Annotated in this window: 50 protein-coding genes and 4 pseudogenes (2 of these 54 running past the window's edge); 24 read left to right on the top strand and 30 right to left on the bottom strand. The window is 59.1% G+C overall.

Annotation, left to right across the window (positions count from 1 at the left end; genetic code table 11):
• The 12 genes from algK to CUN63_RS07385 form a co-directional block, all read left to right on the top strand.
• On the top strand, positions 1 to 662 hold the final stretch of the coding sequence (algK, locus tag CUN63_RS07330; RefSeq protein ID WP_129445071.1) for an alginate biosynthesis TPR repeat lipoprotein AlgK. It extends 694 nt beyond the left edge of the window; the window shows 662 of its 1,356 coding nt (coding positions 695–1,356); the start codon falls outside the window, past its left edge; the stop codon is at positions 660 to 662.
• Positions 659 to 2,143 (top strand): alginate export family protein, encoded by a 1,485-nt coding sequence (locus tag CUN63_RS07335; RefSeq protein ID WP_129438293.1) that lies wholly within the window; start codon positions 659 to 661, stop codon positions 2,141 to 2,143. The genes algK and CUN63_RS07335 overlap by 4 nt, the downstream gene beginning before the upstream one ends.
• A 26-nt stretch (positions 2,144 to 2,169) precedes the next feature.
• The gene (algG, locus tag CUN63_RS07340; protein ID WP_129438296.1) at positions 2,170 to 3,759 is read left to right on the top strand and encodes a mannuronan 5-epimerase AlgG; all 1,590 of its coding nucleotides are present in this window, start codon (positions 2,170 to 2,172) and stop codon (positions 3,757 to 3,759) included.
• A gap of 10 nt (positions 3,760 to 3,769) precedes the next feature.
• Entirely contained in the window at positions 3,770 to 5,218 is a 1,449-nt protein-coding gene (locus tag CUN63_RS07345) for an alginate O-acetyltransferase (protein ID WP_129438298.1), read from the top strand.
• A 10-nt stretch (positions 5,219 to 5,228) separates the two neighbouring features.
• Positions 5,229 to 6,362 carry a mannuronate-specific alginate lyase gene (locus CUN63_RS07350; protein WP_129438300.1) on the top strand — a complete coding sequence of 378 codons (1,134 nt, stop codon included), beginning with the start codon at positions 5,229 to 5,231 and terminating at the stop codon, positions 6,360 to 6,362.
• A gap of 213 nt (positions 6,363 to 6,575) precedes the next feature.
• The gene (locus CUN63_RS07355) at positions 6,576 to 8,141 is read left to right on the top strand and encodes an MBOAT family protein (protein WP_129438302.1); all 1,566 of its coding nucleotides are present in this window, start codon (positions 6,576 to 6,578) and stop codon (positions 8,139 to 8,141) included.
• Positions 8,142 to 8,152: 11 nt separating this feature from the next.
• Entirely contained in the window at positions 8,153 to 9,328 is a 1,176-nt protein-coding gene (locus tag CUN63_RS07360) for an alginate O-acetyltransferase (RefSeq protein ID WP_129438305.1), read from the top strand.
• Positions 9,329 to 9,342: 14 nt separating this feature from the next.
• Positions 9,343 to 9,996: an alginate O-acetyltransferase AlgF gene (locus tag CUN63_RS07365; RefSeq protein ID WP_129438307.1), complete on the top strand. Its 654-nt coding sequence runs from the start codon at positions 9,343 to 9,345 to the stop codon at positions 9,994 to 9,996.
• Between the two features lie 106 nt (positions 9,997 to 10,102).
• Positions 10,103 to 11,554 (top strand): mannose-1-phosphate guanylyltransferase/mannose-6-phosphate isomerase, encoded by a 1,452-nt coding sequence (locus tag CUN63_RS07370; protein ID WP_129438309.1) that lies wholly within the window; start codon positions 10,103 to 10,105, stop codon positions 11,552 to 11,554.
• Positions 11,555 to 11,838: 284 nt separating this feature from the next.
• Entirely contained in the window at positions 11,839 to 12,303 is a 465-nt protein-coding gene (locus tag CUN63_RS07375) for a multidrug transporter (RefSeq protein ID WP_129438311.1), read from the top strand.
• A gap of 34 nt (positions 12,304 to 12,337) precedes the next feature.
• Entirely contained in the window at positions 12,338 to 13,165 is an 828-nt protein-coding gene (locus CUN63_RS07380) for an SDR family oxidoreductase (RefSeq protein WP_129438313.1), read from the top strand.
• Entirely contained in the window at positions 13,162 to 13,560 is a 399-nt protein-coding gene (locus tag CUN63_RS07385) for a DUF4440 domain-containing protein (RefSeq protein ID WP_129438315.1), read from the top strand. The genes CUN63_RS07380 and CUN63_RS07385 overlap by 4 nt, the downstream gene beginning before the upstream one ends.
• 165 nt (positions 13,561 to 13,725) lie before the next feature.
• Here CUN63_RS07385 and CUN63_RS07390 read toward each other — a convergent pair whose 3' ends face one another.
• The 4 genes from CUN63_RS07390 to CUN63_RS07405 form a co-directional block, all read right to left on the bottom strand.
• Complete coding sequence (locus CUN63_RS07390) at positions 13,726 to 14,574, bottom strand: HlyD family secretion protein (protein ID WP_129438317.1); 849 nt, start codon at positions 14,572 to 14,574, stop codon at positions 13,726 to 13,728.
• 39 nt (positions 14,575 to 14,613) lie between these two features.
• Positions 14,614 to 14,814, bottom strand: coding sequence for a DUF1656 domain-containing protein (locus CUN63_RS07395; protein ID WP_007896379.1), 201 nt, complete (start codon positions 14,812 to 14,814; stop codon positions 14,614 to 14,616).
• Positions 14,804 to 17,008, bottom strand: a complete 2,205-nt coding sequence (locus CUN63_RS07400; protein WP_129438319.1) for an FUSC family protein — start codon at positions 17,006 to 17,008, stop codon at positions 14,804 to 14,806. The genes CUN63_RS07395 and CUN63_RS07400 overlap by 11 nt, the downstream gene beginning before the upstream one ends.
• A 138-nt stretch (positions 17,009 to 17,146) precedes the next feature.
• A complete protein-coding gene (locus CUN63_RS07405; protein WP_129438321.1) occupies positions 17,147 to 18,658 on the bottom strand; it encodes an efflux transporter outer membrane subunit in 1,512 nt (503 codons plus the stop codon).
• A 294-nt stretch (positions 18,659 to 18,952) separates the two neighbouring features.
• Here CUN63_RS07405 and CUN63_RS07410 point away from each other — a divergent pair, with 294 nt between their 5' ends.
• From CUN63_RS07410 to CUN63_RS07435, 4 genes and pseudogenes are all read left to right on the top strand, one after another.
• Positions 18,953 to 19,921, top strand: coding sequence for a LysR family transcriptional regulator (locus CUN63_RS07410; protein WP_008150590.1), 969 nt, complete (start codon positions 18,953 to 18,955; stop codon positions 19,919 to 19,921).
• A gap of 26 nt (positions 19,922 to 19,947) precedes the next feature.
• Positions 19,948 to 20,218: pseudogene (locus tag CUN63_RS07415) on the top strand (DUF6124 family protein); the annotation flags it as partial.
• A 645-nt stretch (positions 20,219 to 20,863) separates the two neighbouring features.
• Complete coding sequence (locus CUN63_RS07430; RefSeq protein ID WP_129438325.1) at positions 20,864 to 21,838, top strand: D-glycerate dehydrogenase; 975 nt, start codon at positions 20,864 to 20,866, stop codon at positions 21,836 to 21,838.
• Between the two features lie 139 nt (positions 21,839 to 21,977).
• Entirely contained in the window at positions 21,978 to 22,487 is a 510-nt protein-coding gene (locus CUN63_RS07435) for a DUF2165 family protein (RefSeq protein WP_129438327.1), read from the top strand.
• Positions 22,488 to 22,514: 27 nt separating this feature from the next.
• Here CUN63_RS07435 and CUN63_RS07440 read toward each other — a convergent pair whose 3' ends face one another.
• A complete protein-coding gene (locus tag CUN63_RS07440) occupies positions 22,515 to 23,417 on the bottom strand; it encodes a DMT family transporter (protein ID WP_129438329.1) in 903 nt (300 codons plus the stop codon).
• 138 nt (positions 23,418 to 23,555) lie between these two features.
• Between CUN63_RS07440 and CUN63_RS07445 the strand changes: the two genes are divergently transcribed.
• Positions 23,556 to 24,431 (top strand): AraC family transcriptional regulator, encoded by an 876-nt coding sequence (locus CUN63_RS07445; RefSeq protein ID WP_129438331.1) that lies wholly within the window; start codon positions 23,556 to 23,558, stop codon positions 24,429 to 24,431.
• A gap of 149 nt (positions 24,432 to 24,580) precedes the next feature.
• On the opposite strand, the gene CUN63_RS07455 is transcribed toward CUN63_RS07445, so the two are convergent.
• From CUN63_RS07455 to CUN63_RS07490, 8 genes are all read right to left on the bottom strand, one after another.
• A complete protein-coding gene (locus CUN63_RS07455; protein WP_129438335.1) occupies positions 24,581 to 27,010 on the bottom strand; it encodes a TonB-dependent receptor in 2,430 nt (809 codons plus the stop codon).
• A gap of 234 nt (positions 27,011 to 27,244) precedes the next feature.
• The gene (locus tag CUN63_RS07460) at positions 27,245 to 28,234 is read right to left on the bottom strand and encodes a FecR family protein (protein ID WP_129438337.1); all 990 of its coding nucleotides are present in this window, start codon (positions 28,232 to 28,234) and stop codon (positions 27,245 to 27,247) included.
• Positions 28,231 to 28,794 (bottom strand): RNA polymerase sigma factor, encoded by a 564-nt coding sequence (locus CUN63_RS07465; protein ID WP_129438339.1) that lies wholly within the window; start codon positions 28,792 to 28,794, stop codon positions 28,231 to 28,233. The genes CUN63_RS07460 and CUN63_RS07465 overlap by 4 nt, the downstream gene beginning before the upstream one ends.
• Positions 28,795 to 28,798: 4 nt before the next feature.
• A complete protein-coding gene (locus tag CUN63_RS07470) occupies positions 28,799 to 29,125 on the bottom strand; it encodes a DUF3325 domain-containing protein (protein ID WP_129438341.1) in 327 nt (108 codons plus the stop codon).
• Positions 29,126 to 30,706 (bottom strand): PepSY domain-containing protein, encoded by a 1,581-nt coding sequence (locus tag CUN63_RS07475; protein ID WP_129438343.1) that lies wholly within the window; start codon positions 30,704 to 30,706, stop codon positions 29,126 to 29,128.
• On the bottom strand, positions 30,703 to 31,008 hold the full coding sequence (locus tag CUN63_RS07480; RefSeq protein WP_129438345.1) for a DUF3649 domain-containing protein: 306 nt from the start codon (positions 31,006 to 31,008) through the stop codon (positions 30,703 to 30,705). Before CUN63_RS07480 ends, CUN63_RS07475 begins: the two co-directional genes overlap by 4 nt.
• 212 nt (positions 31,009 to 31,220) lie before the next feature.
• Positions 31,221 to 31,628, bottom strand: coding sequence for an HPF/RaiA family ribosome-associated protein (locus CUN63_RS07485; protein WP_008150614.1), 408 nt, complete (start codon positions 31,626 to 31,628; stop codon positions 31,221 to 31,223).
• A gap of 213 nt (positions 31,629 to 31,841) precedes the next feature.
• Complete coding sequence (locus CUN63_RS07490) at positions 31,842 to 32,789, bottom strand: LysR substrate-binding domain-containing protein (RefSeq protein WP_129438347.1); 948 nt, start codon at positions 32,787 to 32,789, stop codon at positions 31,842 to 31,844.
• Between the two features lie 135 nt (positions 32,790 to 32,924).
• On the opposite strand from CUN63_RS07490, the gene CUN63_RS07495 reads away from it, so the two are divergent.
• Both CUN63_RS07495 and CUN63_RS07500 read left to right on the top strand, forming a co-directional pair.
• Positions 32,925 to 34,301, top strand: coding sequence for an L-serine ammonia-lyase (locus tag CUN63_RS07495; protein WP_129438349.1), 1,377 nt, complete (start codon positions 32,925 to 32,927; stop codon positions 34,299 to 34,301).
• A gap of 229 nt (positions 34,302 to 34,530) precedes the next feature.
• Positions 34,531 to 35,832 (top strand): serine/threonine transporter, encoded by a 1,302-nt coding sequence (locus tag CUN63_RS07500; protein ID WP_129438351.1) that lies wholly within the window; start codon positions 34,531 to 34,533, stop codon positions 35,830 to 35,832.
• Positions 35,833 to 36,056: 224 nt separating this feature from the next.
• Here CUN63_RS07500 and CUN63_RS07505 read toward each other — a convergent pair whose 3' ends face one another.
• Positions 36,057 to 36,278, bottom strand: a complete 222-nt coding sequence (locus CUN63_RS07505; RefSeq protein ID WP_129438353.1) for a hypothetical protein — start codon at positions 36,276 to 36,278, stop codon at positions 36,057 to 36,059.
• Positions 36,279 to 36,301: 23 nt separating this feature from the next.
• Here CUN63_RS07505 and CUN63_RS07510 point away from each other — a divergent pair, with 23 nt between their 5' ends.
• Positions 36,302 to 36,619, top strand: a complete 318-nt coding sequence (locus CUN63_RS07510; protein ID WP_129438355.1) for a DUF3509 domain-containing protein — start codon at positions 36,302 to 36,304, stop codon at positions 36,617 to 36,619.
• On the opposite strand, the gene CUN63_RS07515 is transcribed toward CUN63_RS07510, so the two are convergent.
• Positions 36,616 to 37,116: a phosphate-starvation-inducible protein PsiE gene (locus CUN63_RS07515; protein WP_129438356.1), complete on the bottom strand. Its 501-nt coding sequence runs from the start codon at positions 37,114 to 37,116 to the stop codon at positions 36,616 to 36,618. The two genes, CUN63_RS07510 and CUN63_RS07515, sit on opposite strands and share 4 nt — an antisense overlap.
• Before the next feature lie 306 nt (positions 37,117 to 37,422).
• Between CUN63_RS07515 and CUN63_RS07520 the strand changes: the two are divergent.
• Positions 37,423 to 37,677 (top strand): annotated as a pseudogene (locus tag CUN63_RS07520) (YebG family protein); the annotation flags it as partial.
• Between the two features lie 282 nt (positions 37,678 to 37,959).
• Here the strand turns inward: CUN63_RS07520 and CUN63_RS07525 are convergent.
• The gene (locus CUN63_RS07525) at positions 37,960 to 38,565 is read right to left on the bottom strand and encodes a hypothetical protein (RefSeq protein ID WP_129438360.1); all 606 of its coding nucleotides are present in this window, start codon (positions 38,563 to 38,565) and stop codon (positions 37,960 to 37,962) included.
• Positions 38,566 to 38,621: 56 nt separating this feature from the next.
• Positions 38,622 to 38,841 (bottom strand): annotated as a pseudogene (locus CUN63_RS07530) (transposase domain-containing protein); the annotation flags it as partial.
• Between the two features lie 44 nt (positions 38,842 to 38,885).
• On the opposite strand from CUN63_RS07530, the gene CUN63_RS32080 reads away from it, so the two are divergent.
• The gene (locus CUN63_RS32080) at positions 38,886 to 39,089 is read left to right on the top strand and encodes a hypothetical protein (protein ID WP_256657674.1); all 204 of its coding nucleotides are present in this window, start codon (positions 38,886 to 38,888) and stop codon (positions 39,087 to 39,089) included.
• A gap of 11 nt (positions 39,090 to 39,100) precedes the next feature.
• Here CUN63_RS32080 and CUN63_RS32675 read toward each other — a convergent pair.
• The 5 genes and pseudogenes from CUN63_RS32675 to CUN63_RS07555 form a co-directional block, all read right to left on the bottom strand.
• A pseudogene (locus tag CUN63_RS32675) lies at positions 39,101 to 39,235 on the bottom strand (transposase); the annotation flags it as partial.
• 94 nt (positions 39,236 to 39,329) lie between these two features.
• Entirely contained in the window at positions 39,330 to 40,430 is a 1,101-nt protein-coding gene (locus CUN63_RS07540) for a dihydrolipoamide acetyltransferase family protein (RefSeq protein ID WP_129438364.1), read from the bottom strand.
• 16 nt (positions 40,431 to 40,446) lie between these two features.
• Positions 40,447 to 41,433: an alpha-ketoacid dehydrogenase subunit beta gene (locus tag CUN63_RS07545; RefSeq protein WP_129438366.1), complete on the bottom strand. Its 987-nt coding sequence runs from the start codon at positions 41,431 to 41,433 to the stop codon at positions 40,447 to 40,449.
• Positions 41,426 to 42,520, bottom strand: a complete 1,095-nt coding sequence (gene pdhA, locus CUN63_RS07550; protein WP_129438368.1) for a pyruvate dehydrogenase (acetyl-transferring) E1 component subunit alpha — start codon at positions 42,518 to 42,520, stop codon at positions 41,426 to 41,428. Before pdhA ends, CUN63_RS07545 begins: the two co-directional genes overlap by 8 nt.
• Positions 42,521 to 42,635: 115 nt before the next feature.
• Positions 42,636 to 43,655, bottom strand: coding sequence for a Glu/Leu/Phe/Val dehydrogenase dimerization domain-containing protein (locus CUN63_RS07555; protein ID WP_129438370.1), 1,020 nt, complete (start codon positions 43,653 to 43,655; stop codon positions 42,636 to 42,638).
• Between the two features lie 183 nt (positions 43,656 to 43,838).
• On the opposite strand from CUN63_RS07555, the gene CUN63_RS07560 reads away from it, so the two are divergent.
• Positions 43,839 to 44,642: a SirB1 family protein gene (locus CUN63_RS07560; protein ID WP_129438372.1), complete on the top strand. Its 804-nt coding sequence runs from the start codon at positions 43,839 to 43,841 to the stop codon at positions 44,640 to 44,642.
• A 108-nt stretch (positions 44,643 to 44,750) separates the two neighbouring features.
• Here CUN63_RS07560 and maiA read toward each other — a convergent pair whose 3' ends face one another.
• The 3 genes from maiA to hmgA are packed head-to-tail and all read right to left on the bottom strand — an operon-like array spanning position 44,751 to position 48,011.
• Entirely contained in the window at positions 44,751 to 45,386 is a 636-nt protein-coding gene (gene maiA, locus CUN63_RS07565) for a maleylacetoacetate isomerase (protein ID WP_129438374.1), read from the bottom strand.
• 12 nt (positions 45,387 to 45,398) lie between these two features.
• Complete coding sequence (gene fahA, locus CUN63_RS07570; protein WP_129438375.1) at positions 45,399 to 46,703, bottom strand: fumarylacetoacetase; 1,305 nt, start codon at positions 46,701 to 46,703, stop codon at positions 45,399 to 45,401.
• A gap of 3 nt (positions 46,704 to 46,706) precedes the next feature.
• Positions 46,707 to 48,011 (bottom strand): homogentisate 1,2-dioxygenase, encoded by a 1,305-nt coding sequence (gene hmgA, locus CUN63_RS07575; RefSeq protein WP_129438377.1) that lies wholly within the window; start codon positions 48,009 to 48,011, stop codon positions 46,707 to 46,709.
• Positions 48,012 to 48,176: 165 nt separating this feature from the next.
• Between hmgA and CUN63_RS07580 the strand changes: the two genes are divergently transcribed.
• The gene (locus CUN63_RS07580; RefSeq protein ID WP_129438379.1) at positions 48,177 to 48,968 is read left to right on the top strand and encodes an IclR family transcriptional regulator; all 792 of its coding nucleotides are present in this window, start codon (positions 48,177 to 48,179) and stop codon (positions 48,966 to 48,968) included.
• Positions 48,969 to 49,020: 52 nt separating this feature from the next.
• Here CUN63_RS07580 and CUN63_RS07585 read toward each other — a convergent pair whose 3' ends face one another.
• The 5 genes from CUN63_RS07585 to CUN63_RS07605 form a co-directional block, all read right to left on the bottom strand.
• Positions 49,021 to 51,204, bottom strand: coding sequence for a dermonecrotic toxin domain-containing protein (locus CUN63_RS07585; protein WP_371928228.1), 2,184 nt, complete (start codon positions 51,202 to 51,204; stop codon positions 49,021 to 49,023).
• Positions 51,183 to 52,535, bottom strand: coding sequence for a hypothetical protein (locus CUN63_RS07590; RefSeq protein WP_129438383.1), 1,353 nt, complete (start codon positions 52,533 to 52,535; stop codon positions 51,183 to 51,185). Before CUN63_RS07590 ends, CUN63_RS07585 begins: the two co-directional genes overlap by 22 nt.
• 161 nt (positions 52,536 to 52,696) lie before the next feature.
• Positions 52,697 to 55,252 (bottom strand): LuxR C-terminal-related transcriptional regulator, encoded by a 2,556-nt coding sequence (locus CUN63_RS07595; protein ID WP_129438385.1) that lies wholly within the window; start codon positions 55,250 to 55,252, stop codon positions 52,697 to 52,699.
• A 140-nt stretch (positions 55,253 to 55,392) separates the two neighbouring features.
• Positions 55,393 to 56,760, bottom strand: coding sequence for a DUF1329 domain-containing protein (locus CUN63_RS07600; RefSeq protein ID WP_129438387.1), 1,368 nt, complete (start codon positions 56,758 to 56,760; stop codon positions 55,393 to 55,395).
• Between the two features lie 23 nt (positions 56,761 to 56,783).
• Positions 56,784 to 57,671, bottom strand: partial view of a DUF1302 domain-containing protein gene (locus CUN63_RS07605; RefSeq protein ID WP_129438389.1) — the 3' end only. It continues 906 nt past the right edge of the window; only the last 888 of its 1,794 coding nucleotides appear in the window; the start codon falls outside the window, past its right edge; its stop codon occupies positions 56,784 to 56,786.

The raw sequence follows: 57,671 nt of genomic DNA on the forward strand, positions 1-57,671 counted from the left end.
ATGCATCCCTGGGCACGACCGACGAGAAAACCGCCCAGTCGCTGCTCGAAGGCATCGCACCCGGCTACCCCGCTTCCTGGGTCAGCCTGGCGCAACTGCTCTACGACTTCCCGGAACTGGGTGACGTCGACAAGATGATGAAGTACCTGGACAACGGCCGCGCCGCCGACCAGCCGCGTGCCGAACTGTTGCTGGGCAAGCTCTACTACGAAGGCAAAATGGTGCCGGCCGACGCGAAGGTCGCCGAAGAACACTTCAAGAAAGCCGTCGACAGAGAAGTGGCCGCCGATTACTACCTCGGCCAGATCTACCGTCGCGGTTACCTGGGCAAGGTCTATTCGCAGAAAGCGCTGAATCACCTGCTCAAGGCTGCGCGTAACGGTCAGAACAGCGCCGACTTCGCCATTGCCCAACTGTTCTCCCAAGGCAAGGGCACCCGGCCCGACCCGCTTAACGCTTATGTCTTCAGCCAATTGGCCAAGGCTCAGAACACCCCGCAAGCCACCGAGCTTGCACAAACACTCGAAGCCCAACTGCCGCCTGCCCAGCTCGCCGAGGCCCAACGCCTGTTGAAACAAGAACAGGCCGTTCGTGGTGCCTTGAGCCAGAACCCGCTGGAACTGCATGCCCTGGAAGAAGAAGACGGCGAGGAATCCCTATGAAGTTGAATCCATTTGTTAAGGCCGGTATTGGCCTGTCATTCGCCCTCTTGTGGTCGTGCCCGACCCTGGCGGCCCTGACTGAAAGCAAGAACTACGGCCTTGACGTGAAAGTCACCGCCCAGTCCGAAGACGACGCCGACCTCGGCACTGCCAAGGGCGGTGACGTCAATGGCGTCGGCCTCGACTTGCGTCCGTGGATCTATGGCGAGAGCGGCGCGTGGAGCGCCTACGCCATGGGCCAGGCGGTGACGTCCACCGACATCATCGAAACCGACACCCTGCAACAGGCCGACGACGCCAACCAGACCACCAACAGCGGTGATCGCACGTCCAAGAAAAATTACCTGGCGATGCGTGAATTCTGGGTCGGCTACAGCGGCCTCACGCCCTACCCCGGCGAGATGCTCAAACTCGGTCGCCAGCGCCTGCGCAATGACGACGGCCAATGGCGCGACACCAACATCGAAGCCCTGAACTGGACCTTCGACACTACCCTGTTGCGCGCCAACGCCGGTGTTGCCGAACGCTTCAGCGAGTACCGCACCGACCTCACAGAACTCGCGCCCAAGGACAAGGATCGCCTGCACGCTTACGCCGATGCGGCGTACCAGTGGACCCCAGGCAACTGGGTCGGCATTCGTGGTCATCACACCCACGATGACGGCAAGCTCGACTACCCGCAACCGGGTGTGGCCGGCGACTCGCTGGACAAGAAACAGAACGGCGACATCAGCTGGATCGGCCTCACCGCCGACAGCGATGCCTACAACTGGCGCAACACAAACACCGTCAACTACTGGGGCAGCGTCACCGGCATGAGCGGCGACCGCGACAAGGTCAACCCGTTGAACGCCGATGGCACCGCTCCGGCACAAGCCAAAACCAATGGCAATGTTGATGGTTGGGCCACCGATTTGGGTGTGCGTCTGCGCCTCGATCCGCAATGGCAAGTGGGTGCAGCTTATGCCCGTGCCAGCGCTGATTACGAACAGAACGGCCTGCAAAGCAACCGTTCGAACTACACCGGTACTCGCTCGCGGGTTCACCGTTTCGGCGAAGCGTTCCGTGGTGAAACGAACAATATGCAGTCCGCTACCTTGTTCGGTTCGTGGATGCTCAACGACGAATACGACGCCAGTGTGATCTACCACAAATTCTGGCGCGTCGACGGCAGCAAGCCGGTCGGCAGCAACGGCATCAACGCCGTCGAGAACAACACCGACGACGCGACCGGCGCGATTCTTTCCAGCACGTCCCTGCCGCTGCAAGATGGCAACAACGACCTCGGTCAGGAAATGGACGTGGTCGTCACCAAGTACTTCAAGCAAGGCCTGCTGCCCGCAGCCTTGAGCCAATCGATCGATGAGCCTTCGGCCCTGGTGCGTTTGCGTGGCGGCGTGTTCAAGCCCGGTGATGCGTACGGCAAAGGCGTCGACTCGTACATGCACCGCGCGTTTGTCGACGTGATCTGGCGCTTCTGATGCGAACCGCTAAGGGAGTTCCTGACATGAACAGTCCGAAGAGAGGCTCGATAACCTTGCTGGCCAGCGCGATGTTGCTGGCCAGCACGGCAGTCTTCGCCACTGTGGAGCCGGCCTCGCCCGTTCACAAAGGCCAGCCGGCGACCATTGCCAAGGGGTTGCAACAGGCCAGGACCTACACCGTCAGCAGCGCACCGACTGCGCCGCTGGAGCTGGCCAAACCGAAACTGCCGGACACGTCCGGCTACACCGCCGAAGCCATCGCCGCGAAAATCGTGCGCACCACGGCCGGCAAAATCAGCGTGCGCCGGATGATGCAGGAAGACGCGCTGAAGGACTTCATCGGCGGCGACAACAAGATGTCTGAATGGGTGGTGCGTCAGCACGGCATCCCGCAGGCCATCTTCGTCGACGACGGCTACATGAACCTCAAGGATCTGGCCAAGAAGGTGCCCAAGCAGTACTTCAGTGAAACCTCGCCGGGTGTGTTCCTGGCGAAGTTGCCGATCGTGGTCGGTAGACACGGCATTCTGGAAATCGACAAGCAGACCCAGGAATTGCGCCTGTCCCAAGAGGCCGGTTCGTTCCTGGTCAACGACGGTCAGCTGTTTGTGCGTGATACCAAAATCACTGGCTGGAGCGAGAAGGCAAACGGCCCGGCGGCCTTCAAGTCGCCGAAGGAATTCCGTCCGTTCCTGCTGTCCTGGGGCGGCACCGAGACCTACATCGCCAACAGCAAAATCGCCAGTTTCGGCTACGCCAACAGTAAGTCCTATGGCGTGAGTATTTCCCAATACACGCCGAACATGGCCAAGGTACTCAAGCGCCCTGAACCGACCGGCTGGATCGTCGGCTCCGAGTTCTCGGACATGTGGTACGGCTTCTACTGCTACGAAACCCGCGACTTTGTGGTCAAGGGCAACACCTACAAAGACAACATCGTCTACGGCATTGACCCGCATGACCGTTCCCACGGTCTGATCATTGCCGACAACACGGTATTCGGTACCAAGAAGAAGCACGGGATCATTATTTCCCGAGAAGTGAACGACAGTTTCATCTTCAACAACCGCAGCTACGACAACAAGTTGTCGGGCCTGGTGATCGACCGTAACAGCGTGAACAACCTGATCGCCTACAACGAGATCTACAAGAACCACACCGACGGCATCACCCTCTACGAGAGTGGCGACAACCTGCTGTGGGGCAACAAAGTGATCAGCAACCGTCGTCACGGCATCCGGATTCGTAACAGCGTGAACATCCGCCTCTACGAAAACCTGTCCATGGCCAACGGCCTGACCGGTGTCTACGGACACATCAAGGACCTGAGCGACACGGACCGTGACATTAAGCTCGACCCGTTCGACGCCCAGGTGTCCCTGATCGTGGTCGGCGGCGAACTGGCCGGCAACGGCAGCGGACCACTGTCCATCGACTCGCCGCTGAGCGTCGAATTGTATCGCGTGTCCATGCTCGCACCGACCAAATCCAGCGGCATCAGCTTCTCGGGAATTCTCGGTGAGCGCCAGGATGAAATTCTCGACCTGCTGGTACGCCAGCAGAAAGCCGTGCTGATCGACCCTGTCGAACGCCAGACCGAAATGCGGGACTGAGGATAATTTTATGCACCCACACTTGATCAAATTACTCAGCCTGTCGGCTCTGACCGTCGGCATTTTCGCGGCCAGCGCCGGCGCTCGTGCCGATGAAGCCAAAGCACCTGCCTTCAGCGCCGAGCCGTGCTGCAGCCTGTGCCCGGCAGCCAACGACCCGAAGAACTACACCACGCGTTACCAGCAGAACTTCACCACACTGGTACAGGCTCAGGGCGATTGGCTGTTCCGTACGCAAGAAGACTTGCGCACCGAGTTCGACACCACACCCGGCGGCTACAAACGCATGAAAGAACTGCACGATGCGTTCAAGAGCAAAGGCATTGAACTGGTCATCGTTTACCAGCCGACCCGTGGCCTGGTGAACCGCAACAAGCTCAACCCGGAAGACAAGGCCAAGTACGATTTCGACAAGGCCCTGAAGAACTACAAGACCATGCTCGGGCGTTTCGCCGCCATGGGCTACACCGTGCCGGACCTGTCGCCGCTGACCAACGAGTCGCTGCCTGACACCCTGCCGGCCCACGATTTCTACTTCCAGGGCGACCAACACTGGACGCCGTATGGCGCCCAGCGCACGGCGAAAATCGTCGGTGAGCAAATCAAGAAAATGCCGGCCTTTGCCGACGTGCCCAAGCGCGAATTCGAGAGCCATAAGTCGGGTCGTATGGGCAAGACCGGAACGTTACACAACATGGCTGGTCAACTCTGTGGCACCAGCTACGCGATCCAGTACATGGATCAGTTCACCACCGAGCCGAAAGGCGAAGCAGCTGATGGCGATCTGTTCAGTGATTCCGGCAATCCGGAAGTCACCCTGGTCGGTACCAGCCACAGTGGCAAGAACTACAACTTCGCCGGTTTCCTCGAAGAGGCCATCGGCGCCGACATCCTCAACGTGGCGTTCCCCGGCGGTGGCCTGGAAGGTTCGATGCTGCAGTACCTGGGCAGCGAAGAGTTCCAGACCAAGCCGCCGAAGATTCTGATCTGGGAATTCTCGCCGCTCTATCGCCTCGACCAGGAAACCATCTACCGCCAGATGATGGCGCTGCTGGACAACGGTTGCGAAGGAAAGGATGCACAGATGACCGGCAGCACCACGTTGAAACCGGGCAAGAACGAATTGATGGTCAACAGCAAGAACCTGAACCTGCAAAACAGCAGCCACCAGGTTGATATCCGCTTCGCCGATCCGTCGGTGAAAACCCTGCAAGCCACCCTCTGGTACATGAACGGTCGCCACGAGGACATCAAGATCGAGAAACCGGAAACCTCCGATACCGACGGGCGTTTCGCCTTTGAGTTGCGCACGGACGATGACTGGGCCTCGCAGAATCTGCTGGCCGTCGAAGTCCAGGGCCCTGAAGCAGGTGCCGCGCCACAGAAAGTCGAAGCGAAAATCTGCAAACGCAACGTGTTCCCTGGCGTTGGGCAGCGTACCGCTCAAGCCGGGCAATGAGGCAACTCTTATGACATGCATGCAAACCCGAACTTTGAAAAAGTTACTCGCGCCCTCCCTGCTGACTCTGGCGATGTTCGCTGGCGCCACCCAGGCAGCCGCGCCCCTGCGTCCGCCACAGGGATACTTCGCGCCGATTGAAAAAGTCAAAACCGGCGACAAGAGCGAAGGCTGTGATGCGATGCCGACGCCGTACACCGGCTCGCTGCAATTTCGCAGCAAATACGAAGGTTCCGACAAGGCCCGTTCGACCCTGAACGAGGCATCGGAAAAAGCCTTCCGCGACAGCACCGCCGACATCACCAAACTGGAACGCGGCACCAGCAAGCGCGTGATGCAGTACATGCGTGACGGTCGTCCGGAACAGCTCGAATGCACCCTCAATTGGTTGACCGCCTGGGCCAAGGCTGATGCGTTGATGTCCAAAGACTTCAACCACACCGGCAAGTCCATGCGCAAATGGGCGTTGGGCAGCATGGCGTCGTCCTATATCCGCCTGAAGTTCTCCGACTCGCATCCGTTGGCGAACCATCAGCAAGAGTCGCAACTGATCGAAGCCTGGTTCAACAAAATGGCCGATCAGGTGGTCAGCGACTGGGACAACTTGCCGCTGGAACAAACCAACAACCATTCGTACTGGGCCGCCTGGTCGGTGATGGCAACGTCCATCGCCACCAACCGCCGCGACCTGTTCGACTGGTCGGTGAAGGAATTCAAGGTCGGCGCCAATCAAATCGACGCCCAGGGTTTCCTGCCCAACGAACTCAAGCGCCAGCAACGCGCCCTCGCCTATCACAACTACGCCCTGCCGCCGCTCGCGATGATCGCCAGTTTCGCTCAGGTCAACGGTGTGGACTTGCGTCAGGAAAACAACGGCGCATTGAAACGCCTGGGTGATCGAGTGCTCGCGGGTGTCGAAGACCCGGAAGAATTCGAGAACAAGAACGGTAAGGATCAGGACATGACCGACCTGAAAGTCGACTCGAAATTCGCCTGGCTCGAACCGTTCTGCACGCTCTACACCTGCTCGCCGGATGTGCTTGAGAAAAAGCACGAGATGCAGCCGTTCAAAACCTTCCGCCTCGGTGGTGACCTGACCAAGGTCTACGACCCGGCGAACGAGAAGGGCAAAAAAGGCTCCTGAAGGCACATATAAAACCTGTGGGAGCGAGCTTGCTCGCGATGACTGAGTGTCAGTCGACATCGATGTGAATGTCAGACCGCTATCGCGAGCAAGCTCGCTCCCACAGGGGTCAGTGTCGAGTTTGAGTTTTGTGTGTTACGCCCTCCGGTTTTCGGTGGGGGGTTAGGGGGGGCCATTGGCCCTTGACTGTTGGTTAAACATGGAGAGACCGGGATGGTATTTTCATCCAACGTGTTCCTGTTTTTGTTCTTGCCGCTCTTTCTCGGCATGTACTACTTAAGCGGAATACGCTATCGCAACCTGCTGCTGCTGATCGCCAGCTACGTGTTCTATGCCTGGTGGCGCGTGGACTTCCTTGCGCTGTTCGCAGCCGTCACGCTGTGGAACTACTGGATCGGCCTCAAAGTCGGTGCCGCAGGCGTTCGGACCAAACCGGCACAACGCTGGTTGCTCCTGGGCGTGGCCGTCGACCTGTGCATTCTCGGCTACTTCAAGTACGCCAACTTCGGCGTCGACAGCATCAACGCGATGATGACCTCCGTCGGTCTGTCGCCGTTCATCCTGACCCACGTGCTGTTGCCGATCGGGATCTCGTTCTACATCTTCGAGTCCATCAGCTACATCATCGACGTCTACCGTGGTGACACGCCGGCGACCCGCAACCTGATCGACTTTGCCGCTTTCGTGGCGATCTTCCCGCACTTGATCGCTGGTCCGGTGTTGCGCTTCCGCGATCTCGCCGACCAGTTCAACAACCGTACCCACACCCTCGACAAGTTCTCCGAAGGTGCGACGCGATTCATGCAGGGCTTCATCAAGAAGGTCTTCATCGCCGACACCCTGGCGGTGGTGGCCGACCATTGCTTCGCCTTGCAGAACCCGACCACGGGCGATGCCTGGCTCGGCGCCCTGGCCTACACCGCGCAGCTGTATTTCGACTTCTCCGGTTACAGCGACATGGCGATCGGTCTGGGCTTGATGATGGGTTTCCGCTTCATGGAAAACTTCAAACAGCCGTACATCAGCCAGTCGATTACCGAGTTCTGGCGTCGCTGGCACATCAGCCTGTCCACCTGGTTGCGTGACTACCTGTACATCACGCTGGGCGGTAACCGTAAAGGTACGCTGATGACCTATCGCAACCTGTTCCTGACCATGCTGCTCGGTGGTCTGTGGCACGGCGCGAACATCACGTACATCGTCTGGGGCGCCTGGCACGGCATGTGGCTGGCGATCGAAAAAGCCCTCGGCCTGAACACGTCGCCGCGCAGCATCAACCCGATCCGCTGGGCGCTGACCTTCCTGCTCGTGGTCATGGGCTGGGTAATCTTCCGCTCGGAAAACCTGCACGTCGCCGGTCGTATGTACGGCGCGATGTTCAGCTTCGGCGAATGGTCACTGTCGGAACTCAACGCGGCCAGCCTCACCGGCCTGCAAGTGGCGACTCTGGTAGTGGCTTACATGACCCTGGCGTTCTTCGGCATTCGTGACTTCTACACCAACCTGCCGCCTGAGAAGACCAAGCCTGTTGTGAACGTCGAGGCCGATGGCCCGGCTGCCGCGACCCCTGGAATGATCAAAGCCGTACCGGGCGACAACCCGGGCAGCATCCACGAACCTGGCTACACCGTTGGCGTTGAAGCGACTGTGCAACCGGCCTACTGGACCGCTGACTGGTCCCGTTACGTGATGCGCACGCTGGTACTGGTGTTGTTCATCGCCTCGATTTTCAAACTCTCGGCGCAAAGCTTCTCGCCGTTCCTTTACTTCCAGTTCTGAGGGATCTGACTATGACCCGCTCATTACGCATCCTCTACATCGCCTTGTTCCTGCTGACCCTGCTGGTGCTGGGCGTGTGGTCCACGCGCAGTTTCTTCGGCTTTAGCACCAGCGCCGAAACGACGGTGCTCAACGGCCGCTGGAGCAAAGCTGTGGAGACGCATTACGACGACGAGTTCCCAATCAAGCGTCTGGGCACCAACCTTTGGGCTGCGCTGGATTTCAAACTGTTCAACGAAGGTCGTCCGGGCGTCGTGCTCGGCCGCGATCAGTGGTTGTACAGCGATGAGGAATTCAACCCGATCGTCAACGAAGAACTGAACCTGCAAGGCAACTATGCGCTGGTTGAAGGCGTGCGCCAGGAACTGAAAGCGAAAGGCGTGAAATTGGTCATGGCGATCGTGCCGGCCAAGACTCGCCTGTACCCGGAACACCTGGGTGAAGTGAAGCCTTCGAGCATCCACGCCAACCTCTATGAGGACTTCCACGCTCATGTGGCGGCCAACAAGGTCCTCGCGCCCGACCTGTACGGCCCGATGCTGAAAGCCAAGCTGGACGGTCAGCAAGTGTTCCTGCGCACCGACACCCACTGGACCCCGGAAGGCGCACAAATCGCCGCCGAGACCCTGGCGAAATCCATTACCGACAAATACCCGCTGAGCGGCGAGCCGCATCACTTCATCACTGAACCTGCGGAGAAGGTGACTCACAAGGGCGACCTGCGGTTGTTCCTGCCGCTGGACCCGCTGTTCGAAAACCTGATGCCCAAGCCTGAGCCGTTGCAGAAACGCAACACCGTTGCGGCCCAGGACCAGCCTGCCGGTGATGACGCCCTGTTCGCCAACACTGAAGTGCCGGTGGCCCTGATCGGCACCAGCTACAGCGCCAACCCCAACTGGAACTTCGTCGGTGCGCTGAAACAAGCGCTGAACAGCGACGTGGTCAATTACGCCGAAGACGGCCACGGCCCGATTCTGCCGATGCTCAGCTATCTGAAAAGTGATGCTTTCAAGAACAGCCCGCCACAGGTGCTGATCTGGGAGTTTCCTGAACGTTATCTGCCTGTGAACAACGAAATCGGTGACGCCGACCCGCAGTGGGTCGCAGAGCTCAAAGAAGCCGGCGCTCGCCAACAAAACGTAGCCGCAAACACTAAATCCGAGACGCCCGACCGGGCGCAAAACTGAAAGAGAGGTACACCATGACTTTCACTACTACTCCTCGCCGTCTCGCCAAGACCTTCGCACTCGTTGCAGGCATGAGCGTTCTGTCGATGTCCGCCTTCGCAGGCGATGCCGCGCTCTACGGCCCGACCGCACCGAAAGGCTCAAGCTTCGTGCGTGTCTACAACGCCGGTAACGCTGAAGTCAGCGCCACCGTCGGCACCACCAACCTGGCCGAAGTCGCGCCGCTGTCCAGCACTGACTTCAGCTTCATGCCGGGCGGCGACTACAGCGCCAAGGTCGGTAGCCAGTCCCTGCCGGTGAAACTGGCCGGTGATCACTATTACACCCTGGTCAACAACGCCAGCGGCGCACCGCAACTGATCGAAGAGCCGCCGTTCAAGAACAAGCAGAAATCCCTGGTTCGCGTGCAGAACCTCAGCGACAAGGCCCTGACCCTGAAAACCGCTGACGGCAAGACCGAAGTGGTCCCGACCGTGGCCGCCAAGGGCCGTGGCGAGCGTGAAATCAACCCGGTTAAAGTCAGCCTGGCTCTATACGATGGCGACAAGAAAGTCGGCGACGTGAAACCGGTTGCCCTGGAACGCGGTGAAGCCGCCGTGCTGTACGTGACCGGCACCGGCAGCAGCCTGGCGCCAGTCTGGGTAAAACGCCCGGTTTCGACGCGCTAATCATATTTTCGGGTAGCCCACGGGCTACCCGGACACGGAATAAGAACAAGAGTGAAACGACAGAACGCAGTAGCTCTGACCCATACGATTTTCAAGGAGTAACAACATGATTCCGGTGATCTTGTCAGGTGGTAGTGGCTCACGTCTTTGGCCGCTTTCGCGCAAACAGTTCCCTAAGCAATTCCTCGCCCTGACCGGCGAACAAACATTGTTCCAGCAAACCCTGGAACGCCTGGTGTTCGAAGGCATGGACACCCCGATCGTAGTCTGCAACAAGGAACACCGTTTCATCGTCAACGAGCAGCTGGCCGCCCGTAAACTGGACGTGCAGCGCATCCTGATGGAACCGTTCGGCCGCAACACCGCGCCAGCCGTGGCCTTGACCGCACTGATGCTGGTCAACGAAGGTCGCGACGAATTGATGTTGGTGCTGCCAGCCGACCACGTGCTGGAAGATCAGAAAGCCCTGCAACGCGCGCTGGCCCTGGCCACCGTCGCTGCAGAAAACGGCGAAATGGTGCTGTTCGGCGTACCGGCCACCAAACCGGAAACCGGCTATGGCTACATCAAGTCGACCAATGATTCGCTGCTGCCGGAAGGCGTCAGCCGCGTCTCGCACTTCGTCGAAAAACCGGACGTGAAACGCGCCACCGAGTTCGTCGAGTCCGGCGGTTATTTCTGGAACAGCGGCATGTTCCTGTTCCGCGCCAGCCGTTTCCTCGAAGAGCTGAAAAAACACGATCCGGACATCTACGACACCTGCGTGCTGACCCTGGAACGCAGCGAGCAGGATGCCGACACGGTCGACATCGACGCCGCCACCTTCGCTTGCTGCCCGGACAATTCCATCGACTACTCGGTGATGGAAAAAACCCAGCGCGCCTGCGTCGTACCGCTGACCGCCGGCTGGAGCGATGTCGGTTGCTGGGCGTCGCTGTGGGAAGTGAACGAAAAAGACGCCAACGGTAACGTCACCAAAGGCGATGTGGTCATTCAGGACAGCAAAAACTGCATGATCCACGGCAACGGCAAACTGGTGTCGGTGATCGGCCTGGAAAACATCGTGGTCGTCGAAACCAAGGACGCCATGATGATCGCCCACAAGGACAAGGTCCAAGGCGTGAAACAGATGGTCAACACCCTCAACGAACTAGGCCGCAGCGAAACCCAGAACCACTGCGAAGTCTATCGTCCGTGGGGCTCCTACGACTCGGTGGACATGGGCGGCCGCTTCCAGGTCAAGCGCATCTCGGTCAAACCGGGCGCGTGCCTGTCGCTGCAGATGCACCACCACCGCGCCGAACACTGGATCGTGGTCAGCGGCACTGCTGAAGTGACCTGCGACGAAAACGTGTTCCTGCTCACTGAAAACCAGTCGACCTACATCCCGATCGCCTCGGTCCACCGCTTGCGCAATCCGGGCAAGATCTCGTTGGAAATCATCGAAGTGCAATCGGGCAGCTACCTGGGCGAAGACGATATCGAGCGGTTTGAAGATATCTACGGTCGCTCTACCCCGATCGAACGCGGCGTGTCGGTGAAAACCATCGCGCGGTGATTGATCTGTAACACAAGAAGCCCCCGCCCGACCCGCTGCGTTTCCCTATCCGCAGCGGGTTGGGTGGGGGCTTTTTTTGTCTGGCGTTTTTGTTGCCTCCGCGGGCCTCATCGCGAGCAAGCTCGCTCCCACATTCGACCGAGTTGTCTTATGGGAATGCGATTAAATGTGGGAGCGAGCTTGCTCGCGATGAGGCCATCACTTCCACCAACAACAATCAAGCCCATCGCCAACCGCACCCACGCTTAGGTAGGATGACCTTCTCCCTTCCCGAGGTTTGCGTCATGTTCATCGGCGTCTTGCTGGTCATCACCTGGCTGATTTTGTTGCTGCGCTACCCGGCCAAAGCACTGCCCGTCTCCGTGGCGGCGGCCATCGGCCTGGGGCTGGTGGCGACGTGGGTGATCTGGATGGACAACCGCGAGGTCAAGCAACTGGCGCGCCTGGAGTTGCGCATCACTTACGCGCCAGAACAGTGCCCGGCCGACCGCCCACTGCAACTGAAGATGAAAAACGGCAACGACGTGCCGCTGACCGAACTGCGCTGGCGCATCGCAGCCTATGCGCCGGGCGACACGGTCAATCTGGCCGACAATCAATACGCCGCACCGCGCTATCGCGGCCCCGGCGAACTGCAGGCCGGCGCGAACTGGGAAGACTGTTTGCCCCTGCCGCCGCTGCGCCCTGGCTATCGCCCGCAAACGCTGGAGTTTCGCGCAGAGCGTTTGCAAGGTAGTTTCTCCGATTGATCTTCCCTTCCTCTTTTTGCACAAGGACCGCGCCATGCCTGTTGCGTTGATTACCGGTTGCTCCAGCGGCATTGGCCGCGCCCTCGCCGAGGTGTTCAAAAGTGCCGGATACGAAGTCTGGGCCAGCGCCCGCAAGACAGAAGACGTGGCGGCGCTGGCCGCTGCCGGTTTCACCGCCGTGCAACTGGACGTCAACGATGGCGCCGCGCTCGAACACTTGAGCGAGCGCATCAACCAGCAACATGGCGGCCTCGATGTGCTGATCAACAATGCCGGTTATGGCGCCATGGGGCCGTTGCTCGACGGCGGTGTACCGGCCATGCAGCGGCAATTCGAAACCAATGTGTTCGCCATCGTCGGCGTCACCCGCGCCCTGTTCCCGGTGCTGCGTCGCGCCAAGGGGCTGGTGGTGAACATCGGCAGCGTGTCCGGGGTTTTGGTCACGCCATTCGCCGGCGCCTACTGCGCCTCGAAAGCGGCGGTGCATGCCTTGACCGATGCGTTGCGCATGGAACTGGCGCCGTTTGGCGTGCGGGTCATGGAAGTCCAGCCGGGCGCCATCGCTTCCAGTTTTGCCAAGAATGCCGGCCATGAGGCGGAGCAGTTGATTACCGAACAATCGCCGTGGTGGCCCCTGCGTGACGGCATTCGCGCACGGGCCAAGGCCTCCCAGGACAACCCGACCCCGGCCAGTGAATTTGCCGCCGGTTTGCTCAAGGCCGTGCAGCAGAGCAAACCACCGCGCCTGATTCGTTTGGGCAATGGCAGTCGGGCGTTACCGTTGCTGGCGGGGTTGTTGCCTAAAGGGCTGCTGGAGGCGGGGTTGATGAAGCGGTTCGGGCTGAAGGGGCAACTTCCATGACCGACTACACCGAATACTTTGATGAAGTGATCCAGGCCCACATCGCCATCGAGCAATGGTTGGCCGAGGATCAAGACGAGCCGGCGCTTGAACGGTTGCTGACGCGTTTTTCACCGCAGTTTTCCATGGTCTCGCCGTTGGGCCGGGCGCTGGATTTCGATGCGTTGAGTGAGTTGTTTTTGATGGCGGGCGGGAAGAAGCTCGGGTTCAGAATTGAGCTCAGCGAGTTGCGCGGCATCGCTTTGTACGACGGTGGTGCAGTGGTGAGTTATCGCGAGCAGCAGACCGATGCGACGGGGCTGCACTCTGATCGGCGGTCGACGGTGGTGTTTGAGAAACGGGCCGATGGCCAGCTCATTTGGCGGCATTTGCATGAGACGTTTTGCAAGGAGTGAACTGCCGCTATTTGTCAGTGGGACCGAGTCGCCTTCATCGCGAGCAAGCTCGCTCCCACACTTGATCTGAGTCGTACACATACTTTGTGTTCATTGCAGATCTAATGTGGGAGCGAGCTTGCTCCGGGCGGCGTTCCGACGATGAAGGCGACTCGGTCTAACGGTTTACTTAACAACCACAGTGCACGTAATCCCCGCCGCCAACAGCACACCCTCCGGCACTTCATCAATGTGAATCCGCACCGGCACCCGCTGCGCCAAACGCACCCAGTTAAAGGTCGGGTTCACATCCGCAATCAGCTCGCGGCTCTGCGGGTTATCACGGTCGTAGATGCCGCGAGAAATGCTTTCCACATGCCCCTTCAACACTTCCCCGCTCATCAACTGCATGTCGGCTTTATCGCCGACCCGCACGTGGGGCAATTTGGTTTCTTCGAAGAAGCCGTAGACCCAGAACGAGTTCATGTCGACCACGGCCATTTTCGCTTCGCCGATGCGCGCGTAGTCGCCGCGGTGCACATTGAGGTTGGTCACATAACCGTCCACCGCTGCGCGGACCTCGGTGCGTTTGAGGTTCAGTTCGGCGGCTTCGAGCTGTGCCTGAGCATGCTGGTAATCGGCCAGGGCCGAGTCGGCGATGTTGCTGGCGTCGTCGCGGTTTTCCCTGGAGATCACCAGGTTGTCCATGTCAGCGCGGCGGTGGGCGTTGACCTTGCGCATCTCCCACGTCGACTTGCGTGAGGCCACCAGCGCCTGCGCCTGTTTGACCGCGATGCGGTAGTGCTCGGGGTCAATCTGCATCAACAGATCACCCTTCTTTACCCGTTGGTTGTCGCGCACCGGCACGTCCACCACTTCCCCGGTGACGTCGGCGGCGACGTTGATGATGTCGGCGCGCACCCGGCCGTCGCGGGTCCACGGGGTGTCCATGTAATGCACCCACAGGGTCCGGCCGATCCACATCGCAAGAGCCAGCACCAGCAGAGTGGCGAGCAGGCTGAAAAGCTTTTTCATCAGGGCCTTCTTCAGTGATAGAGAGTCAGTGGTAGAGAGTCAACGGTAAACAGTCAGCGCCAGGGCGCCGAACAGACAGGTAAACAGACTCAGGCGCAGCAGCGCCGGGTGCCAGAAGAAGCGGTACAGATCGAATCCGGACAGGAACCGGTCGAGTGCCCAGGCCAGCGCCGCAGCGATGAAAAACATCAGGGTCATGGTCGGCATGTACACGCCGTGGAAGGCGATTTCACGAGGCATGTTCAAGTCCTTGGGGCTTGGCGGTGGCGTTGGCCTTTATGTAGCCGGCGAGCGGCGATTGCGGGTCCAGTAACGAAGTGCGGATAAAGTGCAGGTAGCTCTTCACCCGGCGCAGGGCCGAGGTGTCGAAGTGCGGCGCGAAAGGTTCGTCGGTGGCTTGCACGCGGCTGATCGCGTGATCGACGGCGATCAGGCCGCGTTCGAGATTGCTCTGGCTCGGTTGCAGGAACAACCGCACCAGCGAACGGCCCATCACGCGGATCGCCTGGCGCCACGGCTGCGATTCGGCATACGCCGGATGCACCGGCAGGATCGCCTGCTCCTTGCGCAACTCGATGATCGCGTGGCCGACTTCCAGCACCACGAACATCCAGCGCAACAAGTCCCGCTGCACCTGCGGTTGCCCTGCCGCGAGACCGTAGGCCTGGTGCAGCAAGTCCCGCGTGCTGCTTTCGAAACTCGACGCCAAACCCTTGAGTTTGCCGCTGATGGCGTACACCACTTGCCCGCGCAAATCCTGTTCCAGCCGACGCCACAACCAGCGGCTGTTGGGCGGCAGAATGATCGCCCCGGCCGCCGCGCATACCAGCATGCCGAGCACCATGGCGATGTAGTCGTTGATAAAGGCGTAAGGGTTGTAAACGGTGAGGTTGTCCGGCACCGAACCGGTGCTGAAGAAGATCAGCAAGCCGAGGCCTATGCCCGCATATTGCGGTCGTGAAGTCAGGAACGAACCGAGTACGATCACCGGTGCGAGCATCACGCAGAGCAACGGAAAACCGTCGATCCAGGGGAAAATGAAAAACATCTCGACGAAGCCGATCAGAGCCCCGAGGAGCGTCCCGCAGGCCATCTGAAAGGCCATGCGTTTTGGATTCGGTGTCGCCGCCGAGAGGCCCACGGTAGCGGCGGCAATCAGGGTCATCGTCGCACCGCTCGGCCATGCCGTTGCGACCCAATAGCTGCCCAGAACCACCAGAATGAACGCCGCGCGAATCCCCGAGGCGGCCGACGCCATCCAGTTGGTTTGCGGGGTGAACGGCTCATCCCATTGCTCGCGCGCATGGCTGTGATCGGCCAGCGACGCGTGGGTCTGTGCATAACTGTGCAAGTCGTCGACGAAGCGATAGAGCAGCTCGTACGCGGTATGAAAATCCAGGTGCTCGGCGTCGCTCGGATCGCCCTCCTGGAAGATCGCCCGAAGGCTGCGAACCCGCGCCGGCAGACCTTCTTTATAGGCGGTCAGTGCGATGACCAGACGCCCCGCATCGGCATTGGTCAGCGCACGGCCGCTGAAGCCGTCGAGCAGTTCGGCCAGGTCCTGCAAACCCGGCTTGATAGCCGCAACCACGTGATCGGTGCCGCTGCTGCGCAAGCGTTCGAGCAACTGGTGCAAGGCGTTGAAACGGGTGGTGATGCCCATGAACTCGCTATTCAAGCGGCTGAGCCGACCATTGCGCCGACGCATGTGCGGGTCTTCGAACACGGTGACGCTGCGCAACCCTTCCAGCCCCACGGCCTCAGCGATGAAGCGCACGTTGCTCGCCTCGAAAGCCTCCCGTTTGCTGCGACCGCGCAAGCCATCGGTGACGAATAGCGCGAACACGCCGAAGCGCTGATACAAGGCGTTGCGCATGGCGGCGCTGGCGGATTGCGGCAGGATTGCGGCGCTGACCAGCGTGGAGCAAATGATCCCCAGGGAGATTTCCAGCACCCGCCACACGGCGGCCATGAACGCGCCGTCCGGGTGCGCCAGTGCGGGCAAACCAACCATCGCCGCGGTGTACCCGGCGAGCACGAAACCATAGGCGCGAAAGTTGCGATAGCGCGCCGCGCCCGCCGAACAGATGCCCACCCAGATCGCCAGCGAACCGAGGAACAGCTCGGTGTTTTGCGCAAACAAAGCGATCAACGCGACCATCACCGCCGAGCCGGCCAATGTCCCAAGGAAGCGATAGAAACTCTTGGCCAGCACGTGGCCGCTTTGCGGTTGCATGACGATGAACACGGTGATCATCGCCGTGCGCGGCTGCGGCAACTCCAGGCGCATGGCCAGCCACAGGGTCAGGAACGCGGCGAACAGCACCTTGAAAATGTAGACCCAGGTCACGCCATCGCTGCGCGCCCAGTCGAAGAAACCCCGGCGCCATTCAAGGGAATTCAGCCAGCGCAAAGGTGCGGGCAAGGGAGTCATGGAGTCCTGCTCATTGATATTCAGTCAGGCTGGGAACCTGTGGGAGCGAGCTTGCTCGCGATTGCGGTCTGACATTCAACATTGATGTCGACTGGCACTCAGTCATCGCGAGCAAGCTCGCTCCCACAGGGTCCGTGCTCACTTGGAGATGCTCTTAAGAAGAGTCGGGGTTTTCGGTACGGCGATCTGGCTGTCTTTCGGCACGCCGCTACCCGCGCCCAATCCGCCGCCGAGCGCCGTCACCAGTTCGGCATGAGCACTCAGTCGCGCGGCCTGCACTTGCTGCTGAACTTGTTGCTGTTTGAACAACAAAGTCTGGGCGTTAAGCACGTTGAGGTAGTCGGTGAGCCCGCGCTGGTAGGCGATCATCGCAATGTCGTAGGTCTTCTGCGCAGCGGCCACCGACTCGGCGGCGAAGGTTTGCTGCTTGTCCATGGATTCGCGGCGGATCAACTGGTCGGAGATGTTTTTCAACGCGTTGACCAGCGTCTGGTTGTACTTGGCCACGGCGATGTCGTAACCGGCCGAGGCTTCGCCCAGCTCCGAGCGCAAACGGCCGCCGTCGAAGATCGGCAACGAGATGGCCGGGCCGACACTGTAGTTGAGCTTCTTGCCGGTCAGGAACTCCAACGCTCCACCGCCCGTGGCCATGTAACCGAGGCTGCCGACCAGATCGACGTTGGGGTAGAACCCGGCATGGGCGACGTCAATGCCCCGCGCCTGGGCCGCTACTTGCCAGCGACTGGCGACCACGTCCGGGCGTTGGCCAAGCAGTTGCGCGGGCAAGGTCGATGGCAACTTCAGCGCCGCGCCCAACGACAACGTCGGCCGTTGCAACTGCGCGCCCTCCCCCGGACCTTTGCCCGCAAGTGCCGCGAGCTGGTTGCGGCTAAGGGCGATTTCTTCGTCCAGTGCATCGATCTGGCGGTGGGTTTCCGGCAGCGGCGTTTCAGCCTGACTGACTTCAAAATGGGTGCCGATGCCACCGTTCAGGCGCTTCTGCGCGAGATCGAGAATTTGCTGCTGCTGTTTCAGGGTCGCGGCGACGATGTCCCGTTGCGCGTAATGCAACGACAGCTCGATGTAGGCGCGCACGATGTTGTTCTGCAATTCGAGCTGGGCCAGACGCGCTTCGGCGGCCGTCATGTGGGCCATGTCCACGGCGCGCTCGGTGGCGTTGCTTTCGCGCCCCCAAAGGTCGAGGGCGTAGCTGAAGCCCAGCGCGGCGTTGTTGTCCCAGGTGGTGGTGTTGGCCAACTCGCCCGGCCCGTAGAACTGATCGGTGGGCCAGTTGTGGCGTTTGAGAGTGGATTCGCCATTGATCTGCAGCGACTCGGCGGACTCGGCGATCCCGGCCATGGATTTGGCCTGACGCACTCGCGCCGCCGCCATGGCCATGGTCGGGCTACCTTGCAGGGCGAGGTCGATCCAGCGGTTCAATTGCGGGTCGCCATAGGCCTGCCACCATTGGGCGGTCGGCCAGTGAGCGTCCTGTGCAGCGTTCTGAATGGCTTCGTCGGTGGCCAGTGAATCGGCCTCGAGAGCCTTGCCCTGCGGAGCAATACCTCCGGTACCGATGCAGCCGCTGATTGCCAGGGTTAAAGCCAAAACACTGAGCGTCTGAAGCGCTCTGTTGATGCGACGCGGCACTGCTGCAAATTCCTGAGTTGAGATAGATCCCCCGTAAGAGCTGTCGAGTGAAACGAGGCTGCGATCTTTTGATCTTCGCGTTTAAAGGCAACATCAAAAGATCGCAGCCTCGTTTCACTCGACAGCTCCTACAGAGGTGGGCGCAATTCTAGGGGTCGGCTTTGTTGGCGATAAGCTGGGATTCCTGTGAATCTTTGTTACCGTTAACGCGATAATCCGTCAGTCCATCTTTAGTCGCCTGTAGAAAGTCAGCAACTTCGTGTCACAATTTGCCATTCGCCTAGAGAGCACCCCATGGACACTTTGCAAAACATGCGCGCCTTCAGTTACGTGGCCGAGGCCGGCAGCTTCACTGCCGCCGCCGTGCAACTCGATACTACGACGGCCAACGTTTCGCGCGCGGTCTCCAACCTGGAAGCCCACCTGCAAACCCGCCTGCTCAACCGCACCACCCGACGCATCGCCCTGACCGAGGCCGGCAAGCGCTATCTATTGCGCTGCGAGCAGATCCTGGCCTACGTCGAAGAAGCCGAAGCCGAAGCCAGCGACGCCCATGCCCGTCCGGCCGGGCAGCTCAAAGTGCACACCATGACCGGCATCGGTCAGCACTTCGTGATCGACGCCATCGCCCGCTACCGCAAGACCCACCCCGACGTCACCTTCGACCTGACCATGGCCAACCGCGTCCCGGACCTGCTGGACGAGGGCTACGACGTGTCCATTGTGCTGGCCAGCGAGCTGCCGGACTCGGGCTTCGTCTCCCAGCGCTTGGGCATCACCTACAGCATCGTTTGCGCCTCGCCGGCCTATGTGAAAGCCAACGGCTGCGCACAGAAGCCCAGCGATTTGCTGAACCACGCGTGCCTGCGTTTGGTGAGCCCGGTGATTCCGCTGGAGAAATGGACCTTCGACGGCCCGGAAGGCCAGGAAATGGTGACGATCAATAGCTCACCGTTTCTGGTGAACTCCGCCGATGCGATGAAGACGGCAATCACCAGCGGCATGGGGGTTGGGGTTTTGCCGGTGTATGCAGCGATTGAAGGATTGCGCAACGGCACCCTGGTGCGGGTGATGCCGAACTATCGGTCGCAGGAATTGAATCTGTATGCGATCTATCCGTCGCGGCAGTATCTGGATGCGAAGATCAAGACGTGGGTCGAGTATTTGCGCGGGTCGTTGCCGGAGATTTTGGCGGCGCATCAGGCGGAATTGGTGGCTTATGAGTTGAGTGGGAGCATGGGTGGGGTTCGGGTGGCGAACTGATTTTGTCCGCGTACAGCTGCCACCTCCACTTCCCGTCGATTGCCGACATCAAAGCCACCCCGCGCACGCCCAACACTGTTCACAGTGGACTCAGAGGCCAAGACCGAAACCCTCGTGGTTTTTCTGGTCGAGACGCTAGCCTCGGTCGATGTGATGGTCCATCACCTGGTGGACCATCTTGACGGTGGGTCGCGCAATACCCTGCTGGGCATTTCAAACATCTTCATGCTGGCGGAGATCACGGCGAACCGAGTGCTGGGTAACATCGACACACCAAAACCTTCGCCGCACAGCTAATCCCTTGTGGGAGCGGGCTTGCTCGCGAAAGCGGTGCTTCAGTCGATATTAATGCTGAATGACACACCGCATTCGCGAGCAAGCCCGCTCCACAATTGAATTTGGTACATCAGCAATATATTGGTCGGCTGTCAGGCCGCCATCGCAGGCAAGCCAGCTCCCACATCTATGGTTCAGATACGCCTTTCGCTCCTCACCACTCAACAGGACGAGCGTTAGCTCGCCTGCAGCTCTTGATCTTGATCCACCCGCCCTATATCGGGAGGCTGAGTGGAGGTGTTCATCCGGGGAGTGGCGCGCAGCGCCGTTCGACGCAGTCGAACACGCTGCATGTAGGTCGTCGCGCAGCAGACCGGAGGGCAGTGTCCCCGGATGGATACCGGAACGAAGGAACGCCGAGCCTAAGCGAGGGGCCGGACGCTCGGGGCGAGCCTTTTTGGGTACTTTTTTGGCGTTGAAAAAAGTGCCTCGCCGTAAGGGCGAAACCGCCAGCCGCCGTTACCGCAGAAATGGATATGTACACCACCAACAGGAACATGGTCGGCCCAAAGGCCGCCAAGGACAAAAGAGCCCAACGGCCTCGCCCAAATCCAAAGAAGAATGTTAGCGTGCTTGGCATTCACCTGCGCCGAGAGCCCTCATCCCATGAAAAAGACCGTCCTCGCCTTCAGCCGCATCACCCCCGAAATGATCGAACGCCTGCAACAAGACTTCGACGTCATCGTGCCCAACCCGAAAAACGGCGACATCAACGCCCAATTCAACGAAGCCCTGCCCCGCGCGCATGGCCTGATCGGCGTCGGTCGCAAACTCGGTCGCGCACAGTTGGAAAACGCCGCCAAACTGGAAGTCGTCTCCAGCGTCTCGGTCGGCTACGACAACTACGACGTCGCCTACTTCAACGAACGCGGGATCATGCTCACCAACACCCCCGACGTCCTCACCGAAAGCACCGCCGACCTGGCCTTCGCCCTGCTCATGAGCAGCGCCCGTCGCGTCGCCGAACTGGACGCCTGGACCAAGGCTGGCCAATGGCAAGCCACCGTCGGGGCGCCATTGTTCGGCTGCGATGTGCACGGCAAAACCCTGGGCATCGTCGGCATGGGCAACATCGGTGCGGCCATCGCCCGTCGCGGGCGTCTGGGCTTCAACATGCCAATCCTCTACAGCGGCAACAGCCGCAAGACCGAACTGGAGCAAGAGCTCGGCGCACAGTTCCGCAGCCTTGATCAACTGCTGGCCGAAGCCGACTTTGTCTGCCTGGTGGTGCCGCTCAGTGAAAAAACCAGACACCTGATCAGCCATCGCGAACTGGCGTTGATGAAGCCGAGCGCGATTCTGGTGAACATTGCCCGCGGCCCGGTGGTGGACGAACCCGCCTTGATCGAAGCCCTGCAAAACAACCGGATTCGCGGCGCCGGGCTGGACGTTTACGAGAAAGAACCGCTGGCCGAGTCACCCCTGTTCCAACTGAAAAACGCGGTGACATTGCCGCACATCGGTTCAGCGACTCATGAAACCCGCGACGCCATGGCCAACCGTGCCTTGGCTAACTTGCGCAGCGCCTTGCTGGGGGAGCGACCGCAAGATCTGGTGAACCCACAAGTCTGGAAAGTCTAACTAAAACGGGCAGGTGCTTAACCGCCTGCCCGTGACCTACACACCTTGCAATTTAGTTAACTGCTAAAAAAAAGATGCTCACTATAGACTCCCAACACTTAGTCTAACTTACGGACTTTAGTTATGGAGAGCACCTACCTTGAACCACCTTACGACCGACAAACTGATTAGATACAGCAAAGTAGTACTAATGGCCTATATAAGCTTCTTTGGCTTGATGGTGATGTACAGCAACTTTACCGACTACCCATCCAATTACGAATACGTCGGCCATATTCTCAGCATGGACACCACCCGAGAAAACCTGAACCTGAGCTACAGAGCAATCACTTCGCCCATGCTCCACCACCGAATTTATTGGTTAATTATCACTTTGGAAGTTATTTACACGGCTTTCTGCTTGCTGGGCGCTTACCATCTTTATCGAAACATCAATGCACCTGCAGCCGTTTTTCACGAAGCGAAGAAATTTGCGATCATCGGACTATTAATTGGTCTTTTTGTCTATTACATCTGCCTGCAAGTGATCGGCACCGAATGGTTCAACATGGATGAATCTGCAATCTGGAACGCCAAGGATTGGGCCAGGCACATCGTGGACTTCATGTTTCCACTGCTGATTTACATCACGCTCAACATCGAACGCTGAAGTTTCAGCGCTCGATTAACCAAACCTTCACGCCAGTTTGCCGTTCCCTTGCACTATTGCCGCCCTGGGCTTACGAAACACCAGCACATTGCCCAGCATCACCAGTACCAAACCCATCAATGCGGGCGCGGTCCATTGGTAGCCTTCGGCAAACGCCGACACGTTCAGCGCCACGACGGGGAACAGTACGGTGCAATAGGCTGCGCGTTCCGGCCCCATCCGCCCGACCAATGTCAGGTAGGCAGTGAAACCGATCACCGACCCCGGAATCACCAGGTACAACAGCGAACCGATGTAGCGCGCATTCCATTCCATGTCGAACGGAATGCCTTTGACCAGGCACCACGCCGACAGCATGGCCGCGCCATAGGCCATGCCCCAGGCGTTGGTGGTTAGCGGTTTGAGCCCGGCTTTCTGTTGCAGGCTCGACAGCATGTTGCCCGCCGAGAAGCACAACGTCCCGAGCAACGCCAGACCCAACCCGAGCAAGGTTTGCGGGCTCGCGGTGTGGCCCGCCACCTCAGGCCAGAACAACAGGCCAAGCCCGAACAAGCCCAGCGCACCGCCCATCAGCACATTGCGAGCGACTTTCTGACCGAAGAACACGCGTGCATTGAGTGCGTTCCACAACGTGGCGGTAGAAAACACCACCGCGACCAGACCGCTGGGGATCCACTGGCTGGCGGTCAGAAAGCACATGAAGTTGACGCAGAACAGGCACAGCCCCTGCGCCAGGCAAATCAGATGCCCGCGACGGTTCATCACCTGCAGGCGGCGACTCAGCAGCAGCATCACGAACAGCACCAACGCTGCGAGGCCGAAGCGATAGACGATCGACACCGGAATCGCCACCACACCCAGTTGCCATTTCAAGGCGATCCAGGTGGTGCCCCAGATCAGCACGGTCAGCAGATACAACGAAAGGTTCATGGCAAAGACTCCTGAATAGACCGTCAGTGTCCTGCGCCAAGGCCTTTCGCACTTGCATAAACTTGCGCTTTTGTCGGGCCACAGGCTGGCAGCCGAACGGCTACGGAGTAGGATGCAAGGCGTTGGAGAGAACCGATCATGCCCGCACTGGAAACCCTGCAAGTCTTTCAAGCCCTTAACCGCTCGCCCAATGCTCACCTGGAGCACAGCGCCGAGCTCGGTGACGGCATGGCTGCAGCCTTGTGGAGCAACCATCACGACGCCCAGGATTACGAAGCGCCGAGCCATCACACCTTGTCCTGCTACATCGCCGGCGGCACCGGGACCTTTCGCCGCGACCAGCCCGGCACCAAGGGCGGCCCCGACAAGCTGTGCATCCTGCCGGCCGAGCATCAATCGGGTTGGGTGATCAACGGCGATATTCGCCTGGCCCATGTGTATTTCAGCCCCGAACAATTTGCCCTCGGCTGCGTTACGTTGCTGGACCGCGAACCTCGCGAGCTGCAGTTGCGCGAAGCCACTTTTCTGGACGACCCGGCGCAAGCCCGGCGCTTTCGGCAAATGCTCACACTCAACTGGGACGAGCCCGGCGAACGCGTGCTCACCAGCAGCCTGGCCCATGAAATGCTCAGCCACGTATTGCTCGGCCAGGTCGGGATGCGTGAGGGGTTGCGGCTTAAAGGTGGATTGGCTGCGCATCAGCGACGGCAGTTGGTGGAGTTCATCGACACTCAGTTGGCCGAGGCGATCAGCCTGGGGCAATTGGCGGCGTTGTGTGCGTTATCCGAATACCACTTTGCGCGGATGTTTCGCGAGAGCTTTGGGTTGCCGCCGCATCAATTTGTGCTGTCGCGACGACTGAGCCGGGCGCGGGAGTTGTTGCGTTCGACGTCGCAGCCGTTGGGGGATATTGCACTGGCGTGTGGGTTTGCCAGTGCGAGTCATTTCACCAATCGGTTTCGGCAGGCATTGGGCGGAACGCCTGGAGAGTATCGGCAGGCGTTTTTGCGGTAGGCCTGAGATTTTCGGTGTCTGGGATGCAGCCTTCGCGAGCAAGTCGAATCGTCGCACCGCCGCTCCCACATTTGATCGCATTCCCATGAGAGAACTCGGTCAAATGTGGGAGCGGGCTTGCTCGCGAAGAACGATGACGCGGTCTGCGATCAGAACTCCAACGTGCTGGACAACGAAATCTGCCGCGAATCCCCCATCGACACAAAGAACCGGCTCGCCGCCGAGGTGTAGTAGGTGCGGTCAAACAGGTTCTTCACGTTAAGCTGGAATTTGACCTTCTGCCCCTCGACTTTGGTGTCGTAAGTGGCGAATGCATCAGCCACGGTGTAGCTCGGCAAGTCGAAATCGTTCACGGCGTTACCCGCTCGCTCGCCGACATAACGCGCACCCGCGCCAACCCGCAACTGATCACCACCGACGATGGTGCCAAAGTCATAAACCGCCGACAGCGAGCCGCTATTCTTCGCTACGTTTTGCAGTTTTTTGCCTTTGTAGATCGGGTCTTCGGTGACTTCGGCATCGGTGTAGGCATAACTGCCGATCATGCTCCAGCGATCATTCAACTGACCGCTCAGGTCCACTTCCAGACCACGGGAACGCACTTCACCGGCGGCGCTGTAGATCGTCACGGGTCCTTCGGAGTTGGCCACCAGCACGTTGCGTTTCTTGATGTCGAACAGCGCGACGTTACCGGTGACGCGGCCCGGCATGTCGAGCTTGGCGCCGATTTCCCAGGACTTGGCTTCTTCCGGCGCGACGCTGCCGTCCAGCACGGTGCTGCTGCCGCTCAACGGCGCGATGGTCGAGTTGGGTTTGAATGACTCGGTGTAGCTGCCGTAGAACGACAGTTCATCGGTGTAGCGATACACCAGGCCGGCGCGAGGCACCCATTTCTGGCCGTTGCTGTCGGTGTTGGCCTGGAACGGTACACCTTTGCCGGCGTACTGGTCGTATTCCTGGAAGCGTGCACCAGCGACGAAAATCCATTGATCGGTCAGGTGAATCGAGTCCTGCAAAAACAACGAATCGCTGCGCAGTTCATCGGTCTGCGCACTGTCGGCCGGGCTGACCGTGGTGCCGGCGACTTCGCGGCCGTATACCGGGTTGACGTAGCTGAAGGTGCTCAAGCTTTTCTGACGGATCAGGTCTTCGCGGTAGATCTTGCGGTACTCGTCATCGACGCCGAACACCAAGTCGTGCTTCATTCCCGCGAGCTGGACATTGCCTTCAAGACTGGCGGTGGTGAAGCGGTCGGTGCTGATCGCGTTCTGAGTGCCGTCCATGCTGCGAGTCAGGGTGCCTTTCTTGGTGTCGATGGCGGTGATGCGCACCTGGCTGGCGTCGTAGGTTTCGCGGTTCCAGCTGTAGCCGAAGTGGGCTTTCCAGTTGTCGCTGAGCTCGTGATCGGCCTCGAAGTGATAGAGGTCCGAGCGGCCTTCCATGTTGTTGAACGGCTCGTCGAGACGACGCTCGCGAGAGATGTCCAGCGGATGATTGTCACGCGGGTCGATGACCGTGCCACGGTCGAACGGGGTCAGAAACTCGCGGTGTTCGTAGGCGAACAGCAGCTTGGTGCTTTCGCCGAACCAGGCCAGTGACGGTGCTACCAATGTCTCGCGGTGAGTACCGAAGTTGCGCCAGTAATCTTCGTCTTCGTGGTCCAGGACCATGCGATAGGCCAACCCGGATTCGCCGAGCGCACCCGTGCTGTCGAGACCGCCACCGCTGCCGTTTTTGCCGTCGCCGTAAGTCGAGCTGCGCAGGGTCAGGGCGTTGTACTGCTCAAGCTCGGGTTTCTTGCTGACCATGTTGACCACGCCACCCGGGTCTTGAATGCCATAAAGAAGCGAGGCCGGGCCCTTGAGCACTTCGACCCGGTCCACGGTCGCATTCATGCCTCGGCCCTGCACGAGCGGCATGCCGTCGCGCATGATCGAGCCGTTGCGGTTGTCGCCGAAGCCGCGAGTCATCACCGAGTCCTGAGTGCTCGCCAGTGTGTTGCCTTGAGTAATGCCGCTGACGTTGGCCAGCGCATCGTCCAGATTGCGCGGCGCCTGATCGCGGATGACCTGAGCCGGAACCACGTTGACGGTCTGGGGGATTTCCTGAAGCAAGGCTGATGAGCGCATCACCGAACTGGTGGGCGGTGGCTGATAGCTCATGGATTGATCGGCCACCGAAGTGATGGTGGTCGCGCCCAGGTTCAAGGTGCCTTCAGTGGGCAACGGCTCCAGCCCCCATGTGTGGCCGTCGGTACGGCGGAAGGTGAACCCCGAACCGCTAAGCAAACGCTGCATCGCCTGTTCGGCACTCATCTGCCCGCTGAGCGCTGGAGCGTTGAGGCCGTACGGTGCCTCATCGGTGTAGACCACGCTGATGCCGGTGATCCGGCTGAAGTCGCTCAAGGCCTGGGGCAGCGGTTTGGCGGCCATCGCGAAGCTGAACTGCGCATTCTGTCGGGCACTGCCGGCCTCAGCCGCCACCGCCATACTCAACGGCAGCAATGCCAACGCCGAAAAGCTCAAGGCACACGTACCCAACCATTGTTTGACCGAACCCGATTTTGCCCTGGACTTCATTGCTCATGACCTGTGTAGAACCACAACGGAATTCGAATGACTCGCAGTTTCAGTCACTACACGAATGGGGCTTGGGTTTACCTCACCAAAATTTTGAAAATAATTTTATCGGGATTATGTATTGCTTGACTGGACGCCTTCGCGAGCAAGCCCGCTCCCACATTTAATTGCATTCCCTCTGAAGGAACTCGGTCGAATGTGGGAGCGGGCTTGCTCGCGAAAGGGCCGGTAGCCTTACCGCAAAATAATCAGATGCCCCAGAACCTTGTGTTGCTCAAACCCCAACACCCCTTGCAACGAACTCAGCACCGCCTGCGGATCCTTGCTCGGAAAGCTGCCACTGACCCGCCGCGCCGCGAGTTCATTGTTGAGCAGCACAATCCGTCCCGGGTAATAACGCCCCAGGTCCTCCACCACATCAGCGAGCGTCGCCTTGTAGTAATTGAGCCATCCCTGACGCCACGCCAATTGCGCTTCGCTGTCTACCGCGTGGAGTGTTTCCGCCGAACCCTCGCCATAGGCCACTTGCTGGCCAGCGGTGAGGATTTGTTGCGCTGCGTGCTTGTCCGCCGTCACACCAACCCGCCCGGACAACACCGTGACCTGCGCGCCATGGGGTTGCAGGCGTACTTCGAATTGAGTCCCCAGCACCCGCGCCTGACCCTTTTCAGCGTCCACCACAAACGGCTCGCCGGTGTGGGTCACGCTGAAAAATCCGGCGCCGCGCCGCAGCTGAACGTGCCGCTCACCACGACTGAAATCCACCGCAATCGCGCTGTCAGCATCAAGCGTGACTTGCGACTGATCCGCCAGCGTGACGGTGCGAATTTCCCCCGGCGCCGACACATAGTCCGCGCCCAGATCATCGACCCAGCGCGACGGTTGCCAGCCAGCACCGAAGCCGATCATCAGCACCAGGCTCGCCGCCATCGCCAACGCCCCCGACCAACGCCGAACGCTGGTACGGCGCGAGCGATTCATGGCGTTGAGGTAACCCTGCAAGGCAAACGCGTCTTCATCGGCCAACGTTCGAGCCGGTGTTTCGGTCAACTCCCACACCACTTGCGCCTGGGCGTAAGCCTCGGCATGGGCAGGGTCGGCCTGTAGCCAATGGCTGAAGGTGGCCTGATCGCCGCTGCTGGGCTGATCATGCAACAGACTCAGCCAGGCGAAGGCCGCCTGTTCCTGAGCAGGCGTCGGGGTGACGCGTTCGGTGTTTTTCACGGTGCTTTCCCTGGCGTGCGCGGTTCGGGTTCCCGCAGGCTGGCCTTGCAAGCCTCGAGGGCGCGCATCATATGTTTTTCCACGGCGCTTTGGGACAAGCCCATGGCCTTCGCGATCTCGGCGTATTTGCGCCCGTGAATACGGTTGAGCAAAAAAATCTGCCGCGTGCGCTCGGGCAGCGCGCGCAACGCCGCTTCGACGTGACGCAAGTCGTTGCCCGCCTCCAATGCCGCTTGCGGTTCGCTGCCGTGGCTGTCCGGTTGGTCCGGCATCCAACCCTCGTTGACCCGCACCCGCGTGCCTTCGCTGCGCAAATGGTCGATGGCGATGTTGCCGGCGCAGCGCAACAGGTAAGTGCTGAGCTCTTCGACCTGCACCAACGGCCGACGCCAGAAGCGCACGAACAAGTCCTGCACCAGGTCCGCGGCCGTCGCCCGACACCCGACTCGGCGGCTCACCAGCGCTTCCATTTGCGAACGCTGGGAAAGGAACACCTGCAGGAAATGCGCACGCGCACCGTGATGTTCATCGTCATGGGATTCCGGTGGACGGGTGATCATCAGGTCAGCCCTTTGCAAACACGGCGACGGGGCTGGCGAGCAGACTCAAACCGGCCAACACCAAGGCCAGGCGCGGGCGATACGGCATCAACAACACCAGCAGCAAAGCGCTGAGCATCAACACCGCAAACCACTCCACCAATCCAAGTCCCCAGCCCGTCGACGACACTGCGGCCCACAGCGATAACGCTAGCAACAGCCAGCCACTGAGCTTCATCCCTTGGCGGCGACGGGCCGAGGGCTTGCGCCCCAAAAGTTCGGCGTGATGCCGATCCATCGATAAACAGAGCGCGGTGAAACCGCCGTAGCACAGCAACCAGGCCAAGAACATTCAGTGCGCCTCTTGCTCAAGCATTATCGATTTCGCCCGCGGCCGGGTGACGGTTCCAGCCTGCCCCGAGCGCTGCATTTTCCACGCAGCCCACGCGAAAAACAGACCACTGCCCAGGCACGTCAGATCGAAACCGGCCATGGCCCAATCGCCCTGAATCAGGGTGACGCCCAAGTGATAAGGCGTAGTCAGCGCGTTCAGCAGCGGCAGCGCACAGAACAGCAACGCCGCCAGCGCCAACTGTTCGACCCACGCTGCACGACCACGGCGGACCATGGCGTGCAACACACTCAAGCCCCAGACGATGAAGAAGCCGTTCACTTCCCAATCCGCCCGCCCGGCCATTGCGACCGGCAACAATCGATTGGCCCAGAAGAACGCCGCCACCGCGACCATCAACCCCGACATGCTGGCGATGTTCAGGACTTCCACCAGTCGCAACTCAAACGGCATCACACCGCTCTTCGCATGTTTGAGCTGACGCTTGCCGAGCCAGATCACCAGCCCGGTACCGATCATCGCAGTGCCCGCCAAACCACACATGAAGTACAGCCAGCGCAACACCGGACCGGCGAAATGGCCCATGTGCAAGCCATAGAAACTGCCGGCAATCGCCATGGGTAGTGCTTGCTTCGGCGTCGTGCTGAGTAGCTGCCCGGTCACGCCGTTGAATGTCAACGCGCTGCCAAAGTCGTGGACCACTCGGTCGGCGCCGTCACGCGCAAGAATGACCGAGGCATTCGCATCGCCCGGATTGTTGACCGTCAACCGTCCGGCCCGCCCGCCCGACCATTGCTCGCTGGCCCGTTCCAGCAGCGGTGCCAACGGTGCCAACTGACCCGGTGTACCGGCAAGTTCGGGGATACTGGAAGCAGGAAACACCTCATCGTAAAACGTATCGAAGTCACTGCCATAAGAGGCGACGATGCTCGCCGGCATCACCATCGACATGAAAATCACCAGGCTGCTGTAAGTGATCATCAAATGAAATGGCAACACCAGAACGCCCACCGCGTTGTGCCCGTCGAGCCAGGAGCGCTGGCCCTTGCGCGGTCGGAAGGTGAAGAAGTCCTTGAAGATTTTCTTGTGGGTGATGATCCCGCTGATCAGCGCGACGAACATCACCATCGCTGCGAGGGTCGACAGCCAGCGACCCCACGGATAGGGCATTTGCAACTGAAAGTGGAAGCGGTAAAAGAACTCGCCACCGCATGTGCCCCGGCCCTGCACTTCTGCACCGGTTTGCGGATCGAGGAGTTTTTCGGTGAATTGACCGCGCGTGCCGGGCCTGGCCGGTGCTTGCTGCCACCTCACCGACAGCCCGGGTTCGCGAGCATCCGGCAAATCGATAAGCCATCGCGAGGCACCCGCGGCGTGCTGCTCAAGGTAGTGCTGGGCCAGGGTCAAACTGGCTTCGGAGGACACTGCACGGGCGGGAATTTCCGGCTGCATCCAGTGGCTGATCTCATCCTTGAAATACGCGAGCGTGCCGGTCAGGAAAATCGCGAACAGCAGCCAGCCGAAGATCAACCCAGCCCAGGTGTGCAGCCAGGCCATGGCCTGTCGAAAGCCCTCTTTCATGAGACGCCCATCCAGTACGCCAGCCCCGACACCGCCGCCAAAACCACGCTCGGCACGATCAATCCCAACCAGGCTTGCCACGCACTGCGACAGGCAAAGCACCAGAGTACGGCGACCAGATACACCAGAAACGAGGTCATCATCCCGGTGACCACCGCTTCGCCGCGAGCCATGGGCAGCCACATCGTCAGGCTGACACTGGCCAATGCCGCAACGAGGTATCCCCCCAACACGGCGGCCAGCACTCGGGAAGTGACGGCCAGACAGTAGGAAACGGGGAGCGCGGTGATTTTGCCTTTCATGTTTCGACCTTGAAACGGGTGAAGCCTCGTGAAGGTCACGGAGCCAACAAGGCCGTAATATTAATGATAAATATTCTCATATGCAAAATAGATCAGATGGGATCGTTGTTACGGCAGTCCAAATGATCGTTCCCACGCGCAGCACAAACAAGAACGGGCCTGCATAAGCAGGCCCGTTTTCAGTGGTGGAAAGGTAAAAGGTGAATCAGGCTTCAACCGTTTTGCGCAGCCTGTTCGTTCTCAAGAAATTCGTCTTCCAGCAGCGCATCGGCTGCGACTCTCTCGAACGGCACCACAGCGGCACGTGGTTTGCCCCGCAGTTTGCCGAACAGGTGTTCCAGCGCATGTTCAAGTTTTTCGGCCGCACCGTCGATCGCCAGTTCCAGGTTTGCGGCTTTATGGGTGACGGAAATCGGTTGGTGGCCTTTTGGCCGCGCTTCCAGCTGACAGCGCATGTCATGGGGACCGGGCTTGTCGCCGTTCTCGTCCCGCAGATGAACCTCGACGCGTGTCAGGTCCTCTTCATAACGTTCGAGCGTGCTCTCAATGGTAGTACGTACCCACTCCTCCAGTCGGATGCTGCTTTGAATATGGTTATCGCTGTTGACTTGGATTTGCATAGTTCATCCCTTATTTCAGCTAGCTCGCGAGAGGCACATCGGCTGGCCCTTGGGCGTCATCACCGTGACCTCTTACTTACACAATCGGTCTGCTCGCAGAACAATTCAACCCCTAAAAGAAGATAAATTTTCATACGCAAAAAAAGCCGGACAAGGAGCAAAAGCGCTGTTAAGGTCGGGAGTTGGGTCGCCTGACTCTTTTGTCACAATTGCTCACATCTGCCGCTCCGCCAGCGGGTGCAAGCTTCGAAATATCCCCGCCTCCTCCACCAGCCAGTCATGCACCGCACGCACGCCCGGATGGCTCAGCGCCCCCGGCGCATAGAGCAGCACATAACGCTTGTGATTGGGCACCGCCAGGCCAAACGGCACGATCAACGTCCCCCGATCCAGCTCATCATTGAGCAACGTTCGTCGCGCAATCGCCACGCCCATACCGGCAATCGCCGCTTCGATGGTCAGGTGATTGCGATTGAAGGTGTGCCCGCGCCGCACGTCCGCACCTTCGAAGCCGATAGCGTTGAGGTAGAACTCCCACTCTGCATACTCGTAACTGCCGCGCCAGGCGGTGATGTCGTGCAGCAGCGGAAAGTGCATCAGGTCCGCCGGGCCATGCAGCGGCGGCCGGCCGCGCAGCAGGCTTGGAGCACAGACGGGAAAAATCTGCTCGTCGAGCAAGGTTGTGGATAACAAACCGGGATAGCTGCCGTCATTCAGGTCGATGGCCAAATCGAAGTCGCCTTCGTGCAATGGCACGCTGCTGTCCTCGGCCACCAGCCGTAATTGAATGTCCGGGAATCGCTGCTGCAAACGCGGCAACCTTGGGGTCAACCACTTGCTCAGGAACGATGGGATCGAGCGCACTCGCAAAATTCCGCTGATCATTCCGGCGTCCAGTCGTCGCAATTCCGCATCGATGCTGCCGTAAGCCTCATTGACCGTGATGGCTAGTCGCTGGCCCTCGGCGCTCAGTTCCACACCCCGAGCGCGGCGGTGGAAAAGTCGAAACCCAAGCCGTTCTTCCAGCTGTCGGATTTGCTGACTGACCGCACCCGGCGTGATGTGCAGTTCTTCGGCGCATCGAGTGAACGACAAGTGCCGCGCGGCACAGGAAAACACGTGCAGCCAGACGTAAGTCTGGGCGTGCAATTGGCGACTCATTGTTTAGTCCTGCTAAAGGCTGTCTTAGGAAGTTTCGTTGGTCACGTAGGACCGAGGTAGGCAGTATCGCCGACATTGCGCTTGTCCTACAAAAATGGCAGCGATTTCTCTTCCATTGCTTGTATAGGCTTTAGCATGGCTATCAGTGTTTTCGATCTCTTCAAAGTCGGCATCGGTCCGTCCAGTTCCCATACCGTCGGCCCGATGCGCGCCGCCGCGACCTTCGCCCAAGCCCTGATTGACCAACAATTGCTGGCCGACGTACGGCGAGTAGAAATCCGACTTTATGGCTCGCTGTCGGCGACCGGCGTCGGTCACGCCACCGACCGCGCCTGCGTCATGGGCCTGATGGGCGAATGGCCGGACAGCATTGATCCCACGTCCATCGACAGTCGAATCCAGTCTCTGCGCGAAACTGGCGAACTGTCTCTGGCAGGAAAAACCACCATCGCCTTCAACTGGCAACGCGATCTCCTGCTGCTCGAGGAGAGCCTGCCCTACCACCCCAACGCCATGTCCCTGACAGCCTTTGGCGAAACCGGTGAGTTGTGGGAGCAAACGTACTACTCGATCGGTGGCGGATTCATCATCGAAGCGGCCGAAGCCGAGTCCGGCATCGCGCCAACCAGCGATGTGGTGCTGCCGTACGATTTTTCCAGCGCCGCCGAACTACTCAAGCTCTGCAACCTGCACGGTCTGCGCGTTTCCGAATTGATGATGGCCAATGAATTGGCCTGGCGCAGCGAAGCCGAAATCCGTCAGGGCCTACTGCACATCTGGTCGGTGATGCGCGAATGCGTCGAGCAAGGGCTGCGCCATGAAGGCATCCTGCCCGGCGGTCTGAATGTTCCCCGTCGCGCAGCGAAATTGCACCGCAGCCTGCTGGAAATCGGCAAGCCGAATGTCATCACCTCCACGCTGTCGGCCATGGAGTGGGTGAACCTGTTCGCCCTCGCCGTGAACGAAGAAAACGCAGCGGGCGGGCGCATGGTCACGGCGCCGACCAACGGCGCGGCGGGGATCATTCCGGCGGTGCTGCATTACTACATGAAATTCAACCCGGACGCGTCGGACGATGACGTCGTCGCGTTCTTTTTGGGCGCTGCTGCTGTAGGCATTCTCTGCAAGAAAAACGCCTCTATCTCCGGTGCTGAAGTCGGTTGCCAGGGCGAAGTCGGCTCGGCCTGCGCCATGGCAGCCGCCGGTCTGGCGGACGTGCTCGGCGCCACGCCCGAGCAACTGGAAAACGCCGCCGAAATCGGCCTGGAACACAACCTCGGCCTGACCTGCGACCCGGTCGGCGGCCTGGTGCAAGTGCCGTGCATCGAGCGCAACGCCATCGCCGCCGTGAAGGCGATCAACGCTACGCAAATGGCCCTGCGCGGCGACGGCAAACACTTCATTTCCCTGGACCGGGTGATCCGCACCATGCGCGATACCGGCGCCGACATGCACGACAAATACAAAGAGACTTCACGGGGCGGCCTGGCTGTTAGCTGGGTGGAGTGCTGAGGAGCATTCCGAAGCAGGTAGTTTGAAAACGTAGCGAGCGAAGGCAAGACAAGGCAAAAACAGGCAAGGACGCGGAGTTTACGGGTTGTAAATGAGCAGTCCGCGCCTGTTTTTAACGCAGTATTGCCTGCGTAGCGACGAAGTCGCCCAGCGCGCAGTAGTTTTCAAACTGCCTGCCTGACCGTCCGGAACACGTGAGCCCTAGCAAGAACAATAACGAGGCCAAACGATGACCGATGTACGTACACCTGCTGCCGATAACCCAGCTGTAGAACTCAAACGCGACACAGCAACAGCCACCAAAGGCTGGAGTAAACACGACACCACCTGGATGCTCGGTCTTTACGGCACCGCCATCGGTGCCGGCACGCTGTTCCTGCCGATCAACGCCGGCGTGGGCGGTTTCTGGCCGCTTCTGATCCTGGCAGTGCTGGCGTTTCCGATGACCTTTTTCGCCCACCGCGGCCTGACCCGCTTCGTGCTGTCCGGGCGTTCCGGGGACATCACCGAAGTCGTGGAAGAGCATTTCGGCATCGGTGCCGGCAAGCTGATCACGCTGCTCTATTTCTTTGCGATCTTCCCGATTCTGCTGGTGTACAGCGTGGCGCTGACCAATACCTTGAGCAGCTTCATGGAGCATCAGTTGCACATCGCCCCGCCACCGCGGGCGATTCTGTCGCTGGTACTGATCCTCGGTCTGATGGCCATCGTTCGTTGCGGTCAGGGTGTCATCGTCAAATGCATGAGCGTGCTGGTGTACCCGTTTGTCGCGGCATTGCTGCTGCTCGGTTTGAGCCTGATCCCGAACTGGAACGGAGCGTTCTTCGCCACCGCTAGTGAAGGCATGCCGATGCCGCTGTTCTTCAAGACGTTGTGGCTGGCGATCCCGGTGATGGTGTTTTCGTTCAACCATTCGCCGATCATCTCCGCCTTCTCCGTCGATCAGAAACAACGTTACGGCGAACAGGCCGAACGCAAAAGCAGCGGCATCCTCGCCATCGCCCACGCGATGATGGTGGTGACGGTGATGTTCTTCTGCTTCAGCTGCGTGCTGGCCCTGTCCCCGGCTGATTTGGCGGCGGCGAAGGCGCAGAACATCTCGATCCTGTCGTACCTGGCCAACCACTTCCAGACGCCGGTCATCGCTTACGCCGCACCGTTGATTGCACTGGTGGCGATCACCAAGTCCTTCCTCGGCCATTACATCGGCGCCAGCGAAGGCTTTCAGGGCCTGATCGTGAAAAGCCTGCGCGGCCGTGGCCGGGTGATGTCTGCCAGTTGGCTGAACCGCGTGACCGCGCTGTTCATGATCCTCAGCTGCTGGGCCGTGGCGACGTTCAACCCGAGCATCCTCGGCATGATCGAAACCCTCGGTGGGCCGATCATCGCGTGCCTGTTGTTCCTGATGCCGATGTACGCCATCCGCCGCGTGCCGGCCTTGCGCCAGTACTCGGGTCAGGCCTCGAACGTGTTCGTGGTGTTGATCGGTTTGATTGCACTGTCTGCGATCATCTACTCATTCATGCCCTGAAACGGGCAGGCAAAAAGAAGGCGGGCTGTAGCAGCTGGCGAAGCCTGCGTTCGGCTGCGTAGCAGTCGTGAAATCAGGCGATGCGGTGTTTCAGAAAGACCGCAAACTCAGGTTTTACGACTGCTTCGCAGCCGAACGCAGGCTTCGCCAGCTGCTACATGGATTGCGTTGCAGCGTGAATGCTCAGCAATCGCCACGACGCCCGCCTCTTTTTTTTGCCGTGGTCATTGTTCGACAATTTTTCCGGCATGCCCCTTGCTAAGTTCTATGTAGGAGCTGCCGAAGGCTGCGATCTTTTGATCTTTAGCGCCTTCAGTTACGTCAAAAATCAAAAGATCGCAGCCTTCGGCAGCTCCTACCAAAACAGATGATGGCGATATGGCTATGGAATGGCCGATGGTCCGGTATCGCGAACCAACCCGATCATGGCTGGTCAACAACTGCACGTTCAATCAGGCGGTAACGCATCATGGACAACCCTTTCCAGCTCATTACCGATGCTTTTGCACCGGATTATCAGATCAACCTGAGCATTCAGGGTCTGGATGGCAGCATCATGCTGACCCTGTCCAACAGCGGTCACGTGGTCGCCAAACGGATGATCAGCGCCGAACAACGCAATGACCCCCAGCGCCTCAAACGCCTGGTGCAAAGCATTCAATTCGGCATTGCCATCGAACAGGGCCACAGCGCCGTGGCCATCCTCGAAGCCATGACCGACGGCGACAATCACAACCTGCCGCCGCCACGCGTCAAGGGCCACAGCCGGCCAGCCATGAGGCTTTAAAGCTCGCCCTTCTCGACTTCGGGATGCTCACCGGAACCCGCACCGATCTTGCGTTGCGGGTGTTCGATCTTCACCGAAGGGAATTGCGACGAAGCGTAACGCACCACCAGAATCGAGAACGCCAGCAGCAGAATCCCGCCGCACAGGTAGATGATGCCGACATCCGGCGGATTGTGGTGCGAGACGTTGGAGATCAGCAGCCGCGTCAGCGCAGTGATCGCCACGTAGATCAGGAAGCGCACCGGCATGTGGTTGGTCTTGAAGTAAATCCCGACCATCGCCCCCAGTTCCAGGTAGATGAACAGCAGCAAGATGTCATCGATCTTGATGTGCCCTGCTTCGATCATCCCCAAAAATTCCATCACCGCCGCCCACGCGGTGACGGCACCGATGGCAAACAGCGCCAGATAGTGGAAGGTCTCGACGAACAGGTTGCCCAGGGACTCGGCCAGTTGGTGCACGTTCTGCCGCAGGTTCTCGGCCCAGTTGATTTTCACGATGATTCTTCCTTAGCTCGGTTCGAGCGGATGATGCGGGTTTGACGTGACGGTTGTTCTGCATGCAGAAAAAAGGCCAGAGGCTGTTGGGTGAGATGGCGATAGGCTGCCATTGGACACTTTTGTGGAGAGTTCGAGGGCCTCATCGCGAGCAAGCTCGGCTCCCACAGGTCTTGCGCAGACCACCTGATTTCGGTCTACATTAAAAAGCCACTACCCAAAGCGCAGGGATTCGCTTATCCTTTTCGCTGTATATAAATACAGTGGTCGTAAGACAACTTAATGTGAAGGCATGTGAGGTGGTGAATGGCCGTCGAAGTGGTATACCGCAGCAGCCGAGATCTGGAGCGCTTGTTCATGGATAAAGCCGAAGCTGACCGTCATGACAAAATGCTCGAACTGGCCGAGTTGCTGGCTGAAGTGTTGCACAAAGCCGTTCCGTCCCTGACCGAACAGCAAGTGGAAGAAGCCGGGATCTACATGGCGAAGAACCGCGATGTGTTCGCCAAGGCGTTCAAGAGCCAGCCGGATGCTCTGTCCGAACTGCTGAACGCTCCTGCTGAAGTCGTTGAAAAAGCCGCACCCGTTGAAGCACCGGCACCGGTTGAAGTGGCGAGCGCTGAGCCGACCAAGCCAGCTAAAGCCGCCAAGACACCCAAGTAAGCAACGCCCGAATTGAATAGGCCCTGAGTCAAAAGACTCAGGGCCTTTTTCATGCCCGCAAAAAGTCAGGCTTCGGGTTGTTCCAGCGTAAGCGGCTGGCTAATACGCCTATACATTGCTTTCACGTCAATTCACGTTCTCTGCATCAGCCTCTCAAATCCCTGTCGGCAAGAGGGCTGATTATTTTTTGGGGAGCGATGCGATCATTTGATCAAAGGCCGTTACCGAATATCTTCCATCAAGGTTTTCTACGGTGGGCATTTTTGAAGGAAACCCGAATCGCACTCTGCCGGGAAGCGCTTCGTTCATAGCTGAGTACCAGGTCAGCAGAGCTTGTTGGAGGCGCACGTGTAGCTCGAATCTACTCCGTCGGCGGGTGGTGTCTGCTTTGGCTCGTTCGCGCGCGAGCTGAGGATCTATGCGGCCAACAATGTAACAGTCAGCAAAACCAATACGTCCTTGTACGATCGTTTCTCTTGTGGCGTCCAACTCTATTCGCCAGTCGTGTTCGCTCGCCTCGCCGATCTGCCAAAGACTCCAAATGTAGTGGAGCTTGAGAGGGTCACTGTCACACAAAGCCCACGAAGAAATGTCTTCCATGGCCAGCGCCGTTTGCCAGCGATCCACGTTTCGCTCTGCCCAAAAAGTTGCTGCTTCGACTGGATCCTTTATCCGATCCGGCTCGTTCTCAAAACGGCCGTTTTCAGGAATGACATGCTGCCCTCCATACTTAGCGCACCAAGTGGTTTTCCCACTGGCGCTGATACCCTCAACAACCAAAATCATCGTTATGACTACTCCGTTAATTGCGCCATCCTTGTAAGTCCCAAAGCATCGGGGGATTACGTGGTTTCTGCCGCCACCTGATGCGGCAGCAGTTGCCCTGATCTCACTTGCTCGCTGTGTCGGCAGCCGCATCAGCACATCTTTAAGATAGGCATACGGGTCATACCCATTCATGCGCGCCGACTGGATCAGGCTCATGATCGCCGCCGCCCGTTTGCCGCTGCGTAACGACCAGGCAAACAACCAGTTCGAGCGCCCAAGTGCCCACGGCCGGATTCAGCTGTTCCGGAGTCATCTGGTCGAGGTTGGGTGAGGACGTCATGCCGCTGATTGTGCCAGAGCCGGCGATCAGCGGCGATAAACCGATGGGCTACCGGAAGGCGTCAAAGCACTGTGATCAAGTCGACCGCACCGTCTCGCTACCTGGGGCAGCCCCAGCACAAGGCCTGAAGCTGCTCGCTATCCACTTTGACTTCCGGGGCATGCCGAATGCCGCAAAAGCCGGCAGCGATGCTGCTGGCTGACCCCGGTGGAGCGGCATCCACTTGCGAATGACGTTGGCATTGATGCCGTGGCTGATGGCAACGCTGGAGATGGTTGCTCCAAGTTGCAGGCAATCCTGAACAACCTGGGCCTTGAACGATTTGGGATAAGAGCTTCGTAGGCGCATGGAAACCCTGGCGATAAGGGTGATCGCGTCCGCTTAAAATACGCGGACACCATCGCCCTTAAAGCTGGAGTTCGGAAGGTGATTTGGCCGGATGCTAACGTTCCAGCGCCTCGACCAAGGCCTTGAAGAACCGCGCTGCCTCGCCGCCGGTCACCACGCGGTGATCGAACGTCAGCGACAGCGGCAGGACCGGATGCACCACCACCACGCCGTCAACCGCCACCGGTTCGTCGCGGATCGCACCAGCGGCGAGGATTGCCACTTGCGGCGGTACCACCACCGGGTTGGCGTAGCGGCCGAACAAGGTACCGAAACTCGACAACGTCAGGGTCGCCCCCATCATTTCCTTGGGCGGAATCGATCGCGCCTGCACGTCGGCCCTTAATCGCATGACGCCTTCCTTCAACTCAGCCAGGGTGCGGTGACCGACATCGCGCAGCACTGGCACGAACAAGCCGTCCGGGGTGTCCACGGCGATGCCCAGATCGAGCCGTTCGTGTTGTTTGAGCGACAGGCTTTTGCCGTCGAAGGCGCTGTTGAGCACCGGTTCCACGGCGCACGCGGCCGCCATCGCCTTGGCCAGGCGAATCAGCGGTTCGCGGGCCTGACCCCAGCGATACAGGTCGGCGTCACCGAAAATCGTCACCGGCACGACTTCGGCGTGGGACCGGGCCATGTTCAGCGCCATGCTGCGCCGCACACCGCGCAACCGTTCGCCGCCGAAGCGATCCAGTTCAGTTTGAGCCGCGTTTTCCACATCCGTGCGGGTGATCAGCCCCCCGTGGCCGGAGCCGGTCAACCCGCTCAACTCCACGCCGAGTTGCCGAGCCAGTTGCCGCACGGCCGGCGTGGCGCGAGTCGCCAGGTGCTCTCGGGTCGAAGGGGCCGCCCCGATGAAAAACGAGTCCTCCTGACTGCTGCCGCCACCTTCGAGTCGCCCCACTACGGTGCCCGCATCGGCTTCGCCTTCGTAACCGAGCAAGGGTTCACCGACATGAATAATGTCGCCCTCGCCGCCGTAGAGTTTTGCCACCACGCCGTCGTACGGCGCGGGAATTTCCACCAAGGCTTTGGCGGTTTCCACCGACACCAGCAGTTGATCGGCCTTGACGGTATCGCCGACTGCGACGTGCCAGCGGACGATTTCCGCCTCCTGCAAACCTTCGCCCAGATCCGGCAGTTTGAAATACTTCATCGCAGCCTCCTTGGGTTCAGGCGAAGTGCAGAACGTTGTCGCAGGCCTGAAGAATGTCCTCGACGTTGGGCATGTACAGCGACTCCAGTCGATACAGCGGCGGCGGGATGTCCGGCGCGGTAACCCGCTGAATCGGTGCCTGCAATTCCAGCAACACCCGCTCGTAGAGGCTCGCGGCGACTTCCGCACCGACGCCACAAGAGCGAGGTGCCTCGTGGACGATCACGCAACGACCGGTCTTGCGCACCGAGGCTTCCATCGTGTCGAGGTCCAGCGGCTTGATACTCGCGACATCGATCACTTCCGCCGAGACGCCCCGCTCGGCCAATGCGGTGGCGGCTTGCAGGGTTTCCATCACACTGGCCCCCCAACTGATCAGCGTGATGTCGCTGCCTTCGCGCAGGGTGAAACAGCTGTCCAGCGGCAGGCGTTTACCGTCATCCACCAGCGTTTGCGGGTTCATGCGATAGAGCCGGGTCGGTTCGAGAAACACCACCGGATCAGGGTCATCGATGGCCGCCAGCAACAAGCCATAGGCCCGTGCCGGCGATGACGGAATCACCACCCGCAGACCTGGAATGTGCGCGAACAATGCTTCAGTACTTTCGCTGTGATGTTCCGGCGCGCGAATCCCTGCGCCCATCGGCGTGCGCATCACCATCGGGCACGTGATCCGCCCGCGCGTGCGATTACGCATGCGGCTGGCGTGGGACACCAGGTGCTCCATGGCCGCGTAGATGAAACCCATGAACTGGATTTCCACCACCGGTTTCAAGCCCTGAGCGGCCATGCCGACCACCAGACCGCCGAGCATGGTTTCGGCCAGCGGCGAGTCGATGACTCGCTTGAAGCCAAAGCTGTCGCGCAGCCCTTGGGTGGCGCGGAACACGCCGCCATTCACCCCGACGTCCTCACCGAGGACGATGACGTTCTCGTCTTCGCTCATGGCCCGATGCAGCGCGAGGTTCACCGCTTCCAGCAACGTGACTTTGCCGTTACTCATGGCTCGAATCTCCCGCGCGGCGCGCGGCCCGTTCGAGCAACTCTTCACGCTGCCCGGCGAGGGACGCCGGCCATTGGGCGTAGACATGATCCATGACCGATTCGGGCACCTGAGTACCCGCTGCCTCGAAGTTATCCACAGCGCGCTGCACCAGGCCCTGGCATTCACTGATCAGCGCCTGTTCGCGGCCTTCGTCCCACACGCCCTGGTCGACCATGAAACGTTGCAGGCGTTTGACCGGCTCTTCGAGCCAGGCCTGTTTGACCTCGTCCGCCGGCCGGTAGCGTGTGGCATCGTCAGCGGTTGTGTGGTCGCCGAGGCGATAGCTCAGGCATTCCAGCAACACCGGCCCTTTACCGTGACGCGCCCTTTCGAGGGCCACTTGGACTCGGTCGTAAACCGCGAGCAGGTCATTGCCGTCGACCTGCTCACCGTGGAACCCGGCACCGATGGCTTTCTGTGCCAGCGTCGGGGCGCCGCACTGAATTCGCCGTGGCACCGAGATCGCCCATTGGTTGTTATTGACCACGAACACCACCGGCAACTGCCAGGCACCGGCGACGTTGAGGGCTTCGAGGAAATCGCCCTTGCTGGTGGCGCCATCGCCGCAGGTGGTGACGGCGACTCGATGTTCACCGCGGATTTTGAATGCACTGGCAACGCCGCAGGCATGCAGGGCCTGGGTGGCAATCGGCACACAGATCGGAAAGTCCTGGGCCGCCGCCGGTTCGGCAAAGTCGCTGCCGCGCTCGTCACCGCCCCAGTACAGGAGGATTTCTTCCATTCGCACCCCACGCATCAACTGCACGGCGGTGTCACGGTAATACGGAATCAGCACGTCTTCGGCGTGCATCACGCTGCCGACGGCGACGCCAATGGCTTCCTGGCCCAATGTCGGCGCATAAGTGCCAATGCGCCCGGTGCGTTGCAGGGCGACGGCTTTCTGATCGAAAAGGCGGGTCAGGACCATCTGCCGATAAAGGCGCGTCAGCAAATTGAAATCATCGGCCCAGGCAGGAAGTTCGCCGAGCAATTGGCCGTCAGGGGATAAAAATCGGGTGTAAGGCAGCTCAACCTTGTGAGGCATCAAAGGGGCTCCTGGCACGCCGCGTCAGCGTGCGTCAGTCAAGCCTGACGCTTGTGGCGCCAGGCCTTGGGGGCAAGTCTGCCGGATAGGCCCTCACTCCTTCATCGGTTCAACCTCATCGATACAGCACTTTCTCCGCCAACTCGTCAGCCACTCGGGCCGGCGAGCGTTTTTCCGCCTGGGCATGGGCGAAGACTTCGGTCAGCCGGGAGCTGATTTTCGACAGGTGTGCGGTGATGGTCGTGAGCTCTTCGCCGCGGTGCTTGAGCGAAACGTAGATCAGCCCGCCGGAATTGATCACATAGTCCGGCGCATACAGAATGCCCCGCCGCTCCAGTTGATCGGCGACTTCCAGATGGGTCAGTTGGTTGTTCGCCGAACCGGCCACCGCCGCGCAGCGCAATTGCGTCACGCTGTGGCTGTTGAGCACGCCACCGAGGCCGCAGGGCGCGAGAATGTCGCAAGGGGTGCTGAGCAGCGCCTCGTTGGCGATCGGGTGAGCGCCGAGTTGTTCCATCGCCAATTGCACTTTGCCGTGATCGATGTCACTGACCAGCAGCTCGGCACCGGCGGCGTGCAGTTGTTCGGCGAGGGCAAAACCAACGTTGCCGAGCCCTTGAATCGCCACTCGCAGGCCTTCGAGGTTATCGCTGCCCAGCCGGGCCATGGCGGTGGCACGAATACCGGTGAACACGCCCATCGCCGCGTGCGGTGCTGGGTCGCCCGCCGAGGTGGTGCTGGTGACGTGCTGGGTCTGTTGGGCGATGCAATCCATGTCCGCCACGGAGGTGCCACTATCGATCGCAGTGATGTAGCGGCCGTCGAGCTGATTGATGCAACGCCCGAAGGCTTCGAATAGCGCGGCGCGGTTTTCCACATGGACCGGGCGAACAATCACTGCAACGCCGCCACCCTGAGCCAGGCCAGCCAGCGCCGCCTTGTAACTCATGCCTTGGGCGAGGCGCACAGCATCCTCGACGGCGGACTCGTCGCTGGGATAGGCAAGGTAACGACACCCGCCGAGGGCAGGCCCCAGACGGCTGTTATGAATGGCAATGACCGCCTTCAACCCGGTGACCGAGTCGACGCTCAGATGCAGGGATTCAAGGCGAGTGCTTTGCATGAGAGCGAACATCGTAGGGCTCCCGAATCACTTCTTGTAGTCGCCAGTATAGGCTTGCGCCCGAAAATTGCAGAAGCGCACCGGAATAAGCGACGCCGCCATGCAGACTTTCGGACATAACCTGCAACCGCCTCTGTGCGGCACTGGACGAATGGCGGAGACGGGGCTAAAACGAGGCATTACCCGGAGATTTTGATGACCCCCCGCCAACGTTTCTTCGACTGCCTGCAACGTTCACCGCCTGCGCTGTTCGAGGCGGCGCTGTGGATTGCCGCCGAACACGACACTGAGGTAAATCCCGAGGCGGTGCTGCAAGATTTCAAGGACCTGCAACAACGGGTCAGTTATGGCTTGCCGATGTTGCCGGTGAGCGAGTTGGCCCAGCCGTTGTTACGGCGCATGAATGACCTGGGATTCGCTCAGGACGACTCCACGCCATTGCGTCCGCAAGTCGCGCTGGTCAATAAAGTGCTGGAACGCAGACGTGGGCAGCCGCTGAGTCTGGGGTTGATTGCTCTGGAACTGGCCAAAGGTCTGGAAATCCCCATGGTTGGAGTCAACTTCCCTGGGCATTTCCTGCTGCGGGTACCGGGCGCCGATCACCTGCTCGACCCTTGCGGCGGGCGTCGGTTGTACCCCAACGATTGCCGGGAGTTGCTGCAACGCCAGTACGGCCCGAACATGCAGCTCAGCGCCGAGCATTTGCTCACCGCCGAACCGGTGCAAATGCTGCAGCGGCTGTCGCGCAATCTGCGTCAGTTACACCTTTCTAACGATGACTACATCGGCGCCCTGATCGACGCCGAACGTGTGCTGGAACTGGGCAACGCCAGTGCCTCCGACTACCTGGCCCGGGCCAGCCTCTATCAACGGCTGGATTGCCCGAACGCCGAACGCTTTGACCTGGAGCATGCCCTGCTGCTCAGTGACGACCCGATCCAGCGGATTCGCCTGACTGAGCGATTAGGGCACCTGCCGCCAAACTCCATCGTCCATTAAAAGCAAAAGATCGCAGCCTCGTTTCACTCGACAGCTCCTACAGGGGGTCGCGATTTCCTGTAGGAGTTGTCGAGTGAAACGAGGCTGCGATCTTTTGATCTGATGTTTTTAAGGGGTGTCTGGCTGGTTCGCCGGATGCGCCTTGATGAACGCCGGGTGCATGGTCGCCAACGCCGCCACTCGACGAATCCGCGGATACGCCTCAAGTGAAATGTTGAAGCGCTCGGCCGCGTACAGCTGCGGGATCAGGTAAACATCCGCCAGCCCAGGCGTCGGACCAAAGCAATAACCCTCATCGCCGATCAACTGCTCCACCGTCGCCAATCCTTGGCTGATCCAGTGCCCGATCCACTCCACCACTTGCGGTTCATCGTGCCCCAACTGCCGAAGTTTATTGAGCACGCTGACGTTGTGCAGCGGATGCACGTCGCAACCAATCACTGCCGCCACACCACGCTCATGGGCGCGAGCGGCGAGGTCTTTGGAGAGCAGCGGCACCTGTGGATAACGTTCCTCCAGGTATTCAATGATCGCCGGCGACTGGATCAACAGCTCACCTTCGTCAGTGCGCAAGGCCGGCACTCGGCCTTGCGGATTAATGCTCAGATACGGCGGCTGTCGATGTTCGCCACCTGGCGGCGCGATCAGATTGATCGGCAGCGCCTGGTAATCCAGCCCCTTGAGCGCCAACGCAATGCGCACCCGAAAGGACGAAGTCGAACGATAGTAGGTATAGAGTTCCATGACCCGATCCTCTTAGCGCGCCGGCAGCACTTTGCCGCGGCATTCGCCGAAACCGATGGAGGCAATACCCTCGCGGTTGCAACGGGCGCGCAGGATGATTTCGTCGCCATCTTCAAGGAACTTACGCACCTCGCCGGACGCGAGTTCGATCGGCTTTTTACCGCCCTCGGTGATTTCCAGCAGGCTACCGAACTGACCGTTTTCCGGCCCCGACAAGGTGCCCGAACCGAACAGGTCACCGGCCTGCAACTGGCAGCCGTTGACGCTGTGGTGCGCGACCATTTGCGCCACGGTCCAGTACATGTGTTGGGTATTGCTCAGGGTCAGGCGATGGGCCGGCAGTTTTTGCTCGCGCAGACCTTCGGTGAGCAGCAGCACTTCCAGCTCGATATCGAACGCGCCCGCGGCTTGATCGCGCTTGTCGAACAGGTACGGCAGCGGCTGCGGATCGCCTTCCGGACGTGCCGGTTGAGCACGACGGAACGGTTCCAGCGCTTCGGCGGTAACGACCCAAGGCGAGATGCTGGTGATGAAACTCTTGGACAGGAACGGCCCCAACGGCTGGTATTCCCAGGCCTGGATATCTCGCGCCGACCAGTCATTGAGCAGGCAGAAACCGGCAATGTGATCGGCGGCGTCACCGATGGCAATCGAGTCGCCCATCTCGTTGCCCTGACCGATCCAGATGCCCAGCTCCAGCTCATAATCCAGACGTGCACATGGACCAAACGTCGGCTCGGTCTGGCCGGCTGGCAGCGTCTGGCCTTTCGGACGGCGAACGTCGGTGCCGGACGGGCGAATGGTCGAGGCGCGGCCGTGGTAGCCGATCGGCACGTACTTGTAGTTCGGCAGCAATGGGTTGTCCGGACGGAACAGTTTGCCGACGTTCTGCGCGTGCTCGATGCCGACGTAGAAGTCGGTGTAGTCGTTGATTTTCGCTGGCAGGTGCATCTCGCAATTCGCCGCCAGTGGCAGCAATTTTGCACCTTGGGCTTCGATCTTGCCGTGCAGGGTGCTGCCTTCTTTGAACAGTTCCAGCAGGCGTTCGCGCAGGGCAACGCGAGCTTCACGACCCAGTTCGAAGAACGCGTTCAGCTGACCGCCACGGGTGGCTTCGACTGCAGTTTTTGCGACGCCATCGAACAGTCCGGCGTCCAGTGCAGCTTCCAGATCAAAGATATGTTCGCCAATGGCCACGCCACTGCGCGGTGCCGAACCCTTCACGCTGAACACGCCCAGCGGCAGGTTCTGCAGAGGGAAATCAGCATGGCCGTTGGCGGAGGCAACCCAGCTACGAGTGATGGAAGTCTGAGTCATGGGTTATCTCCGGGTCGGGTCGAAAGTGGCGGGCAGCGTGGCCCAGCAGGCATCGTAGTTGTTTTGCAGTTGCGGGCAATCCAGCGCGAAACGGCTCGGGCGCAGCACCTGGCTGGTCTCGAACATGAAGGCCATGGTGTTGTCGATTTTCGCTGGCGCGAGTTCGGCGTTGATCGCCTTGGTGCAGGTTTCGCCGTCCGGGCCGTGGGCGCTCATGCAACTGTGCAAGGACGCACCGCCGGGCACGAAACCTTCGGCCTTGGCGTCGTACTCGCCCTTGATCAGGCCCATGAATTCGTTCATCAGGTTGCGGTGGAACCATGGTGGACGGAAGGTTTTCTCGGCGACCATCCAGCGTGGCGGGAAGATCACGAAGTCGAGATTGGCCAGACCGTGCACGCTGGTCGGCGACGTCAGGACAGTGAAGATCGATGGATCCGGGTGATCGAAGCTGACCGTGCCGATGGTATTGAAACGGCGCAGGTCATATTTGTACGGCACGTTATTGCCGTGCCAGGCGACCACGTTCAGCGGCGAATGATCGAGTTCGCAGCCCCACAACTGGCCAAGGAATTTCTGCACCAGCGTGGTCGGTTGCTTGAGGTTTTCGTAATGCGCGACCGGGGTCAGGAAGTCCCGCGCGTTGGCCAAACCGTTGCTGCCAATAGGCCCCAGGTCGGGCAGGCGCAGCGGCGCGCCGTGGTTCTCGGCAATGTAGCCGCGAGCTTGCGGGTCGAGCAGTTCGACGCGAAATTTCAGACCGCGCGGCAGCACGGCGATTTCCAGCGGTTCCAGTTCCAGCACGCCCAATTCGGTCGCAATACGCAAGCGTCCCAGCTCAGGGACCAGCAACAGTTCGCCGTCGGCGTTGAAAAACACGCGCTCCATGGAGCGGTTGGCGCGGTAGCTATAAATGCTGATCCCGGCCGGTTTTTCCGCGCCCGAGTTGGCGGCCATGCTCACCAGCCCGTCGATAAAATCGGTTGGCTCGGCCGGGATGTCCAACGGATTCCAGCGCAGACGGTTGGGGGTCACTTCACCCAACGCGCCGCCGGCCAGTTGCCGATCCAGTTTGACGAACGCCGGGTGATTGGCCGACGGCTGAATCCGGTACATCCAAGTGCGCCGCGCCTCGCTGCGGGCCATGGTGAACGCGGTACCAGAGAACAGTTCGGTGTAGAGACCGTACGGGGCTTTTTGCGGGGAATTCTGGCCGACGGGCAGTGCGTCGGGCAACGCTTCGCTGCTGAATTCGTTGCCGAAGCCGGACTGATAAGCCAGCGCGGGCGCCGTTGAATCGAGGTTCATGGAGCCTCCTGAACAGGGAGTAGGCAATGGCCTGTCGCTCCGTTTGAGAGGTCTCGGCACGCCCGGGTTGTTTTTATCGTAATTCGATTACGCTTAACGTAATTTGATTGGTATTGACCGTCAAGCTATAAAGACGCCCATTCGTCCCGGGATCAGACCGCCTCCATGGAAACGCCGCGCAGCAACGATAAACAGAAAGTCCGCTCGGCCGAGGTCGGCACCGACATCCTCAAGGCCCTGGCCGAGTTGTCGCCATCCACCTCGTTGTCACGCCTGGCCGAACACGTGCAGATGCCGGCAAGCAAGGTTCACCGCTATTTGCAGGCGCTGATTGCCAGCGGTTTTGCTGAACAGAATGCTGCCACCAACCATTACGGCCTGGGCCGCGAAGCCTTGCGCGTCGGTCTCGCCGCACTCAACAGTATGGACGTGCTGAAAGTCGGCGCCTTGCCCCTGGCCGAATTGCGCGATGAGTTGAACGAAACCTGCTTCCTGGCGGTGTGGGGCAACCAGGGCGCGACCGTGGTGCATATCGAACCGGCGGTGCGCGCGGTGACGGTGGTGACTCAGTTGGGTTCGGTGTTGCCGTTGCTCAGTTCGTCCACTGGCCTGGTGTTCAGCGCCTTTCTGCCACATCGGGAAACCGATGAATTGCGCGAACGGGAGATCGCCGTCGCCGACCACCTGCTGGCGGATGAAAAGACCTACGCCATCTTGTGCGAACAGATCCGCGAACGCGGTCTGCATCATGTGCATGGCTTGCTGATGCCGGGGGTCGATGCTTTGTCGGCGCCGGTGTTCAACGCCATCGGGAATGTTGCGGCGGTGATGACTATTGTTGGCCCGGCATCGTTGTTCCACGCCGACGAAAACGGCCCGGCGGCGCAGCGATTGCTGGCGGCGACGCGGGCCGTTAGTTGGCGGATGGGGTATGAGACATCTCCCATCCATTGTTGAAATGCAGTTCTAGTTCGACGCCTGGACTTTTCCAGGCCTATTGATCACTGCATTAACCTATCAATCGAGTCGTGCTCTGCACGTCGTATTGTGGAACGGCGACTGCCGTTATATAGCTGATGCCTACCGGGACCCCGGTTACAGTCGAGACAAGGTCGGTAATATCCTTGATTCTGGACAGTAGGCCAACTGCATTAACAGGTGCTCCTACCGAAGCGACAGCACCGATATATAGAGTAATAGCCCCTCTCCAGGCAGTGGCAAAATGGGCATTGGCCGCCTTGTCATCCCCCTCGCTGGAAGCAACTATTCCCAGGACGACTGAGTGAGTGATTCGGAGCATGCTCACCACAATGCCAACTGGCGGAATTAACAACGACACCACATCGAGTGCCAAATCAATCAGGATTTTTGCTTCCTGCCATATCGCTTCGGCCGGGCTTGTCGTCTGATAATCCACATCGGCAATAAAGCGTCCAATCATGGACCAGTATTCCTGCTTGAAAGCCAACACCGGATAGCTATTCTCCAGCACAGGCGTAGACGAGATCGGACCGCTCCAATGACTGTAACGGCTTATTTTGTTTTCTATGACATTTCTATGTTCCAGACGCGCCAATTTCAAAATATGCTGGCCATAACGCCAGCTCTTCAATCGAGCGGCTAACTCTTCGACAGGAAAGAAGTCTTTGCCATCGGGCGTATCAGGTATATAGATAATTAATTCTTCACGACCATTAACCCTACGACCAAAGACATAGGCGCCCTCCAGTTTGCGACCTTCAAGCGTAAATTCGTAAACCCCAATACCCGGCTTACCACCTACGATAATGTAACTCTCACGAGGGATGTCTCGATCAAAACCGTCAATCAACCCCTTCAACCAGTTGAACTGTTCCTGCGACATCTCACCTTTCATTTTCTGCGTGAGTGCCGACCGAAGGATTTCATTTTGTTTTAACTTTCGATAAAGGCTCACCTTCAAATCTACGTCAGGGGCGCTCAGGAATTTGGCCCGAAGATACTCAATGTATTTTTCACCTGGCATCAGATCAATGAGGGCATTAATTACTTTTGCATTCAGCGCCGCAATGGGTTGATTGGAAAAAGTCCAGAACGATGCACTCCTCAACTGTTCCTTGAGATCGAGAAATCTTCCGCCAAAAGGATTGGTACCGAAGAAAAACTTTTCAAAGATCGAGATATCACTGCGCCACAACTGCCACTGGATGAACAAGTTGGTCAAACTGATTTTTGAATCAGCGTGAAACTTCACCCACACCTCATCAGGATCAATTTCCGGATGAGATCCGGAGCGACTCAGGTACTCGTTCAGCGTCTTCATCACCAGGCTTCGAGCGAATTTATGGAATGGCTCAATATCAAGCTTGTCTTTGGAAATCTGATAAATTGACTTGAAGTCTGCATTTAAGCGATTCAACAGAAGCTGATCTGCCACATTCGAGTTCCTGTACCACCGCGGCGTAGCGACTTCCACCTCGTCCGCCTCCCAGCTGATTATATTCTGGACACTCCCTTTTAATAGACCATCTTCGATCCACTGTGTCAGTTGGATCGAGGACCACCACCACTCTTGTAACACCAAGCTCGGCTTTTCTACGTGATAATTTTCTTCCAACTCTTCCCTTTCACTTGAATATCCCTTCCCCCTCAAATAGGCCTGCCCTTCTTTGTCAAAAGCCCAAAGACCAATTTGCTGTTGTAAGCTTTTCAGATCAGGAAACTGAAACCACTCCTGCCCCGTCGGAAAACCCGGCGCATAAAGTACATGAGTGCTTCTATTGACATCGGCACTTTTCCTCCGATACACCATCAAATCTTTCATCGGCTTGAATCTGGCCCCTAGCGCAATCCCAGTTATCTCTATCGACGGATCGCCGAAGTTGTAACGCTGCACTATGTCCTGAGCGACCGAGGTAACGTGGTTTTGCAAGATGGCGCCAAACATTGTCAAGGCGGTCTTTCGCCCCAAGCGCTCTCGCATCGATTCGACGACGTGATCCTGTGAATAAACCCGTTGTCTCGCCATGTTATACGCCACACGAAGGTTTAACGACTGAATCGCTCGCACAATATTAGACGGACTTAACTTTGGATTGTTATAGAACTCCTCTACAACCACCACATACTGTCCCTCTTGATCATGAGCACCATACATGAAAGCCTGAGTCAGCGTTTTTCGCTCACTGTGCTCTACTTTTTTCCGTCCGCTAATTTAACAGTATGCCGAACAGTCACAAAGATGGTGTCTGGATCAATACGTTCATCTGTACCTGGCGAAATGAAATCTCCTACAACTCCGTGAACATAGTTTTTAAACGTTGAAGCACCTTTAGTCGCTTCATGAAGCTTCACCTCGCTTTCAAGCAATCTCTGCTCAAGGGACGCATAAAGTTCTTGATTAGTTTCATAACTCTCCTTCAACCATCCTGGCCGGGCATTTCTCGAAATCAACTTAATGAAAACGGCGGCACGACCTTTGGCATCCTTGGTCATCTCTTCCAGATGCAGCATTGAGCCAATTTCCTGCACCGTTTTTTCGTTATCCGAACGCGAGCCGTTCATTTCCCGTAGCTGACCAACGATATTGGCCATTTGCTTCTTCAGCGCGGCATTGATGCCAGCCGAAAATACATCTTCATCAATTCTCGAATAACGAATATCAGGACTATTGCTGACCTGATCTACGTCATCGGACGAAAGACCTTTCAGGAGCTCTGCCCGATGGGGCGGCTCACTCAGACGCTTCTTGAGTGCCTCATGCAGTGCCCGCGAAGTAACGAACTTCTCCACACCTCGACTCGGCGTATAAAGAATCACTGCACTGTCAGTCGTCGGGATAATCGCCCCCAACGACTGACCATCCAGGCGCATGACGAAGGTCGAAGCCAATGCCGCGAAACCTCCTTCATGCAACTGAACCGAGACACCATAAAACGCGCTGGGAAGCAGAGGGCTGGCCAACTCATTGACTTTCTTTTCGTCGTCCGGTGTCAAACCACCCTCCGCCGCCATGACGGCCAACTCACGCCAGAAAAGCGTGACATAGAGGGTTCGCAATATGCTTTTACGCGTAGATAATGGTCGCCCTGTGGCGTCGGAACCCTGAGAGGCAGACCAATACCGGTCAATAACCGCAGCGTACTTTTCCGGCAGATTCAGGAGTAGTTCTGTGATCAGTTTGCCAACCGTTACGATATCCAGAACAGGGTGGCGATCCTCTTCAGCCGTCGAGTCACGCCAGTCGTATACACCATACTCAGCAGCGTTATAAACAGGTGCACGCCCACGTAACAGACACTCCACAACTACGTAATTCAGCACGCCTGTTGGCTCATTGGCAGACGCAGAAGCACTGTCGCGCCGATTGATAAAGACCCTGCTGACATACACTTCCGGATCCAGTCTCTGAAGTTCCTTCAACACACATTCCTGAAGCAATCCTTTGAACGAAGGAGCACTCGCCAACTGACTAGATAACTGCTTAATAGCCTCACTTACTTCAGCCAGTTTAAACTGCGGATTTGAAATCCTCTGATCGTCCATAACCAATTTTCTCTGAATTATTTAATTGAAGGAGTGAAGCTTTTAACCTCACCCACTTGCAATTAAGCTAAATCAGACACCAGCAACAAATAAAGCCAAAATTCCTTTCAACTCATGTAGTACTTTAAAGTTACAGTTTTAACATCCGTCCCCTCAGCACTCTACTTCCACAAACCCAACAATCGGGCTTTGGCAACAGCATGAGTTCTGCGTTCCACACCTAACTTTCCGTGAATTCGCCGCACGTGAGTTTTTACCGTATGCAATGAAATAAAAAGTTGTTCGGCGATCTGCTGATTCGAATTGCCAGACGCAATTAATGTCAACACCTGTGTCTCTCGCAGACTAAGCGGGTTATCGTCACTTATTGCATCAGTTTGTTCTGCTATGCAGGCGATGATCCCCAGTTCCGCTAACAGATTCGGCTGCCGCAGACGAAGCTGGCTCAATAAAAGCGGCAAGTTGCAACGACGAACGAGCTCCAGACCTTGCTCAAGAGCCTCTCTGGCCAAAGCAAAGTTGCCCTGAACAAAAGCTACTTCCGCGATCGCCAGGTGCAACTCGGCTTCGAGACCCTGCGCGCCGCCTGCTTCTGCACGATCTGAAAAGTGCTTGAGCAGGGTCAGCGGCTCAAGCGCTCGTTGCAGATGAACCTCCGCCAGAACCAGCAGGTACTCGATACGCGGTATCAGTTCCATCGTCGCTGGTGGCGCTTGACGTGCGTGCGGTCCGCGATAGTGACGCAATACACGAGTCAACGCTTCATGAGCGAGTTCGGGGCGCCCTTGCTGGAGCCAGAAATGACTGCTGACTTGCAGCAGGGCGCCCCTGTAAACGGTGTCCGGAATCTGGCGCTGTTGCATCAGCCGCTCCGCGTCGCGCAGTCGGACAAAGGCCAGGGAATAGTCACGCTGATTGGCTGCCAGTTGCGCCTGACCGAGAAAGCCGTAAAGCACGCGCTTGTCGTGGTTGCGCAAACAAACATCCATCCCTGCCTGAAAGAGTTCCGCTGCGCGCTCGTCCTGCCCCTGGCACAAAGCCAGACGCCCGCGACGCAGGGCGATTCGGCCCAGCAATGGAGTGGAACGGGTTGATTGTTCACGGAGCAGATCAGAAATGTTGGCAAGTAGTGTTTCTGCACGACCGAGAGCCCCGCGTTGCTCCAGTAATTGCGCGTGATCGAGTTCCAGCAGCCCTTCGAACACCAGCGAGCCTTGTGCTCGCGCCAGGCACAACGCATCTCGGTTTATCGCCTGCGCCACATCGAGTTCCCCCCGCAGCAAGGCCTGTTGCGTCAAACCCGACAGGCACATCAAGCGCACGGGCCAGAGGTCAGGACCGAGCACGGTCAGCGCCTCGAGAAAATGCGCGCGCGCCCCCTCCATGCGCCCCTGCAAATGCAGTAGCCAGCCTTGCTGGGCCTGCCAACGCGCAATCAATTGCCGCTGAAGGAACGCCGACGGCTGAGGGGTGAATCGAGACAGATGTTCGATGCAATCGGCCGCTTGCTCGAATCGACCGGCAAACAGCAAGGCTGCGGTGATCAACCCGACCAGTTGCGACGACCCGAGCATCAGTTCCTCGCCCTGCTGCTCATGCAAACGCAACAACAGCACGACCGTCTGTTCCTCGAACAGGTGCTCGAAACTGAAATGCTGCAACAGGCTGACGGCGACCTCGAACTCTTCAGCCAGCAGTGCTTGTTCGAAGGCGGCTTTCCAATCGAGTTCGGCCGCAAACCACTGGCAGGCACGACGATGCCAGGAACGTCCCGCCGGCCATTGCTCATCGCGCATCAACTGGGTGAGTGGCGGGAAAATCTGCAGCCAGTCTGCCGAGCCCTGCCAAGGCTCGATAAAACAACCCAATTCTTGCAACGTCCTCAAACATTGCGCACCTTCACCCGCGCCAAACAGGTGATCGCACAGCCTTGCATTGAATCGCGGTAAATGGGCGAGTACCCGCCAGGCTTCCGTCAGCTCCGGCGTCAGCGTGGTAAACAACTCGTGCTCCAGGTAATCGAGCAAGGTGTTCGTTCGGCCATGTGGCGTGTTGTTGTGTGACCAGTCGCATTTTTGCAGCAGCGCAATCCGTACGCCGGCGCACCAGCCACCACTGCGCTGGATGATCTTGCCGGCGACAGTATTGGCCTCGGCCGGTGCCAAATGTCGCAACAGCTGGGCGATCTCACGTTGATTAAACGCCAGCGCGGAGTGCTCGCACTCATACAACTCATCATCAAGCAGCAAGCGCGGCCAGTTGCATTGCGGCCGGCGGCGAGCACCCAGCCACCAGGTCAGCATCGGGCTGCTGATCGCCAGCATGCGATCCAGTAGCAGGTCCAGCTCCGGGTTTGGCAGGCGGCAATAGTCATCGAGAAACAGCCAGGTTGGCGTCTGCAATCGTGACAGATACCCCAGCAAATCGGATTCGCCCGACGAAGCCAACCCCAGCGTTTCTGTCAGACGATGACGAAAATCCAACGCGCTCAACACCGTGCCAGACAATGGCAACCAGAACACGCGGCACTGCGGCGGTGCCTGCAACAGGCATTCGGCGAGCAGCGCTGTCTTGCCACTGCCGGCCGGCGCGCAAAGTAATTTCACCCGGGCCGTGGAGGCCAGTAACGGCTCGGTCAAGCGAACCCGCAACTGGTGATGAGTGGACAGACGGGGCAGAAATCCAGAACGGTCCAGACACGGGATCATGGCGGTCATTGCGGCGTGCCTTTTTATAATTGTCCGGCAACCCTAGCCCTCTCTAACCCGCTTGTTGAGAAGTATTCAGCACGCTGATTGGCAGCCATAAAAAAGGCGACCACCCGGTCGCCTTTTGTACTGTCGATGTATCAAAACCCTTACCGAACGCCCTCGGCGCGCAAGGCCGATGGCGTGTAGTCGGCAGCCTTGGCTTCGAAGCCGAATTCGAAACTGTGCTTCTCTTCGTTCTTCATTCCCAGGGCAATGTATCGGCCGGCAATGATGTCGTAGAGCGCTTCGAGGGTGTAAGCCTGGGTCTGGTGATCGTAGTAGTACTGAGCGTGACCCTCGGCCACCCGCCACAGCTGACCGCGACCGTCGTAATGGTCCGCCAGCGCCACTTGCCAGCTGTCTTCGTCGAGGTACATGTGGCGTTTGGCGTAGATGTGCCGTTCACTCGGCTTGACCGTACCGATCACTTCCCAGACCCGGTGCAACTCATAACGGGTCAGGTCCTGATTGATGTGGCCGGCTTTCACAATGTCATCATACTTGAGGCTCGGCGAGTCGAGTTTGTAGCTGTTGTAAGGGATGTACATTTCCTTCTTGCCGACCAGTTTCCAGTCGTAGCGATCCGGTGCACCGGAGAACATGTCGAAGTTGTCGGACGTGCGCAGGCCGTCAGCGGCAGTACCCGGCCCGTCATAGGCCACTTGCGGTGCGCGACGCACACGACGCTGGCCAGCGTTGTAGATCCAGGCCAGACGCGGCTCTTTCACCTGATCGAGGGTTTCGTGCACCAGCAGCACGTTACCCGCCAGTCGTGCAGGTGCCGTCACCGACTGTTTGAAGAAGGTCAGCACGTTGGCAGCTTTTTCCGGGTCCAGTTCCTTCATCAGTTGCGGAACAGCGATCTCTTCCTCGAAGCGGATCGGCGTGTAGCTGCCGTTCGTTTGCGGGGTCACCTGAGTGATGATGCGTCGCAGGTTGCCGCCGTGATAGCGGGTGATGTGGTTCCACAGCACCTCGACGCCGACCTTCGGAATCGGGAAGGCGTAGTAGCGGTTGCCGGTGAAGTTGGCCAGGCCGTTACCGTCGTTGATGCTGTTCACGTTCAGCGCGCTGCGCTTGGCCGACTCGTAAATCTCCGGGGGTACGGCCACGGTGCGGTGGGTCGGATAGACCGGGATCTTGTAGGTTTCCGGGTAGCGCTTGAACATCGCCACCTGACCTTCCGACAACTTGTCTTTGTACTTGTCGACCGTCGCGGCCGTGATGATAAACAGTGGTTTTTCGCTGGCGAACGGGTCAGCCAGGAAGCCTTTGCTGTCCACCGCGCCGGCGTTTTTCGGGATGCCGCCGGTCCAGGCCGGGATCGAGCCGTCGGCGTTGCCGGCTTTCTCGGCGCCCAGCGGCGTAAGGCTGGTGCCAAGCTTGTTGGCTTCTTCAGGCGAGACCGCCGCCATCACGTTGGCAGCCAACAGGCTCAGGGCCAGGGCGCCGCATTGCAGAATCATCTTGCGCATTAAAATCATCCTTCTCAGCCAGATCAGAAGTTCACGCCGAAGCTCAGCGCCAGGAAGTCACGGTCTTCCAGGGTGTTGTAGTCACCGCCGAAGAAATCGGTGTAACTGAGGCTCGCGGTATAGGTGTTGCGGTAGTCGGCATCGACGCCGACGCTGACGGCCTTGGCGCCTTCGTTGAACAGCCCGTTGGGGCCGTAGCCGGCGACGTCGTGGGACCAGGACAGGTTGGGCTTGAGGTTGATCCCGCCAATCACGTTGGCGTAATCGAGGATCGCCCGGGCGCGGTAGCCCCAGGAGGTCGAGGTGACGAAGCCGTCGGTATCGCCGCCAAAACCGTACTGGCCATAGACCGAGTCACGGCCGTAACGCAGCTTGGTTCGAGACTCCAGACCACCCACGTGCACCACCGCCGCTTCGCCAACCAGGGTCAGCCGTTGGGCACCCAGCACTTGGTCGAAGAAGTGCGTCAGGGTGCTCTGGACCTGCGTCACTTCTTTGCGGCGGTAGCCTTTGTTGTCGGCACCTGGCGTGGTCGCGACAGGCGATGCCGCGCCGCGTGCGATTGGGTTGAGCAACGCCAGGGTCAGGTCGTTGGTGTTGACTTGCACCGGAGCGTTGGGGCGATAGCTGATCTCGCCGGTCCACGCCGTACCGGTAGGCAAGGTGGTGGAAAAGCTCGCACCGTAGAGACGAATGTCTTCCGGGTACTCAAGGTAATACTGGCCGCGTCCGAGCATCACACTCTGAGCCAGTGCAGACCCGGTACCGGGCGCGATTCTGTTGGCGGCACCGACGATGGCCGGGATCCGTGCCAGCGTTGTCAGGCCGGCTGTGGTGGTGCCGACCGTCGGGGTACGGCTGTGATAGTTCATGAAGTACAGACCGTACTCGGTGTCGTCGCCGAGCCAGCG

This window comes from Pseudomonas sp. ACM7 (assembly GCF_004136015.1).
Lineage (GTDB): Bacteria > Pseudomonadota > Gammaproteobacteria > Pseudomonadales > Pseudomonadaceae > Aquipseudomonas > Aquipseudomonas frigoris.

Bases quoted from the DNA above. Each gene is read 5' to 3' on its own strand.
- CUN63_RS07335 (WP_129438293.1), top strand. From the start codon at position 659: ATGAAGTTGAATCCATTTGTTAAGGCCGGTATTGGCCTGTCATTCGCC.
- algG (WP_129438296.1), top strand. From the start codon at position 2,170: ATGAACAGTCCGAAGAGAGGCTCGATAACCTTGCTGGCCAGCGCGATG.
- CUN63_RS07345 (WP_129438298.1), top strand. From the start codon at position 3,770: ATGCACCCACACTTGATCAAATTACTCAGCCTGTCGGCTCTGACCGTC.
- CUN63_RS07350 (WP_129438300.1), top strand. From the start codon at position 5,229: ATGACATGCATGCAAACCCGAACTTTGAAAAAGTTACTCGCGCCCTCC.
- CUN63_RS07355 (WP_129438302.1), top strand. From the start codon at position 6,576: ATGGTATTTTCATCCAACGTGTTCCTGTTTTTGTTCTTGCCGCTCTTT.
- CUN63_RS07360 (WP_129438305.1), top strand. From the start codon at position 8,153: ATGACCCGCTCATTACGCATCCTCTACATCGCCTTGTTCCTGCTGACC.
- CUN63_RS07365 (WP_129438307.1), top strand. From the start codon at position 9,343: ATGACTTTCACTACTACTCCTCGCCGTCTCGCCAAGACCTTCGCACTC.
- CUN63_RS07370 (WP_129438309.1), top strand. From the start codon at position 10,103: ATGATTCCGGTGATCTTGTCAGGTGGTAGTGGCTCACGTCTTTGGCCG.
- CUN63_RS07375 (WP_129438311.1), top strand. From the start codon at position 11,839: ATGTTCATCGGCGTCTTGCTGGTCATCACCTGGCTGATTTTGTTGCTG.
- CUN63_RS07380 (WP_129438313.1), top strand. From the start codon at position 12,338: ATGCCTGTTGCGTTGATTACCGGTTGCTCCAGCGGCATTGGCCGCGCC.
- CUN63_RS07385 (WP_129438315.1), top strand. From the start codon at position 13,162: ATGACCGACTACACCGAATACTTTGATGAAGTGATCCAGGCCCACATC.
- CUN63_RS07390 (WP_129438317.1), bottom strand. From the start codon at position 14,574: ATGAAAAAGCTTTTCAGCCTGCTCGCCACTCTGCTGGTGCTGGCTCTT.
- CUN63_RS07395 (WP_007896379.1), bottom strand. From the start codon at position 14,814: ATGCCTCGTGAAATCGCCTTCCACGGCGTGTACATGCCGACCATGACC.
- CUN63_RS07400 (WP_129438319.1), bottom strand. From the start codon at position 17,008: ATGACTCCCTTGCCCGCACCTTTGCGCTGGCTGAATTCCCTTGAATGG.
- CUN63_RS07410 (WP_008150590.1), top strand. From the start codon at position 18,953: ATGGACACTTTGCAAAACATGCGCGCCTTCAGTTACGTGGCCGAGGCC.
- CUN63_RS07430 (WP_129438325.1), top strand. From the start codon at position 20,864: ATGAAAAAGACCGTCCTCGCCTTCAGCCGCATCACCCCCGAAATGATC.
- CUN63_RS07440 (WP_129438329.1), bottom strand. From the start codon at position 23,417: ATGAACCTTTCGTTGTATCTGCTGACCGTGCTGATCTGGGGCACCACC.
- CUN63_RS07445 (WP_129438331.1), top strand. From the start codon at position 23,556: ATGCCCGCACTGGAAACCCTGCAAGTCTTTCAAGCCCTTAACCGCTCG.
- CUN63_RS07455 (WP_129438335.1), bottom strand. From the start codon at position 27,010: ATGAAGTCCAGGGCAAAATCGGGTTCGGTCAAACAATGGTTGGGTACG.
- CUN63_RS07465 (WP_129438339.1), bottom strand. From the start codon at position 28,794: ATGATCACCCGTCCACCGGAATCCCATGACGATGAACATCACGGTGCG.
- CUN63_RS07470 (WP_129438341.1), bottom strand. From the start codon at position 29,125: ATGTTCTTGGCCTGGTTGCTGTGCTACGGCGGTTTCACCGCGCTCTGT.
- CUN63_RS07475 (WP_129438343.1), bottom strand. From the start codon at position 30,706: ATGAAAGAGGGCTTTCGACAGGCCATGGCCTGGCTGCACACCTGGGCT.
- CUN63_RS07480 (WP_129438345.1), bottom strand. From the start codon at position 31,008: ATGAAAGGCAAAATCACCGCGCTCCCCGTTTCCTACTGTCTGGCCGTC.
- CUN63_RS07485 (WP_008150614.1), bottom strand. From the start codon at position 31,628: ATGCAAATCCAAGTCAACAGCGATAACCATATTCAAAGCAGCATCCGA.
- CUN63_RS07490 (WP_129438347.1), bottom strand. From the start codon at position 32,789: ATGAGTCGCCAATTGCACGCCCAGACTTACGTCTGGCTGCACGTGTTT.
- CUN63_RS07495 (WP_129438349.1), top strand. From the start codon at position 32,925: ATGGCTATCAGTGTTTTCGATCTCTTCAAAGTCGGCATCGGTCCGTCC.
- CUN63_RS07500 (WP_129438351.1), top strand. From the start codon at position 34,531: ATGACCGATGTACGTACACCTGCTGCCGATAACCCAGCTGTAGAACTC.
- CUN63_RS07510 (WP_129438355.1), top strand. From the start codon at position 36,302: ATGGACAACCCTTTCCAGCTCATTACCGATGCTTTTGCACCGGATTAT.
- CUN63_RS07525 (WP_129438360.1), bottom strand. From the start codon at position 38,565: ATGATTTTGGTTGTTGAGGGTATCAGCGCCAGTGGGAAAACCACTTGG.
- CUN63_RS32080 (WP_256657674.1), top strand. From the start codon at position 38,886: ATGCCGCTGATTGTGCCAGAGCCGGCGATCAGCGGCGATAAACCGATG.
- CUN63_RS07540 (WP_129438364.1), bottom strand. From the start codon at position 40,430: ATGAAGTATTTCAAACTGCCGGATCTGGGCGAAGGTTTGCAGGAGGCG.
- CUN63_RS07545 (WP_129438366.1), bottom strand. From the start codon at position 41,433: ATGAGTAACGGCAAAGTCACGTTGCTGGAAGCGGTGAACCTCGCGCTG.
- pdhA (WP_129438368.1), bottom strand. From the start codon at position 42,520: ATGCCTCACAAGGTTGAGCTGCCTTACACCCGATTTTTATCCCCTGAC.
- CUN63_RS07555 (WP_129438370.1), bottom strand. From the start codon at position 43,655: ATGTTCGCTCTCATGCAAAGCACTCGCCTTGAATCCCTGCATCTGAGC.
- CUN63_RS07560 (WP_129438372.1), top strand. From the start codon at position 43,839: ATGACCCCCCGCCAACGTTTCTTCGACTGCCTGCAACGTTCACCGCCT.
- maiA (WP_129438374.1), bottom strand. From the start codon at position 45,386: ATGGAACTCTATACCTACTATCGTTCGACTTCGTCCTTTCGGGTGCGC.
- fahA (WP_129438375.1), bottom strand. From the start codon at position 46,703: ATGACTCAGACTTCCATCACTCGTAGCTGGGTTGCCTCCGCCAACGGC.
- hmgA (WP_129438377.1), bottom strand. From the start codon at position 48,011: ATGAACCTCGATTCAACGGCGCCCGCGCTGGCTTATCAGTCCGGCTTC.
- CUN63_RS07580 (WP_129438379.1), top strand. From the start codon at position 48,177: ATGGAAACGCCGCGCAGCAACGATAAACAGAAAGTCCGCTCGGCCGAG.
- CUN63_RS07590 (WP_129438383.1), bottom strand. From the start codon at position 52,535: ATGGACGATCAGAGGATTTCAAATCCGCAGTTTAAACTGGCTGAAGTA.
- CUN63_RS07595 (WP_129438385.1), bottom strand. From the start codon at position 55,252: ATGACCGCCATGATCCCGTGTCTGGACCGTTCTGGATTTCTGCCCCGT.
- CUN63_RS07600 (WP_129438387.1), bottom strand. From the start codon at position 56,760: ATGCGCAAGATGATTCTGCAATGCGGCGCCCTGGCCCTGAGCCTGTTG.